This window comes from Pseudomonas sp. BTN1 (assembly GCF_001907715.1).
Lineage (GTDB): Bacteria > Pseudomonadota > Gammaproteobacteria > Pseudomonadales > Pseudomonadaceae > Aquipseudomonas > Aquipseudomonas paracarnis.
Genome location: NZ_MPBM01000048.1, coordinates 1 through 57671 on the forward strand (window position 1 = coordinate 1; position 57671 = coordinate 57671).

Here is a 57671-nt window from a genome sequence, read left to right on the forward strand (position 1 = left end):
CAAGCGCCGCCATGGCGGCGGGGCGCAGGATCATCCAGGCGAAAAACATGCCGCCGACCCAGATCAAGGCGGCCAGTACATGCAGGGTATAAGCAAGGCTAAACGCGGTCATTGTGGTACTCCGTTCTGCGCGGGATTAATTAGCGGGGTATGATAGCGGCCGATCCGAACCACTGAAAATTTATCCAGCGTTTTTTGCGCCCGACTATCCATGATCAGCACTGAACTCAAAACCACGATCCAGGGCGCCTATTCGCGTTTTCTCGAAGCCAAGAGCTTGAAACCGCGCTACGGCCAACGCCTGATGATCGCCGAAGTGGCAAAAGTCCTCGGGGATATCGACACCGACGACGAAGGCCGCCGCGAGGGTGAGCCTGCGGTAGTGGCCGTCGAGGCCGGTACCGGTACCGGCAAGACCGTGGCCTACAGCCTGGCTGCGATCCCTACGGCCAAGGCTGCTGGCAAGCGCCTGGTGATCGCCACCGCTACCGTCGCGCTGCAAGAGCAGATCGTCTACAAAGACTTGCCCGACCTGATGCGCAACAGCGGCTTGAGCTTTACCTTCGCCCTGGCCAAGGGCCGTGGCCGCTACATGTGCCTGTCCAAGCTCGACGTATTGCTGCAGGAAGGCCACGCCCAAACCGCCACCGCCTCCTTGTTCGAAGAAGAAGGCTTCAAGATCGAGGTGGATGAGGCCAGCCAGAAGCTGTTTACCAGCATGATCGAGAAGCTGGCCGGCAACAAATGGGACGGCGACCGCGACAGCTGGCCCACTGCCCTAGAAGATTCAGACTGGGCGCGCCTGACCACCGACCATAGCCAATGCACCAACCGCCATTGCCCCAACTTCGGCCAGTGCGCGTTCTACAAGGCGCGCGAAGGCATGGGCAAAGTGGACGTCATCGTCACCAACCACGACATGGTATTGGCTGACCTGGCCCTGGGCGGCGGTGCGGTACTGCCCGACCCACGCGACACCCTCTATGTGTTCGACGAAGGCCACCACCTGCCAGACAAGGCCATTGGCCATTTCGCCCATTACACCCGCTTGCGCTCCACGGCCGACTGGCTGGAAACCACTGCCAAGAACCTCACCAAGTTACTGGCCCAGCACCCGTTGCCCGGCGACCTGGGCAAGTTGATCGAGCAAGTGCCGGAGCTGGCGCGCGAGATCAAGACCCAGCAGCAATTCATGTTCAGCGCCTGCGAGCAGGTGGCGGACTTCAAGCCCGGTGAAGACGTCGAAGGCCGAGAGCGCCCGCGCCACCGTTTTGTCGGCGGGATGATTCCCGAGCACATGCGCGAAATGGGCATCGAGCTGAAGAAAGGCTTTTCACGCCTGACCGACCTGTTCACCCGCCTGACGGATTTGCTCAAGGAAGGCATGGATGGCGAGGTCAATATCGGCATCGCCAGCAACCAGGCCGAAGAGTGGTATCCCTTGTTCGGCAGTTTGCTGTCTCGTTCCCAAGGCAATTGGGAGCTGTGGACCGCCTTTACCGTCGAAGACCCGGAAGACAACCCGCCCATGGCCCGCTGGCTGACGTTGTCGGAAAGCGGTGCGCTGTTCGATATCGAGGTCAACGCCAGCCCGATCCTCGCCGCTGAAATGCTGCGCCGCAACCTGTGGAACGTCGCCTACGGCTGCCTGGTAACCTCGGCCACGCTGACGGCCCTGGGCACCTTTGACCGCTTCCGCATGCGCGCCGGCCTGCCGAAAAAAGCCGTCACCGCCGTGGTGCCCAGCCCGTTTCATCACGCTGACGCCGGCGTGCTGCGGGTGCCAGACCTCAAGGCCGACCCACGGGACGCGGCGGCGCACACGGCGGCGATCATTCGTGATTTGCCGTCGTTGGTGGAAGGCTCCCGCGGCACCCTGGTGCTGTTCTCGTCGCGCAAACAGATGCAGGACGTGTTCGATGGCCTCGACCGCGACTGGCGCAAGCAAGTGTTTATCCAGGGCAACCTGTCCAAGCAGGAAACCCTGAACAAGCACAAGGCGCGGGTCGACGGTGGGGATTCCAGCGTGTTGTTTGGCCTGGCCAGCTTTGCCGAGGGCGTGGACTTGCCCGGTGCCTACTGCGAACACGTGGTGATTGCCAAGATCCCGTTCTCGGTGCCGGATGACCCGGTCGAGGCCGCACTGGCCGAATGGATCGAAGCCCGGGGCGGCAACCCGTTCATGGAAATTTCGGTGCCGGATGCTTCACTGAAGCTGGTGCAGGCCTGCGGGCGTCTGCTGCGTACCGAAGAAGACCGCGGCACCATCACCTTGCTCGACCGTCGCCTGGTTACCCAGCGCTATGGCAAGGCGATCCTCAATGCCTTGCCGCCGTTCAGGCGCGAAATTTCTTAAGCCACCGTGGGCGGATTCGCCCACTCTGTGGTCTATCTCATCACTATCATCAGGCCAGTCATCGGCCGTTTGGGAGAACCTTGTTCGTATGATCCGCACGCTGCCTGCTCTTTTTGCCCTGCTGTTCGCTGCGCCTTTGATGGCGGCGCCCGAGGGGCAACAAACGCTGTTCAACTTCGTCCGGCCTGCCGATGTGGTCAAGGTGGCGACCCAGGACGCCAGCCTGCCGCAATACAACGCCGAACAAACCCCCGAAGGCGAGGTGCTGCGCCGCATCACCTTCAACCCAGCGGCCGAGCCGAGCCTGGTGCTCAGCCCGCAGACGGGGACGTGGGATTGGTCGCAATCGAGCGCCATGAGCCTGCGTATCCAGAGCGCAATGAACTGGGCGCTGACCCTTTACGTCAAGGTGCAGAGCGCCGACGGCAAGACGCTCGTCAGCCGCATCGACCTGCCGGCCGGCCCGGCCCAGACGTTGCTCGTCCCGCTGCAAGCCAACGCTCCCCTGAGCCAGGGCATGAAGGCCGGCCCGCCGATGCCGATGACGGTGGATGGCCAACGGGTATTGCTGGCCGCCAGCGCCGGCGAAATCGACCGCAGCCAGGTGGTCTCGGTGACCCTGTCGATGCTCAAGCCCAATGCCGCCCAAAGTATCCTGCTGGAGCGCTTTGGCGTGCAGGACAGCGATCCAGTATTGAAGGCTGCCTACACTGAACTAGTGGATGCCTATGGCCAATCCAACCGCGCGCGCTGGCCGGAGAAGGTCAGCAACGACGAGCAACTCAAGGCATCGGCCGCCAAGGAACAACAGCAGCTCAAGACCTGGCTGGCCGAGCGGGACAAGTCCTCCCTGGATCAATACGGTGGCTGGAAGAAGGGCCCGGCCTTCGACGCCAGCGGCTTTTTCCGCACCCAGAAGCGCGACGGCCGCTGGTACCTGGTGACGCCGGACGGGCATCCGTTCTACTCCCTGGGTGTGAACACCGTGGCGCCGGACAACAGCCAGACCTACGTGGCGGGGCGCGAGTGGATGTTCGCGGCGCTGCCCGAGGCCGGCGAACCCTTTGACAAGTACTACGGCAGCGACGACAGCCGCACCGGCAACGGCGCCGGCGAAGGTCGCGGCTTTGGCTCAGGGCGTTGGTACGATTTCTACGGCGCCAACCTGCAACGCACTTACGGCGGTGACGCGTTGGACCAGCCACGCTGGGTGACCCATACCCTCGATCGCCTGCAAGCCTGGGGCTTCAACACCGTCGGCAACTGGAGCGATCCGGACCTGGCCACTGCCGACCGCGTGCCGTACACCTTGCCGCTGTCGATTGTCGGTGACTATGCCAGCATCAGTACCGGCACCGACTGGTGGGGCGGTATGCCCGACCCGTTCGACCCGCGTTTCGCCATGGCCACCGAACGCGCCGTGGCCATCGCGGCCCGCGATCATCGTGACGACCCGTGGTTGATCGGTTTTTTTGCCGACAACGAATTGGCCTGGGCCGGCCCCGGCGAGGATGCAAAATCCCGTTACGCCCTGGCCTACGGCACCCTGCGCATGACCACCGACGTGCCGGCCAAGCGCGCCTTCCTCAAGCAACTGCGCGATAAATACCGCAATGAAGAGGGCCTTTCCAAAGCCTGGGGCATTCAACTAGCCGGTTGGGAGCTGATGGAAGATCCCGGCTTTGAGCCGCCGATGCCCAGCCCTGAACACCCGGAGATCGAAGCCGACTTCAAGTATTTCCAGAAGACCTTCGCCGATGCTTACTTCAAGACCATTTCCGACTCGTTGAAGTGGCACGCGCCCAACCAGCTGTTGCTGGGCGGCCGTTTTGCGGTGAGCACGCCGGAAGCGGTCGCTTCGTGCGCGCAGTATTGCGATGTGCTGAGCTTCAACATGTACACCTTGAAACCCCAGGACGGGTATGACTTCGCCGCCCTGCGTGCGCTGGACAAACCGGTACTGATCACCGAATTCAACTTTGGCTCTGCCGACCGTGGCCCGTTCTGGGGCGGCGTGACGCAACTGGCCCGCGAAGAAGACCGCGGCGCGGCGTACTCCGCGTTCCTCAAGCAGGCGGTGGCCGAGCCGTCGATTGTCGGGGTGCACTGGTTCCAGTACCTGGACCAGCCGGTAACCGGGCGTCTGCTGGATGGTGAAAACGGCCATTTCGGCCTGGTCGGCATCACCGATGTACCCTTCCAGGGCTTTGTCGAGACGGTGCGCAAGAGCAACCTGGCCGCGCTCGACCAGTTGGGCCGTGAGGCGCAAAAAGCCAAGGCCACCCAAGCGATGCGTGAAAGTGAAGCCGGCAAGCCGGGGCGCGACGGCAAAGGCGCGGGGCAGGGCGCTGGGCATGCCGGTGGACACGCTGGAAACGGTCATTGATTCATCGTTGACGGGTTCACAAAACCTACAATGGCTGAAAGAATGGCGACCACTTTTCATGGTGTTTTCCGAGGGGACTTAGGTGCAGATTCAGGGTCATTACGAGCTGCAGTTCGAAGCGGTGCGCGAAGCCTTCGCCGCCCTGTTCGATGATCCTCAGGAGCGTGGTGCCGGGCTGTGCATCCAGATCGGCGGGCAAACCGTCGTCGACCTGTGGGCCGGTACTGCCGACAAGGACGGTGCCGAGGCCTGGCACAGCGATACCATCGTCAACCTGTTCTCCTGCACCAAGACCTTCACGGCAGTGACTGCCCTGCAACTGGTGGCCGAAGGCAAGCTCAAGCTCGATGCGCCGGTAGCCGAGTACTGGCCGGAGTTTGCCGCTGCTGGCAAGGACGCGATCACGCTGCGCCAGTTGCTCTGCCACCAGGCCGGGCTGCCCGCCATCCGCGAAATGCTGCCCACCGAGGCCCTGTACGATTGGCAATTGATGGTCGATACCCTGGCGGCGGAGGCCCCGTGGTGGACACCGGGCCAAGGCCATGGCTATGAAGCGATCACCTATGGCTGGCTGGTTGGCGAACTGTTGCGCCGCGCCGATGGGCGCGGGCCGGGGGAGTCGATTGTGGCGCGGGTGGCACGCCCCTTGGGGCTGGACTTCCATGTGGGCCTGGCGGATGAAGAGTTTTATCGCGTCGCCCATATCGCACGCAGCAAAGGCACTATCGGTGATGAAGCCGCGCAACGGTTACTTCAAGTAATGATGCGCGAGCCTGCGGCGATGACTACCCGCGCATTTGCCAACCCACCGTCTATTCTGACCAGCACTAATAAGCCCGAATGGCGGCGCATGCAGCAGCCTGCGGCGAATGGCCACGGTAATGCGCGCAGCCTGGCCGGGTTTTATAGTGGTTTGTTGGACGGTAGTTTGCTGGAAAGCGACATGCTCGAACAATTGACCCGCGAGCACAGTATCGGGCTGGATAAAACCTTATTGACCCAAACCCGTTTCGGCCTGGGCTGCATGTTGGATCAACCGCAGTTGCCCAATGCCACGTTCGGCCTTGGGCCACGTGCATTCGGGCATCCCGGGGCAGGGGGATCAGTCGGGTTTGCCGACCCTGAACATGATGTAGCCTTCGGTTTCGTGACTAATACCCTGGGGCCTTACGTACTTATGGACCCGCGGGCCCAGAAGTTGGTCGGAATATTGGCCGGTTGTCTATAAACCCCTTGCTGTTTCACAATTTTTTGTTACAAAGGCAAGTATAAAAAAGATGCTGAACGACATGTTGTAACTTGAATGTTCTTTTAGCGTCTGTTTAACGGGTCCCGCGACCCCCCTGGTTTTTTCTCATTTTGTGGATATCTCATGTTATCGAACAAGTCTTTGGCACTGGCGCTGTGCCTCACTATTACGGGTTGTGCACAAACTCCACAAAATGATGCCGAAGGTGGGCATTGGTGGTCATTTGGATCTGACAAAGCTGCAACCAAGGATCCAGTGGCCCAGACCGACGCCAAGCCGGATGCCAAACCCGACGCCAAGCCGGCCGCCGGTGCCAAGCCTGTTGAACCTGTCACCGCTGCTGCCGCTGCCCCGGCCGCCAAAGCCGACACCGGTTACAGCTGGTGGCCGTTTTCCACCAAGACCGCCGAAGAAAAAGCCGCCGACGCCAAGGCTGACCTGAAAGCCGACCTCAAGGCGGCAACGCCGGCCTCTGACGCAGCGCCTGTCGTCGCCAAGACCGACAGCGAGCCGCGCTGGTGGTGGCCGTTCGAAAGCAAGCCAAAGCCTTTGGCCAAGGTCGATGTGACCAACGTACAAATGCCTGACCCGAAAGTCACCCAAGCCTGGCTGGACGAATACGAACCACGCCTGCGTGCGGCCATCAAGGACAGCAACCTGCAACTGGAGCGCCGTGACAACACCCTGGTAGTGATTGCTCCGGTAGACGGTTCCTACAACCCGAAGCGCCCGGCCATGTTGCTGCCGGTGACCCTGGGCCCGTTCACGCGGGTGGCCAAGGCTGTTGAAGCTGACCCGAAGACCGCCGTACTGGTGCTGGGCCACGTTGATGCCACTGGCAGTGCTCCCGCCAGCCAGGCGTTGAGCAAGGAGCGTGCGCAGTCCATTGCCTCGATTTTCAGCCTGAGTGGTCTGAAACAGGATCGCTTGATGCTGCGTGGCATGGGCGACCTTATGCCGCGTGCCGCCAACGACAGCAATCAGGGGCGTGCGCTGAACCGTCGCATGGAAATCATGTTCACTCAGCGTACAACGATGTTGGCACTGCTGAGCAAGTACAACTCCGGCAAGACCCCGCCCGTAGCCGAAATGGTCGCGGTGCAGAATGTGCCTGCACCAGCACCGGCGGCAAAAGCGCCTGCCAAAAAGGCCACGGCCAAGAAAGCGGCGGCCAAGCCAGCGGCTAAAAAGGCTGCGGCCAAGCCGGCTGCCAAGAAGCCGGCTACTGCAAAAGCCAAGGCGGCACCCGCTTCGAACGACCAGGCGAAAAACTGAGCTGTTGAACCACGAGGATAAAGCCGCATGACCCAGGCACTGGCCGATATGCGCCGTGACTACACACGGGACGGTTTGAGCGAGGCCCAGGCCCCGGACGAGCCGTTTGCGTTGTTCCACCAATGGTTTGCTGATGCGGTGAAAACCGAACAGCCGCCAGTGGAGGCCAATGCCATGACGCTGGCGACGGTGGATCAGGACGGTCGCCCGCACTGCCGTATCCTGCTGCTCAAGGGCCTGGATGCACAGGGCTTTACCTTCTTCACCAACTATCAGAGCGCCAAGGGTGAGCAACTCGCGGCGCGGCCGTTTGCGGCCATGACCTTCTTCTGGCCCACCCTGGAACGCCAGGTACGCATTGAAGGGCGCGTGGTCAAGGTCACGCCTGAAGAATCGGATGCTTATTACCAGGTGCGCCCGTTGGGTAGCCGCTTGGGTGCTTGGGCCTCTCCGCAGAGCAAGGTCATTCGTGATCGCGAAGAGCTGCAGGCGTTGCTCAAGGCCACTGAAGAGCGTTTCAGCGATACCCAGCCCGATTGCCCCGAGCATTGGGGAGGGTACCGTTTACTGCCCGAGCGCATCGAGTTCTGGCAAGGCCGGGCCAGCCGCCTGCATGATCGCCTCAACTACCGTTTGCAAGACGGCCAATGGTGCCGCGAGCGCCTGGCGCCCTGAGCGTCACCTTTCGTCATCCCACCTGAATCAACACCGTTGCGTCGAAGTCTTTGTTCAAGAGACTTCGGACGCTTTCGGCTGCGCGGCTACACTGATCGAGCCGGTTATGGCATCGTTCCGTACCCTGGCTTGGTTACCGTTCGTCGAGTTCTCTGGTGCTGGCAGTCTGTACTCAGGCTGAATGAAAGCAAGTTTCTGCCTGGTGCGCCGTGACACGCGCCAAGCCACAGCGTTTAATGAATACCTGTCCTTTGGAGTTGATGCTATGCGTAAGTCCGTTTTACTAGTTGCCTGCTTTACCACCCTGTCGTTGCTGCTGGGTGGCTGCGCCTCGAGTCTGACCGGCGACTCGTACTCTCGTGATGAGGCGCGTCGTGTACAGACCGTTCGCATGGGCACCATCGAATCCCTGCGTCCGGTGAAAATCGAAGGCACCAAAACCCCAATCGGCGGCGCCGCGGGCGCAGTCATCGGCGGCGTTGGCGGCAGCGCCATCGGTGGCGGCCGAGGCAGCATCGTTACTGCTGTGATCGGCGCAGTTGCGGGCGGCCTGCTGGGCTCGGCCACTGAAGAAGGCCTGACCCGTACCCAGGGCGTGGAAATCACCGTGCGCGAAGACGACGGCAGCATGCGTGCTTACGTACAAGCCGTGCAGGAAAATGAAATCTTCCGCATTGGCGACCGCGTACGCATCATGACCGTCGACGGTACCAGCCGCGTTACTCGCTAAGCCTTAAGCTTCAGGCGAAGAAAAACCCCCAACCGGGTGACCGGTTGGGGGTTTTGTTTGTAGGAGCGAGCAAGCTCGCTCCTACAACTGACTGACTTCAATCATGCAACGACGGCTTTCTTGCGACTTGCCATCGCCGTCACCGCATACCCGATAAAGGCCGCCAGGATCGACCCGGTCAGAATCCCCATGCGATCTTCACCGGCAAACTCACTGGCGCCTGGCACAAACGCCAGGGAGCCGACAAACAGGCTCATGGTGAAGCCGATCCCGCACAGAATCGCCACGCCCATTACCTGACCCCAGTTGGCGCCGCTGGGCAGTGAGGCGATGCCGGTTTTGATCGCCAGCCAGGTGAGGCCGAACACACCGACGGTCTTGCCGATCAAGAGACCGGCGGCGATGCCCATGGGCACGGAGTGGGTGAAGCTCTCCAGGCTGACACCTGTCAGAGAGACCCCGGCATTGGCAAACGCGAACAGCGGCAGGATGGCGTAGGCCACCCACGGGTGCAGGGCGTGTTCCAGGCTCAGCAGCGGTGAGGTTTCGGCATTTTTGGTGCGCAGTGGAATGCAGAACGCCAGGGTTACACCCGCCAAGGTCGCATGCACACCGCTCTTGAGCACGCACACCCACAGGATCAGGCCGATGATCATATACGGCCCCAGTTTGATCACGCCCAGGCGGTTCATCGCAATCAGCGCAATCAAGCACGCCCCCGCGCCCGCCAGGGATGCCGTGGACAAGTCAGCGGAATAGAACAAGGCAATGACGATGATGGCGCCAAGGTCATCAATGATCGCCAGGGTCATCAGGAACAGTTTCAGTGACACCGGTACGCGCTTGCCCAGCAGGGCCAGCACGCCCAGAGCGAAGGCAATGTCGGTGGCCATGGGGATCGCCCAGCCAGCGAGGGCGGCCGGGTTGTCCTTGTTCAGCGCCCAGTAGATCAGCGCCGGCACCACCATGCCGCCGATGGCCGCTGCGCCAGGCAACACCACTTGCGAAGGCTTGGACAGGTGACCATCGAGCAGCTCACGCTTGACCTCCAGGCCGATCAACAGGAAGAACAGGGCCATCAGGCCATCGTTGATCCAAAGCAGCGCCGGCTTGGCGATTTTCAACGCGCCAACCTGAGCCACCACCGGCGTGTCGAGAAAGGCGTTGTACAGGTGCGACAACGGTGAGTTGTTGATAATCAGCGCCAAAGCGGCAGCGGCGATCAACAACAGACCACTGGCGGCTTCCAGCTGGAAGAAACGGGTGAAAGTGCTACGCAGAGGCAAGGGATGCTCTCCAATCCAGGTTCAATAGGTGGGTACCCTAACCCGTACCGTTAGTTGTTAAAACAATAGTTATATTCTTATTTGTTATAAGGGGTTGGCCGGAACATCGGTGGGTTAAAGACTAGCAATTGTGTGTCCAATTGCGTCGTCACTGTATCTGTGTGAAGTGTGGGAAACATCCTAAGATCACCGCTGAAAACCTTTAGAGAACCCACCATGAGCGACCACCGTACCTGGGCCCGCGAAGCCATTCGTATCATTGAAGCGGACTTCCAGCGGAGCGCCGATACCCACCTGATCCCGCTGCCATTACCGGGTTTGCCAGGCATCGAGTTGTACTTCAAGGATGAGTCCAGCCACCCCACCGGCAGCCTGAAACACCGGCTGGCGCGCTCGCTGTTCCTGTATGCGCTGTGCAATGGCTGGCTCAAGCCGGGCGCCCCCGTTATTGAAGCGTCCAGCGGCTCTACGGCGATCTCGGAAGCCTACTTCGCGCGCTTGCTCGGCTTGCCGTTTATTGCCGTCATGCCCGCGACCACGTCCCAAGAGAAGATCGCCCAGATTGCCTTCTACGGTGGCAAGAGCCATCTGGTCCAGGACCCGACGCAGATCTACGCCGAATCCGAACGCCTGGCCCAGGAAAGCGGGGGGCACTTCATGGACCAGTTCACCTACGCCGAGCGTGCCACCGACTGGCGGGCAAACAACAACATTGCCGAGTCGATCTTCCAGCAGATGCGCTTTGAGCAGCACCCGGAGCCGAGTTGGTTGATTTCCAGCCCTGGCACCGGCGGCACCACCGCGACCCTGGGCCGTTATGTGCGTTATCGCCAGCATTGCACCCGGGTGCTGTGTGCCGATGCCGAACGCTCGGTGTTTTTCGATTTCTACCAGAGTGGTGACGCCAGCCTGCGCCTGGACTGTGGCTCGCGGATTGAAGGGATTGGTCGCCCGCGGGTGGAGGCATCGTTTCTGCCCGCGGTGATTGACGCCATGGTCAAAGTGCCGGATGCAGTGTCCCTGGCGGCCATGCATTACCTGGCTGAGCGTTTGGGGCGACGGGTTGGTGGGTCCAGCGGAACCAACCTGATCGGTGCGCTGATGGCGGCGCAACAGATGAAAGCGGCGGGGGAGTCGGGGTCGATCGTTGCGATCTTGTGCGATGGCGGTGAGCGCTATGCCACGACCTATTACGATCAAGCGTGGCTGGCGGGGCAGGGCTATGAGCTGGAAGGGTTGATCGCGGCGGTTGCGGCGAGTGTCGAACGCGGTGAGGCGCTACCCGCTAACATCCTGCGCGCTAATATCTGACACCCCACTATCCAACTGTGTGCGGGCTTGCCCGCGAAAGCGGAGTGTCAGTCACTGAATTTTTAACTGCACCACCGCTATCGCAGGCAAGCCAGCTCCCACACTGGTCGTGTATTGCCCCCAGGATCAACGCCCGGCACAGATCCCCTGTGGGAGCGGGCTTGCCCGCGAAAGCGGCGTGTCAGTCACCGAGTCTTTAACTGCACCACCGCTTTCGCAGGCAAGCCAGCTCTCACACGGGATTTATGCTGGCCGTCAGCGTGCTTCAGGCCTCGATGCCGAGCATATCCCGCGCCAACGCCTCGGCGATCCGAATCCCGTCGACACCCGCCGACAGAATCCCACCGGCATAGCCTGCGCCTTCACCGGCCGGGAACAAGCCTTTGACGTTCAGGCTCTGCATCGACTCGTTGCGGGTAATGCGCAGTGGGGACGAGGTGCGGGTCTCGATGCCGGTCAGCACCGCATCGTGCAGCGAGTAGCCTTTGATCTGTTTCTCGAACGCTGGCAAGGCTTCGCGGATGGCTTCGATGGCGAAGTCCGGCAAGGCCAGCGCCAGGTCACCCAACGACACGCCGGGTTTGTAGGACGGCTCCACGCTGCCCAGCGCCGTGGAGGGTTTGCCAGCGATGAAGTCGCCCACCAGTTGCGCGGGGGCCTCGTAGTTACTACCGCCGAGGATGTAGGCGTGGGACTCCAGGCGTTCCTGCAACTCGATACCGGCCAGCGGGCCGCCTGGGTAATCCACCTCGGGGGTAATGCCTACCACGATGCCGGAGTTGGCATTGCGCTCGTTACGCGAGTATTGGCTCATGCCGTTGGTCACGACGCGATGGGGTTCCGAGGTCGCAGCCACGACGGTGCCGCCCGGGCACATGCAGAAGCTGTAGACCGAACGGCCATTCTTGGCGTGGTGCACCAGTTTGTAGTCCGCTGCGCCCAGCTTGGGGTGGCCAGCGTATTTGCCCAGGCGTGCCGCGTCGATCAGCGACTGCGGGTGCTCGATACGGAAACCCACCGAGAATGGCTTGGCCTCCATGTACACGCCACGGTCGTGGAGCATGCGGAAGGTGTCACGGGCGCTGTGGCCCAGGGCAAGAATCACATGCTTGGAGAGGATCTGCTCGCCGCCGTCGATGACCACGCCGTTCAACTGGCCGTCTTCGATCAACACGTCGGTGACCCGTTGTCCGAAGCGCACTTCACCGCCCAGGGCGATGATCTGCTCGCGCATGTTTTCTACCACGCCGGTCAGGCGGAAGGTACCGATGTGCGGCTTGCTGACGTAGAGGATTTCTTCCGGCGCACCGGCCTTGACGAACTCGTGCAGTACTTTGCGACCGTGGAATTTCGGGTCCTTGATCTGGCTGTACAGCTTGCCGTCAGAGAAGGTACCGGCGCCGCCTTCACCAAATTGCACGTTGGACTCTGGGTTGAGCACGCTTTTGCGCCACAGGCCCCAGGTGTCCTTGGTGCGTTGGCGCACTTCCTTGCCGCGCTCGAGGATGATCGGCTTGAAACCCATCTGTGCCAGCAGCAGGCCGGCGAAAATCCCGCAGGGACCAAAACCTACCACGATCGGCCGCTCAGCCAGGCCTTCCGGCGCCTGACCCACCACCTTGTAGCTGACATCCGGTGCCGGGTTGACGTTGCGGTCGTCGGCAAACTTGAGCAGCAGCGCGGCTTCACCCGTCACGTTCAGGTCGACGGTGTAGATGAAGCACAGCTCGGAGGTCTTTTTACGCGCATCGTAGCTGCGCTTGAACAGGGTGAAATCGAGCAGGTCATCACTGGCGATGCCCAGGCGCTGCACGATGGCCGTGCGCAGGTCTTCTTCGGGATGGTCGATGGGCAGCTTGAGTTCGGTGATTCGTAACATGACAGGATCCGGTAGGCGGCGGGCAAGAAGGCCGGCTGTTTTGCAAACCGGCGATTATAAGCCCCAATGGCAAGTTTCCGTCAGGTTAAAACATAACAGGGGCTAATCAGTCGTCCCGCGAGCCGCCGAACGCCGCGCAACCACGCTGCACCTGGCCGTTCACGCGCAGCTCGGCGCTCATGTGCTGCAGGCTGCCGCTCACACTGTCGACGCAGCGCTGGGGCGCCACCCATAGTTCGATGTGCTGGTTATTGGCTTCGGTCATCAGGTTGAAGCGGCCGTCGCCCAGTTGTTCCTCGACGTACGGCACTGCCAAAGGTGGCTGGCCTTCGCGCTCCAGCACCATGCCCTTGGCCGTGACGTTCATCGCCCAGGCGGGTTTATGGCCGTTGGCCCGCAGGATCATGCGCTTGAAATCCGGGTCAGAGCACGCTGAGGTCGAGCGTTCGACGCGATACAGCTGTTGCAGGTCCACTGAACCCTGGGTGCCGCTGGCGACCCCGGAAAACTTGCCACGCAGGTCGGCAAACAGTATGCCCTGCTGGCCAGCCAGCGAGGCGGCTTCCTGCAGGACGCTGGTGCCGCCGGTATCGTTGACCACGTAGCTACGCTGGTCGCCACAGGGCTGGAACAGCAGTTTGCCGTCCACCGCCGTCAACTCACCCTGCATACGGGTCAGCCCGACAGTCGATGGCTTGGCCGGCTCGCTTTCGAACAATTGGCAGGCGGCGAACACAGGAAGCAAGGCAAACAGGGCGAGGGTACGGGCGGCGCGCATTATCGGGTCTCCAGGCAAGTGCCGCCACGTTACGCAGGCTGGCCGTGCATCACAAGCCCGCTTGCCAGCTTCAGGCGTTTCTTACGGATCTCACCCTCAACCTACGATAAAGGTCTGACCGGTTTGCAGGCCCTCGACGCTTTTGGCGTAAGCCAGTGCCACATCGGCGGCCGGGGCAGGTTTGTAGCCACGGAAATAGGGAGCATAGCTGCCCATGGCTTCCAGCAACACCGTCGGGCTGACCGAGTTGATGCGCAGGCCGCGTGGCAACTCGATGGCCGCCGCTTTGACGAAGGCGTCCAGTGCACCGTTGACCAAGGCCGCCGAAGCACCGGTGCGGATCGGGTCACGGTTCAGAATGCCGCTGGTGAACGTGAACGAAGCACCGTCGTTGGCGTATTCACGGCCGATCAACAGCAGGTTGACCTGGCCCATCAGTTTGTCACGCAGGCCCAGTTCGAAATCGCTGTCGTTCATGTCTGCCAGGGGCACGAAGTTGACGCTGCCTGCCGCGCAGATCAGCGCGTCGAACTTGCCGGTCTGCTCGAACAGTTTACGGATCGAGTTGCTATCGCTGATATCCACCTGGAAGTCACCGCTGGTGCGGCCGATGCTGATCACTTCGTGGCGCTGGGCCAACTCTGCCTTGACGGCTGAACCGATGGTGCCGCTGGCACCAATCAATAGGATTTTCATCGTGCTGTTCCTCTGGGGCTGATTCCCTGTAGGAGCGAGCTTGCTCGCTCCTACAGGGGTTGGGATTTGCATTCAGTCTAGTGTGGCTTTTTAGCCGGATAAACGCGCTAATAGGCAACCTTTGGTTTTCAAATGGAAACAATCCATGAGCGAAATGGATGACTTGGCGGCGTTCGCCGTGCTGATCGAAGCCGGCAGTTTCACTGTGGCGGCCGCACAATTGGGCTGCAGCAAAGGGCAGTTGTCCAAGCGCATCAGCCAGTTGGAAGCGCAGTTTGCCGTGGTTTTGCTGCACCGCACTACGCGCAAGCTGAGCCTTACTGCTGCCGGCGCGGCGTTGCTGCCCCAGGCACAAGCATTGGTGGTGCAGGTGGAACGCGCGCGCCAGGCCTTGGCGCGGCTCAAAGATGATTTGGCCGGCCCTGTACGTATGACTGTCCCGGTGTCGTTGGGTGAAACCTTTTTCGATGGCTTGTTGCTGGAATTTTCCAAGCAATACCCGCAGGTGCAGATCGAGCTGGAGCTTAACAACAGCTACCGGGACCTGGCGCGCGATGGCTTTGACTTGGGCGTTCGCTCGGGCGCCCTCGAAAATGAACGCCTGGTAGCCAGGCCTTTACTGGCCTGGCATGAGATGACCTGCGCCAGCCCGGCCTATCTGGAACAGCATGGCGAGCCGCAGACCCCGGCAGACCTGGCGGCGCACAGCTGTTTGCTCAACAGTCATTACAGTGGTCGCGAGGAATGGTTGTACCACCAGCAACACGAATTGCTGCGGGTAAAGGTGAGCGGTACCTTCGCCTCCAACCACTACAACCTGCTGAAAAAAGCCGCCTTGGTCGGCGCCGGTATTGCTCGCCTGCCGTCCTACGTTTTACCCACGGAGCTGGCTGATGGCCGATTGCGCTGGCTGCTGCGCGACTATCAGACGCGCAGCATGCCGATGTACCTGGTGCATCCCTACCAGGGCGGCCTGCCACGGCGTACCCAAGTGTTGGCCGACTACCTGGTGGACTGGTTCAAGCGCAGCGGCGAGGCACTGGATCGACTTCAGCGATAACGACGGGCAATCAGGTGGTCGATGGACAGCCAACCTGGGCCTTTGGCAAGCAACAGCAATAACAGCGCAAGCCAGGTGCCATGAGTGGGATAGGCGTCGGGGTAGACGAACAGTTGGATGGTCAGGGTCATGCCGATCAAGGCCAGGGCCGAAAAACGCGTGGCGAACCCCAGCAGGATCAATACCGGAAAAAAGTGCTCGGCAAAGGTTGCCAAGTGCGCGGCCACCTCGGGCGACAGCAGAGGCAATTGGTATTCGCTGCGAAATAAGAACAGGGTCGAGGCGGCAAGTTTGGGCTCACCCCATTGGAAGGTGCCGCTGATCAGGTCAATGGCAAAGCCTTCGACCTTGGTCTGGCCAGACTTCCAGAACACCGCCGCAATGGAGAAGCGCGCGATAAAGGCGATCAGGCTGTAGGGGATTTTTTCAAACAGTGCGACGGTTCGCTTTACCAGGCAAGGAGCGGGAATGTTCATGGCAATACCTCGGGTTGCAGATGCAAATGAGTGATGGCGTCGTGGCTGATCAACAGCGTGAGACATTGGTGCAAATCGAATTCGGTGGAGGCTTCCAGGGCATCAGCGATGGCCATTTCCAGCCCGGCGCCTTGGTTGAGGCGGTTGATAAAGGTCACAGACCCGCGGTCGATGGCGAACACCTTGACCGCTAAGCCTTGGCGCAAGACCAGCGCGCCTTGGGCATACCAAGGGTGCAAAGTGGCGATAGCCCCGTCGACCTGATGCGCCGCCCAGACCGATACCACCGCGTAGGAAGATTCCAGCGTGGCAAGTGACGGATGCAGTCGTACACGCAGTTGCCCCAGTTGCGCGCAGCCTTGCAGTTGCCGAAGTACGCTGTGCTGATCCAGAACCTGGCAATCCGCCGCGTGATAAGCGCGAACCCTCAAGCGTTCCAGCCGGGCGACATCGGCCAGGTAGGGCACGCTCGAGGCCGGTTCGAAACCCTGGATAAAGTCAGAGAACGTGCTGCCGTACTCACTTATCAACGGGCTGGTGGGCGGATGAGCCTGGGCATACAGGCCGGCCATGGCGCGGAAAAATTCATCGCCGACCAGTTGCCGGGCCACCGGGTAGGCGGCCGCCAAAGCATGGATCAACGCGCTATGGACATTGTTTCGATACACCGCAAAGCGGCTCGTCGGCTCAGCACCGTTGCTGCTGAACACGCCCTCGGGGCAGGTTGCTTGCGGGGCCAGTAAAGCCTCGGCGAATGTTTGCTGAATACTCATCTGTCCACCTGCGACAAATACCATTCGGCCTGCCGGGCCTCTGTTTGCAGCACGCTGAACGCGGGCACCTGGTTATCCCGCTCGATCAGCGTCGCCACCGCTCCGGTTCGCGCCAGTACCTGTGCGTACAGCTGCCACACGGCGTTATCGATCGGCGCGCCGTGGTCGTCGATTAGTAGGCGGTCGCCCAGGCTGTCGGTGTCTTCGGCAAAACCGGCCAGATGAATCTCACCCACCGCGTGCAATGGCAGGGCATCGATGTAGGCCAGCGGGTCACGCTGGTGATTGATGCAGGACACGTAGACGTTGTTGACGTCGAGCAGCAGGCCGCAACCGGTCCGGCGGACGATCTCGCTGATAAAGTCGGTTTCGTCCAAAGTAGAGCGCTGGAACTGCAGATAAGTAGACGGGTTTTCCAGCAGCATCGGGCGCTTGAGCGTGCTCTGTACTTGGTCCACGTGTTCGCATACCCGCTCCAGGGTGCTGGCGTCGTAGGCCAGGGGCAGCAGGTCGTTGAGAAACACCGGGCCGTGGCTGGACCAGGCCAGGTGTTCGGAAAAAGACTGGGGTTGGTAGCGTTCGATCAGCGTGGCCAGGCGTGCCAGGTGCTCGCGGTCCAGAGGACCTTCGCCGCCAATAGACAGGCCGACGCCGTGCAGTGACAGGGGGTACTGCGCACGAATCAACCCCAGGTAGTGATGAAACGGGCCGCCGGCCACCATGTAGTTTTCGGCGTGTACTTCGAAAAAACCGATGTCGGGGCGGGTCTCGAGCACCTCGGTGAAGTGCTCGGTCTTGAGCCCCAGCCCGGCCCGATAGGGAAGGCCGGGCACCTGAGCCGGTGAGACCGCGTGTTGGGCTGTAGGCGTCATCATCAGTACTCAGGCTGCGCGGGGTTCAGGATTTGGCGGTGAAGGCCGCTTCCTGGCCAAAACCGGTCGGCGAGGTGGTGCTTGGGGTCTGGGTGCACGTGCCGGCAGGGACCAGTTTCCAGGCATTGGCCTGGTCTTTGGTTTTGGAGGTGCCAGCGCAGGAAGTGCCGGCGCCCGCGGCGCAGTCATTCTTGCCGGCTTCAGCCACGCCGAAGCATTTCTGCATGTCGTCGGCCGCGTGGGCGGTGGTGGTCAGGGCGGACAGGCTCAGGGCAGAACCAAGGGCCAGAACGAGGGTGGCAGCGGACAGTTTGGTGGTCATGGTGTGTCTCCAGCAGTGGTTGAATGCGCAGGCTTGATTGCCTGCATGCACCACTAGAGAGGGCTCGACGAATTGCGTTACACAAACTTCGAAAATAAATTAAATATTAGGGTTCACACCAAACAAATGTGGGAGCGGGCTTGCTCGCGAATGCAGTGTGTCAGCCAACAGTTTCCTGGCTGATTCACCGCATTCGCGAGCAAGCCCGCTCCCACATTTTTGATCCGGTTCCTGTGGCAGCCTTCGTTTAGCCGCCGAGGTACGCCTCCCGCACCTTCGGATCCGTCAGCAATTGCTCGCCAGTGCCCTGCATCACCACCCGGCCATTCTCCAGCACATAGGCACGGTCAGCGATTTTCAGCGCCTGGTTGGCGTTCTGCTCCACCAAAAACACCGTCACACCGTCCTTGCGCAGTTGTTCGATGATGTCGAAGATCTGCTGGATGATGATCGGTGCCAGGCCCAGGGAAGGCTCGTCCAGCAACAACAGCTTGGGCTTGCTCATCAGCGCCCGGCCGATGGCGAGCATTTGCTGCTCGCCGCCGGACATGGTGCCGCCGCGCTGGCTGAAGCGTTCCTTGAGGCGGGGGAACAGGTGCAGCACCTTGTCCATCTGCTCCTGGTAATCGCCCTTGTCGGTAAAGAACCCACCCATGGCCAGGTTCTCTTCCACGGTCAGGCGCGAAAACACCCGACGGCCCTCCGGCACCACCGCAATGCTCTTGCGCATGATCTCGGCGGAGTGCTTGCCCACCAGTTCTTCACCCATGTAGCGGATGCTGCCACTGTAGGCTTGCGGCGAACCGCACAAGGTCATCAGCAAGGTCGATTTGCCAGCCCCGTTGGCGCCGATCAGGGTCACGATCTCACCCTGGCGTACTTCGACGTTGACGCTGTGCAGGGCCTGGATCTTGCCGTAGAAAGTGGAAACGTTTTCGAATTGCAGCATTTTACGCTTCCCCCAAGTAGGCTTTGATCACTTCGGGATTGTCGCGGATCTGCTCCGGCGTCCCATTGGCCAGCGGCGTGCCCTGGTTGATCACCACGATGTGGTCGGAGATGCTCATGACCAGTTTCATGTCGTGTTCGATCAACAGCACCGTGGCATTGTTTTCCTCACGCAGCACACTGATCAGCGCCTTGAGGTCTTCGGTTTCCTTGGGGTTCAGGCCCGCGGCAGGTTCGTCGAGCATCAGGATGCGCGGGCGGGTCATCATGCAACGGGCGATTTCCAGGCGACGCTGCTGGCCGTAGGCGAGGGTGCCTGCCGGGCGGTTGGCGAACTCGGTCAGGTTGACCTTGTCCAGCCAGTACGCCGCGTATTCCATGGCCTCGCGCTCGCTCTTGCGGAACGCCGGGGTCTTGAACAGACCTGCGAAGAAGTTGGTGTTCAAGTGACGGTGCTGGGCGATCAACAGGTTCTCGACCGCCGTCATGTCCTTGAACAACCGCACGTTCTGGAAGGTGCGCACCACGCCTTTGCGGGCGATTTCGTGGCCGGCCAGGCCCTGTATGGGTTGGCCGTCCAGCAGGATGCTGCCACCGCTCGGCTTGTAGAAACCGGTGAGGCAATTGAACACCGTGGTCTTGCCGGCGCCGTTGGGGCCGATCAGTGCTACCACTTGTTTCTCTTTGACGGTCAGGGCCACGCCATTGACCGCTAGCAAACCGCCGAAGCGCATGCTCAGGTTTTCGACTTTCAGGATCTCGCGGCTCATTTGCGCAGCTCCATGTGTGGACGTTGCATGGGCAGCAGGCCTTGAGGGCGCCAGATCATCATCAGCACCATCATGGCGCCGAACATCAACATGCGGTATTCGCTGAACTCACGCATCATTTCCGGCAGCAGGATCATCACGATGGCCGCCAGGATCACGCCCAGTTGCGAGCCCATGCCACCCAATACCACGATGGCGAGAATGATCGCCGACTCGATAAAGGTGAACGATTCCGGCGTCACCAGGCCTTGGCGAGCGGCAAAGAAGCTGCCGGCAAAGCCTGCGAACGCAGCGCCCAGGGTGAACGCGGATAGCTTGATGATGGTCGGGTTCAGGCCCAGGGCGCGGCAGGCGATTTCATCTTCGCGCAACGCTTCCCAGGCGCGCCCGATGGGCATGCGCAGCAGGCGGTTGATCACGAACAGAGCCGCCAATGCCAGCAACAGCGCGACCAGGTACAGGAACACCACTTTGCTCACCGGGTTGTAGGCAATCCCGAAGTACTCGTGGAAGGTCTGCATGCCTTCGGCGGCGGTGCGGTCGAACGACAGCCCGAAGAACGTCGGCTTGGGAATGCTGCTGATACCGTTGGGGCCACCGGTGATATCGGTGAGGTTACGCAAGAACAGGCGAATGATTTCCCCGAAGCCCAGGGTCACGATGGCCAGGTAGTCACCGCGCAGGCGCAGCACCGGGAAGCCCAGCAGGAAGCCGAACGTAGCCGCTGCCATACCGGCCAGTGGCAGGCAGATCCAGAAGCTCCAGCCCAGGTAGTGCGAGAGCAGCGCGTAGGTGTAGGCACCCACGGCGTAGAAGCCCACATAACCCAGGTCGAGCAGGCCGGCCAGGCCCACTACGATGTTCAGGCCCAGGCCCAGCAACACATAGATCAGGATCAGCGTGGCAATGTCGACCGCGCCGCGCGAGCCGAAGAACGGCCAGATCAGCGCCGCGATGATCAACCCGATGATGATGTAGCGCTGGGTGCGCGGCAGGGTCAGAAATTGGCTGACCTTGGGCGACACCAACGGGCCACGGTTGCCCTTGAACAAGGCACCGACCTGCTGCGTGAACAGTACACGCAGGAACATCAGCACCGAACACAGGGCGATGACGGTCAGGGTCACAGGCCCGGTGCCGTGCACCTCCAGGTTGATGCCGACAATGCTCAGCTTGAGGCCGAGTACCGGGAAGGCCACGGCCCATACCAGCAAGGCGCTGAAAAACGCCGATTTAAGATATCTGCTCATACTTTCTCAACCTCCGGACGGCCCAGAATGCCGGTCGGACGGAACAACAACACCAGAACCAAAAGGCCGAACGCGACGACGTCCTTGTACTGGTCACCGAAGATATCGGCGCCAAAGGCTTCGGCCACACCCAGCACCAGCCCGCCGAGCATGGCGCCCGGAATGCTGCCGATGCCGCCCAATACCGCTGCGGTAAAGGCCTTGAGGCCCACCAGGAAGCCGGCGTTGGGGTTGATCACGCCGTATTGCATGCTCAGCAACACGGCCGCCACGGCCGCCAGCGCAGCACCAATGACGAAGGTCAGGGCGATGATGTTGTTGGTGTTGATGCCCAGCAGGTTGGCCATCTTGATGTCTTCGGCGCAGGCCCGGCAGGCGCGGCCCAGACGGGAGCGAGAGATGAACAGCGTCAGGCCCAGCATGGCCACCAGGGTGACCACGAAAACCAGAATCTGCATGTACGAAATCAGCACTTCTTGTGCGCCACCCGGGCCGAAGGAGATGCTACCCGGAATCAGGTTGGGAATGGACTTGTCCTTGGAGTCCTGGGACAGCAATACGGTGTTCTGCAGGAAAATCGACATGCCGATGGCAGAAATCAGCGGGATCAAACGGTTGCTGCCACGCAAGGGACGGTAGGCAACCCGCTCGATGCTGTAGCCATAGGCACTGGTCACGATGATCGACGCCAGGAACGCAGCGGTCATCAACAGCGGCAGGGAGTGGATCCCCATCATGGCCAGCCCGGCAAGGGCGATAAAGGCCACGTAGGAACCAATCATGTACACCTCGCCATGGGCGAAGTTGATCATTCCAATGATGCCGTAAACCATTGTGTAGCCAATGGCTATCAAGGCATAGGTGCTGCCAATGGTCAGGCCATTAACCAGCTGTTGGAAAAAATGATAGATCTCAGGCATTACAGCGCTCCTAAAAACCCGATACGCATTTCACTGGTGGAGTCATTTCCGGCTCGGTGCCCTGTTCTGTGACCAGGTTGCACAAAGCGTTTGCCAGCGAACCGCTGGTGACGGTTTTAAGATTTTCAGGTGAGCCAGCGCCCGGATCGCGGGTGACATGGCCCATAAACCTCGTAAAACAAAGCCCACTGCTTGCACAGTGGGCTTGTTGACCAGTAACGCCTGGCTTACTGAGGGGAAACTTCGGTTTTTGGTTTACCGAAGTGCCATTCGTAGACCACGAACTTGAAGTCCTTCAGGTCGCCCTTGGCGTCGAAGCTCAGGTCGCCCGTAGGGGTCTTGAAGGTACCGGCATGGATGGCCTCGGCCACTTTGGCGGTGTCTTCGCTCTTGGCGGCCTTGATACCGCCGGCAATGACCTCAACCGCCGAGTAGGCCGGGAACACGAACGGACCGGTTGGGTCCTGCTTGTTCTTGGCGAACTCTTCAACGATGGCTTTGTTGGCCGGGTCGGTGTCGAAGGACTTCGGCAGGGTCACCAGCAGGCCTTCGGATGCACCTTGGGCGATTTGCGAGATGGAGTCGTTGCCGACGCCTTCCGGGCCCATGAACTTGGCGTTCAGGCCTTTTTCCTTGGCTTGGCGCAGGATCAGGCCCAGCTCAGGGTGGTAGCCGCCGTAGTAGACGAAGTCGACGTTGGCTTGCTTGAGTTTCTGGATGATCGAGGAGAAGTCTTTGTCACCGGCGTTCAGGCCTTCGAAGACGGCAACCTTGGTGCCTTTTTCTTCAAGGGTCTTCTTCACGGCGCTGGCGATACCTTCACCGTATTGCTGCTTGTCGTGAAGGACGGCGACGATTTTCGGTTTCACGTGGTCGGCGATGTAGTTGCCGGCTGCCGGGCCTTGTGCGCTGTCCAGACCAATGGTGCGGAAGATCAGCTTGTAGCCACGGGAAGTGATTTCAGGGCTGGTGGCGGCCGGGGTAATCATGATGACGCCTTCGTCTTCATAAATATCCGACGCTGGCTGAGTGGAGCTGGAGCAGAGGTGGCCGACGACGAACTTGACGCCATCATTGACCACTTTGTTGGCAACGGCCACGGCTTGCTTTGGATCGCAAGCGTCGTCGTATTCCTTGGCCTCAAGCATCTTGCCGTCTACGCCGCCCTTGGCGTTGATGTCTGCGATGGCTTGCTTGGCACCCATGAATTGCATGTCGCCGTATTGCGTCACCGGACCGGTCTTGGGGCCGGCGATGCCGATCTTGATGGTGTCGGCTGCGAACGAATGGCCGGCAACCCCAGCCAGGACCATAGCGGCAAACAGTTTGGAAATCTGCTTAGTAGCCTTATTCATAGTGCTCCACTCTTACTGTTGTATTTTTTATAGTTCTAGCGGCCTTGTGAGCTGCAGAACCGGATCAGATATCGCGGATATCCCCCCGGCATTGCCCTGGCAACTGTACCGGTACAGTGTAGAGCGCCGGTTGATCGCTTGAAAAGCTGGCAGCTGGGGGCAAAACCTGGGTGTGTCGCTTAAGTGAAAGAAAAAGACAGAATTGCGCCGGGTTGCTGATAGCTTTCAAGGCATTCCGTGGCTTTCCTGGCAGTTTCAATCGCTACTTCATTTGCTACTGGGTTTTTCTGCCTGAGCGACGGGGCTATGATTGCGCCGATTTTTTACTCAGGTGAATTCCCATGACGCAAGAACCAAGCACCCTCTATGCCAAGCTGCTCGGTGAAACCGCCGAAATTTCCTGGAAGGAGCTTGAACCGTTCTTTGCCAAGGGTGCCCTATTGTGGGTCGATGCCGGCCTGGATTTGATCGAGGCCGCCGAAGGAATGGCCGAAGACAACCGTGACAAAGTCGCCGCCTGGCTGGCTGCAGGCACCCTTGGCGAGGTGTCTGCGACGCGGGCATTGGACCTGGTGGAACGGGATCCAAGCTTATGGGCGGTAGTGGTCTCGCCGTGGATCCTGATCCAGGAAAGGGCGCGGTAATAATGGCGCGCACGAAAAAGGTGCGTATTTTTCACGCAGTGAAGTGTGTAGCCGAGTAACCGCTCAACGCGTGATGGCACCTTGCCGTAGAGAAAGGTCACAGCCGAGGGTGACGTAAGCGTCACGGGAACAGTTGAGGGCAGAAGGAATGAGTGGCGCAATTGTTTCCGGGTATGACGCGGCGTGAAGAGAAGCAACGATCACACCACCACTCCCCGTGCCCGGGTCTCAGCGAATCGGCCTGACAATAGAAGGCGAGCCGATACGCCCTGGCGCCGGGTCTTTTGGCTGCGCAGCGTCGTTGCCTTCCACGCTTGGCAGATATAACGGATTGCGCATGGCAATGCCCTGCATCACGCCGATGATGTCATCGAAAGGCACCGCCGGGCTGAGCAGGTAGCCCTGGATGTAGTCGCAGCCATGCTTGAGCAGCAGCTCGAACTGCGCCTGGGTTTCCACGCCCTCGGTGACCACCTGCAAGTGCAGGGTGTGGGCCATGCCAATAATCGCCTGGACAATTTCACTGTCTGCGGTGGACTTGGGGATGTCCTGGATAAACGAGCGGTCGATCTTCAAAGTGTTGAGCGGCAAGCGCTTGAGGTAAGCCAGCGACGAATAGCCGGTGCCGAAGTCATCGATGGCCAGCGACACACCCAGGGCGCGGATCTGCCGCAACAGCGCCAAGGTACTGCTGATGTTGCCCATCAACGCGTTTTCAGTGACTTCCAGTTCCAGGCGGTTGGTGCCTATGCCGGCGAAGCGCAGGGCGTCTTCGATTTCATCGGCCAGTTCGTCACGCGCCAGGTTCAGCGCCGAGCAATTCACGGCCATGATCAGCTCGGTGTAGCCCCGGTCAGACAACAGGCTCAGGTCGTGACAGGCCTGACGCAATACCCAGTGGTCCAGCTCGGCGATCAGTCCGTTGTTCTCGGCGATGCCGATAAAGCGGTCCGGGGCCAGTAGCCCGTGTTGGGGGTGCTGCCAGCGCACCAGGGCTTCCAGGCGTGTGACCTTGCCCAGTTTCATGTCAAAGATCGGTTGATAAAACAGCACCAGCTGGCTGCGCGTACGCAAGGCGGCGCGCAGTTCTTCTTCCAGTTGCAGCTCAAGAAAGGCACGGGTTTTAAGGTTGGAACTGAAGAAGTTCAAACAATTGCGCCCCGCATCCTTGGATTGGTACAGCGCTAGGTCGGCGGTTTTCAGCAGCTCTTCGCAGGTGTGGCCGTCCTCGGGGAACAGGCTGATACCGATACTGGTGGTCATCACCATGCGTCGGCCGGCCAGTTCGATGGGCTCTTTCATCTTCTGCATGATGCGCTGGGCCATGTGCCGGGCTTCGTCGCGGTGATGAATATTGACCAGGATGCAGAACTCATCGCCGCCAAAGCGTGCCACTACATCTTCATGGCTGCGTATCGAGCCCTTGATATGCCCGGCGAGCACTGTGAGCAACTGGTCGCCCGCGTCATGGCCCAGGCTGTCGTTGATACGCTTGAAATGGTCGATATCAAGGAAGATCACCGCCAGCATGCCTTGGCTGCGGGTTTTTTCCGCGACTTTTTCCGCAAAGATCTGATTGAAACCACGGCGGTTAAGCAGGCTGGTCAGTGCGTCGAAGTGGGCCACTTGTTGCAGCGAAGCGCGGGCCTGGTCGAGTTCGCTGAGCAGCGCGTTGACCCGACGCAGGTCACGCTCCTTGTGTTGCAACTTCTTGTCGGCCAGGGCTGCGCTGATGCTGCTGCCGATTACCAGCAAGGTGATCATGGCGACCGACAGGCCCAGTTGAATCGGGTTGTTATCCGCCGGTAACGAAAGATCCGCGCCACTGGGCACCAGCATTTGCATAGCCGCCATGCCGGTGAAGTGCATGCTCAGAATCCCGGCGCCCAGCACCAGGCTGGCGGCGTATTTGAGCAGTTGGTGAAACACGCCGGCACCGTTGCGCAGGTAACTGGACAGCAACAATGCGGCCAGGCTGGCGCCCATGGCAATCGCCACCGAGGCCAAAAACAGCCGTGTTTCGAAGTACACCTGGGCCTGGGAGCGCATGGCTGACATGCCCACGTAGTGCATCAACGCGATACCCAGCCCCATCCACACCGAAGCCACCAGGTACTGATGAAAGCGCAGGTGGGTATGACTGAGGGTCTGCATGGCAAGCAACGAGGCGATCAGGGCGATCAGCAGCGAGGCGAACGTCATGATCAGTTCGTAGTGAATGGCGATGGGGGCCTGGAAGGCCAGCATGCTGATGAAGTGGGTCGACCAGATGCCGCCTGCCAGGCAACCGGCACCCAGCCAGCGCCAATGGCGGCGGGCGGTGGGGTCTTCGACATGGCCCACACGTTCGGCCATGTCCAGGGTACCGAAACCCGCCGCGCAGGCGACCAGGTACGCCAGCAGCACCAGAAACGGGTTATGACTGCAGTTGAGCAATAAATGCCCGCTGTCTGGAAGGTCGGTAAAAAAATGCTGCCCCAGCCATTCCATAGCTTATCCCGTCACAGAGCCATGTCACTGCCAGCGGCGATGACCTATGAGGTCGAGTATAGAAGTCTCTCGAGATTTGCCATGAGTAATGGCGTTTTGATCTCAAATTATTTTGATATGCCGTCCATAGCGTTTGGTGCTAAGCGCTGATGGGCAGGTCGAGTTCGAAGTGCGGGGCCTCCAACGGGGCCAGGCCGAATGCGGCACGGGCGGCGTCGCAATCGACATTTTGCACGCCCTGGCTCCAGGACGCCTCGAACTCGCGACACACGCTGGAGCGCTGCTCATAAATTGAGCAGCTGGTGGCCTGTCCGACTTCACCTTCAAGGCTGCAGCACCGTGCCGGTTTGCGGTCGGTGCCGATCATCGCCACGCGGCTGGGGTTGATCTGCACCACCAGGTCATCGGGCACCGTGCCCCCGGACGAGGCGCACTCACCCCAAAAGAAGGACACGCGAAAGTGTGAACAGCAGGCACCGCAATTCAGACACGGACTGGCTTCGGACATGGGCGTCATCAATAAGAAAGTAGGGTGGGGGTGTTACAGGAAGGCTCGCCATTCTATCCGTGCCATGGCCGTTGGGAAGGGGGGTACGCACTTATATTTTCGTGGGACAAATCCCCGTGTTGCCGGCTGAAATCATGCCCTATCAGCTTTACGAATCATTACAGACAACCCCGCCTTACCTGACTATGTTGCAGGTACCGGGCAGGATGCATCGGGCATCACAGCTCTCATAACAATAAAAGAGACGGACCCATGCAGAACTCGACCCAAGCGGCGAATGCCTGGCGCATTCTGTTCCTGCTGTTCCTGGCCAACCTGTTCAACTTCTTCGATCGCACCATCCCCGCGATTATCATCGAGCCGATCCGCATGGAATGGCACTTGAGCGACTTTCAGCTCGGTATCATCGGCACCGCCTTTACCATCGTCTACGCCATTGCCGGGCTACCGCTCGGGCGCCTGGCCGACACCGGCTCACGCAGCAAGTTGATGGGCTGGGGCTTGTTCGCCTGGAGCGGGCTGACGGCGGTTAACGGCATGGTCGGCAGTTTCTGGACCTTCCTGCTGGTGCGCATGGGCATTGGCATCGGCGAAGCCAGCTATGCACCCGCGGCCAATTCGCTGATTGGCGACCTCTTTCCCGCCCACCGCCGTGCCCGAGCCATGGGGATTTTCATGCTTGGCCTGCCGTTGGGCCTGTTGCTGGCGTTCTTTACCATCGGTGCGATGGTCAAGGCGTTCGACAGCTGGCGCGCGCCCTTCTTTATCGCAGCGGTGCCGGGGCTGATCCTGGCGGTGTTTATGTTCTACATAAAAGAACCCAAGCGCGGCGCGGCGGAAACCGTGCAGGTCTCCCAGGCGCGCGTCGACCGCCCGATCCGCCGCGTGCTGGCCGTGCCGACCTTCCTGTGGCTGGTGCTGGCCGGGCTGTGCTTTAACTTTGCCACCTATGCGTGCAACTCATTCCTGGTGCCGATGCTGCAACGCTATTTCCTCATGCCGTTGCAGGACGCGGCCGTCGCGACGGGCGTCATTGTCGGCCTGACCGGCTTGGTGGGCCTGACGCTGGGCGGCTGGATTGCCGACAAGATTCATCAGCGGGTCGCCAATGGTCGATTGTTGTTTGCCGCCTTCAGCTTGATCATCTCCACGGGCACCACCGCCTGGGCATTGCATGCCGGGCGCGTCGAAATCGGGGTGTTTGTCGCGCTGTTCAGTGTGGGCTGGTTGTTTGCCTACAACTTCTATACCTGCGTGTATACCGCGATCCAGGACGTGGTCGAACCGCGTTTGCGCGCGACGGCGATGGCGCTGTTCTTTGCTGGGCTGTATTTGCTCGGCGGTGGCATGGGGCCGGTGGTGGTTGGGGCGCTGTCCGATCACTTTGCCCATTCGGCGATGTATGCGGCCGGGGCGCAGCAGATGACCGAGGCTTATAAAGCGGTGGGCTTGCATGACGCCATGTACCTGATTCCGGTAGCGCTGTTCTTGACCATGCTTTTTCTGTTCCAGGCCTCGCGCAGTTTTGTGCGTGATGCCAAGCGGATGAAGGAAGGGTTGAGTGCGGTTGAGGTGCCGGCAACTGCGGTAACGGCGTGAGACCGAGTGATCGTTCCCATGCTCTGCGTGGGAACGCCGCTCTGGACGCTCTGCGTCCGCTTTAAAGTCGTGACGCAGAGCGTCACATGATGCATTCCCACACAGAGCGTGGGAACGATCTCTAAAAAGGCCCGCACTAAGCGGGCCTTTTACGTTCAGCGGTTTATCAACCTGCCACCAGCACCCGAATCGCTTCCAGTCGCAGTGCCGCTTTATCGAGCATGGCCAGGCCTTGCTCGCGCTGGTTGCGCAAGGCGACCAGCTCGCTGTCACGCACGGTCGGGTTGACCGCTTGCAACGCGGTCAGGCGCGCCAGCTCTTCGTCAGTGTCTGCCGCGAGGCGACGCTTGGCTTCGGCGACACGCTCGGCGTGACGCGGGGCGATCTTCTCTTCACCGGCGTTGATGCGCGGGGTGAGTTGGTCGCGCTGCGCCTGCACGAATTTGTTCGCGCTGGCCCGTGGCACGCTTTCCAGCTGGTCATTCAAGGTCACGAACGACACGCGGCCCGACAAATCGTTGCCGTTGGCATCCAGCAGGCAGCGCAAGGCGGCCGGTGGCAGGTAGCGGCCCAGTTGCAGGGAGCGCGGGGCGACCACTTCGCTGACATACAGCAGTTCAAGCAATACGGTGCCTGGCTTGAGCGCCTTGTTCTTGATCAGCGCCACGGCGGTGTTGCCCATGGAACCGGACAGCACCAGGTCCATGCCGCCCTGCACCATCGGGTGTTCCCAGGTGATGAACTGCATGTCTTCGCGCGACAGCGCCTGGTTACGGTCGTAGGTAATGGTCACACCTTCGTCGTCGCCCAGGGGGAAGCTGGCGTCGAGCATTTTTTCGCTGGGCTTGAGGATCAGCGCGTTTTCCGAATGGTCTTCGCTGTCGATGCCGAACGCGTCGAACAGGGTTTCCATGTAGATCGGCAGGGCGAACTGGTCGTCTTGTTCGAGGATGTCCTCGACCAGGGCATCGCCTTCGCCGGCGCCGCCGGAATTGAGTTCGAGCAAACGGTCACGACCGGTGTGCAGCTCCTGCTCCAGGCGCTCGCGCTCGGCACGGGCTTCGTCGATCAGGGCTTGCCACTCGCCGTCATCGGCGGCTTCCAGCAAGGGCAGCAGGCGCGGGCCGAACTGATGCTGCAAGGCGTTGCCGGTCGGGCAGGTGTTGAGGAAGGCATTGAGCGCTTCGTGGTACCACTGGAACAGGCGTTCTTGCGGGCTGGTTTCCAGGTAAGGCACGTGCAGTTCGATCACGTGTTTCTGGCCGATCCGGTCCAGGCGCCCGATGCGCTGTTCCAGCAGGTCGGGGTGAGACGGCAGGTCGAACAGCACCAGGTGATGGGAAAACTGGAAGTTGCGGCCTTCACTGCCGATTTCCGAGCAGATCAGCACCTGGGCGCCGAACTCTTCATCGGCAAAGTAAGCGGCGGCGCGGTCACGCTCGAGGATGTTCATGCCTTCGTGGAACACCGTGGCCGGGATGCCGGAGCGCACGCGCAGGGCGTCTTCCAGGTCCATGGCGGTTTCGGCGTGGGCGCAGATCACCAAAACCTTGGTGCGCTTGAGCATTTTCAGCTGGTCGATCAGCCACTCGACCCGCGGGTCGAAGCGCCACCAGCGGTTCTCTTCCTCGACATCCGGTTGCGCCTGGAAGCTGACTTCCGGGTACAGCTCGGCGTGTTCGCCCAGGGGCAGTTCGAGGTATTCGTCCGGGTTCGGCAGCGGGTAGGCGTGCAGCTTGCGCTCAGGGAAGCCCTGCACCGCGGCACGGGTGTTGCGAAACAGCACGCGGCCGGTACCGTGGCGGTCGAGCAGTTCACGCACCAGGCGGGCACTGGCTTCGCTGTCGCCATCGTTGACGGCGGTGAGCAGGGCTTCACCTTCGTCACCAAGGAAGCCTTGGATGGTCTTGTGCGCGGCCGGTGACAGGCGGCCCTTGTCCAGCAGCTCCTGCACGGCTTCGGCCACCGGGCGATAGTTTTCGCTCTCGGCGCGGAAGGCTTGCAGATCGTGGAAGCGGTTCGGGTCCAGCAGGCGCAGGCGCGCAAAATGGCTGTCCTGGCCCAGTTGTTCCGGGGTGGCGGTCAGCAGCAGCACGCCTGGAATTACTTCGGCCAGTTGTTCGACCAGCGAGTATTCGGCGCTGGCCTTGTCTTCGTGCCATACCAGGTGGTGGGCTTCGTCGACCACCAGCAAGTCCCAGCCAGCGGCGAACAGCGCGTCCTGGGCCTTCTCGTCGTCCACCAGCCATTCCAGCGCAACGAGTGCAAGCTGGGTGTCTTCGAACGGGTTGGTGGCATCGCTTTCGATAAAGCGCTCTTCATCGAACAGCGCAACCTGCAGGTTGAAGCGGCGGCGCATTTCCACCAGCCATTGGTGCTGCAGGTTTTCCGGAACCAGGATCAGTACGCGGCTGGCACGGCCCGAAAGCAGTTGGCGATGGATCACCAGGCCCGCTTCGATGGTCTTGCCCAGGCCCACTTCGTCCGCCAGCAACACCCGTGGCGCGATACGGTCCGCGACTTCGCGGGCGATGTGCAGTTGGTGGGCAATCGGTTGGGCGCGTACGCCACCCAGGCCCCACAGCGAGGACTGCAACTGGCGGCTGGTGTGTTCCAGGGTGTGGTAGCGCAGCGAGAACCACGCCAGCGGGTCAATCTGCCCGGCGAACAGACGGTCACTGGCCAGGCGGAACTGGATAAAGTTGGACAGTTGGGTTTCCGGCAGGGTGACCTGCTCGTTCTGCCCATTGAGGCCGTGGTAGACCAGCAGGCCATCGACGTCGTCGACTTCCTGTACGGTCATTTTCCAGCCTTCGAAATGGGTGATGGTGTCACCCGGCGAAAACCTCACGCGAGTGAGGGGCGCATTCCGTAGCGCATACTGGCGAGTGTCGCCAGTGGCCGGATAGAGCACGGTCAACAAGCGGCCGTCCTGTGCCAGAACGGTGCCTAACCCCAGCTCTGCTTCGCTGTCACTAATCCAGCGTTGCCCCGGTTGATACTGCTGCGCCATGCTGCCTGACTCCCGCCGTGAAAAAGCCGACTATGTTAACGGAACACGGCCCGGCGCCCAAGAACTCTGACAAAAACTACGCTGTTTGTACGGGCCGGCGGAAATTGAATCGACGGATGGCGGGCACTTGAGAGTGTCGACTGAGTCACAGCTTGGCACGCGGGTGCTCAAGTCGCCCTGCCACCCGCCGACAGCCTGTTGATCAGGAGAATAATTATCATGCTGCCACCCATGCTGCCCGTCAGTGTTGTGCCGGTCACGTCGCAACTCGACCCGGCACGCCAGAAGCCGGATATTCCGCCGGTGGTGCCCGTTCAACCGGGCTCCAACGAGAGCACGATCGACCTGAAAAAAGGCGATGCCGAGCAATCGACCTTTCTGCTGCGCGAAGAGCAGCGTCGCCAGCAGGAGCAGCAGAAACGCCGGCGCGAAGCCGACGACGACGCGGAGCAGCATTTGCCGATTCCCGGCGACTTGCTCAACGCTGACAACACCGTGCCCGTGGCGCCGCTGATCGAAGACGCGCCGCGCCAGGGCCTGTGGGTGGATATCGAGGTCTAACCGTTCAGTTCGCGCAGGGCCTTCACCAGCAGCTCAATATCGTCATCGGTGTTGAGCGGGCTGACGGAGATGCGCGCAACGCTGCTCAACCCACGTGCTTGCATGTCCAGCGGGGTGTAGGCCACGCCATTGGCGCCGATGTTGATGCGCTTTAACCCCAGGCGTTGTTTGAGTTCAAAACTATCCCAGCCGGCCAGGTTGAACGCGATCAAGCCTGAATGCGTGCTGCCCAAGTCGTGCAAGCTGATCCCCGGTATCTGACGCAGTGCTTCGCGGATTCGCGCGCTGGTCTGCAAGACTCTTTGCCATACCCGCTCAATCCCCAGTTGATTGATCTCGTGCAACGCATTGCCCAGGCCGGCCAGCAGGGCGAAAGAGACTTCGCTGGTTTCAAAGCGCCGGGCGTCGTTGCGCAGGTCGAAGCCTTCGGCGGTCCAGGGCGCTGAAAACACGTCGCGTTGGGCCGGGTTCAGATGCGGCAGAAAATCCGGCCTGATATACAGCAGCGCGGTACCGCGAGGCCCGCGCAGGTGTTTGCGGCCGGCAGACTTGAGCACATCGCACTGCAACGCTTGCACATCCACCGGCAGTTGGCCGACGGCTTGGCCCGCGTCGATGAAGTAGGGGATGGCATGCCGCCTGGCCACATCGCCGATGGCCTGGGCCGGGTTGATCAAGCCACCGTTGGCCGGCAGCCAGGTGAGGTCGATCAGCTTCACCTTGGCATCCAGCATCGCCTCCAACGCCACCGGGCAGGCCGCGCCGCTGGCATCGCACGGGATGACCTCCACCCGCGCCCCGGCTTGAATGGCCAGTTCCATGCTCGCCAGGTTACCGCCCCATTCGTGGCGCCCCACCAGAATTCGATCACCCGGCTGCCAGGGCCCCAGCGCCTGGAAGGCCAGGCTCCAGGCCGTCGAGCCACTGCTGGCGAAGGCAATCGCTGAGGCGGGCGCATTGAGCAACTGCCCAGCGGCGCGGCGGGCCTTCTCCACTAAGATGGCACCCTGTTCTCCGGCCTCCATCGGGCCGTCGCGGGCTTCGCGTTGCAGCTGTTCGATGATGGCGTCGAGCGTCGCCTGGCTGGGCAAGGAGGCTCCAGCATGATTGAAGTGCACGAGGCCGGACTGGCAACCGGGCGTGGCTTCTCGCAAGTGCTGGATTTGCAGCGGGCTCATGGCTGCAGCTCGAAAGTGGCGTCCACTTCCACGGCGACACCAGCCGGCAGGCTGCAAACCCCTACGGCGGTGCGCACGTGCCGGCCCTTGTCGCCGAGGGCGTTGACCAGCAGGTTCGAAGCGCCATTGGCGACCAGGCTTTGGCGCTGGAAGTCGGCGCTGCTGGCAATGAACACGCCCAGGCGCAGGATGCGCACCACCCGCGACAGGTCATCGTCCAGCGCATCGCTTAATTGCCCCAGCAGGCCCAGCGCTGCCAATTCCGCTGCTTGGGCGCCATCTTCATCGCTGAGAGAATCGCCCAGCCGGCCAATGTAGGCGGGTTTGCCATCGATCATGGGAATTTGTCCCGAGATGAACAGCTGGTGTTGGCTGATCACATGATTGATGTAGTTGGCTGCGGGTTGGCTGTGCGTAGGCAGTGTCAGGCCGAGGGCGTGTACGCGCTGGCGGATGGAGTCAGTCATGGTGAAATCCTCTGGTGTCAGAAGGTTCCAGCATGTTGGTGGTGGCGAGGGGCGACAAACGGATAGATCTCAACCGACGTATCTAAAAAACTCACGCGTCGGCGCACGCTTGCTTCAACCACTGACTGAAGCATTCAGCCGCCTCACTGAGCGGACCCTGAGGGGCGATCAGCCAATAGCCGATGTCGCTGTGATAGGGCGGCCTGTCAAAGGCCTCCACCAGGCTGCCGTCGTGGAGCCTGCGTTCAATCAGGCGATGGCGGCCCATGGCGATACCCTGGCCGGCCACGCTCGCTTCGACCACGATGTTGTAGTCATGCAACATCACGCGGGGGTGATGATCGAGGTTGATCTGGTAATGGGCGGACCAATCGGTCCACTCGAAAGGGCGGTGCGAGGTCGCCATCAACAACGGGCCTGTGGCGACCTGCCTGGCCTTGAACGCCGGGCTGCATACCGGTGACAGGGTTTCGGTCATCAGGCGTGTGGCGAGCACGTCGGGCCAGTCGCCCTTGCCGTAGCGGATGGCCAAGTCAACTTCGGCCGTGGCGACGTTGGCCAATTGAATCGCGGGCAGCAATTCCACCTGGATATGCGGGTGGCGCTGTAGAAACTCGGCCAGGCGCGGCGCCAGCCACAGCGTGGCAAAGGACGCCAGCAAGCCGATACGCAACACACTGGCGCACGGCGCTTCCCGCTGGCTGCGTGTTGCAGCGGCGATGGCGTCCAGGGCAGGGCGTATTTGCGTGTAGTAATCTTGCCCGGCCAGCGTCAGGTCAATCGCACGGGTTCGCCGGATAAACAGCGGCTTGCCCAAGTGGTGTTCGAGCTTATGTACCTGGTGGCTCAGCGCACTTTGGGTCACCGACAACTCGTCAGCCGCCTTGATAAAACTCAAGTGCCGTGCCACGGCCTCGAAGGCGCGCAAGGCCAGCAGCGGTGGAAGGTCGTTGTGCAAGGCCACCTGGATGCACCTCCTGGGCAGGGTAGAAAGTGCCGATTTTGGTCGATGGCCTGCATTTTGTCGCCCGCTTAATTGCCGTCGGGCGGGGCAGGCCGCATTATTGAGGCATTCTCGCCACGACGTAAGCCAAGCCATGAGTGATGACGACAAGCTGATCGACCTGAACGCCGAACGTGCCAAGCGCGTTCACGACCTTAATGACAAGCGCCTGAATGAAGTGCGCCAAGCCTTTGAGCAAGCCATGCCCTTGGGCAAGCCCAAGAAGAAGTCGAAGAACAAGCCGAAAAAACGTTGAAACGTCCTGCCTCTATTGATGCAGGTCAGTTATTCCCTTTCTTTACGCCCCGTTGTGGGCGACATTGATCCTGGTCAATTTCCCACTGTGCCTTCTCTATTAACTTAGCCCTATCGCAACAGGGCAAGTGCAGGAGGCCGGTCATGTTTTTCGATAATGTGGTTTTTGCCGGAGTGCTGACTGTTAGCCTCATGGTGCTGTTTTTTGTAGGGTTTGGATTTTTTATCTGGAAAGACGCGAACAAGCGTAAAAAACCTTAAGTCTTTCCGGGTTACATGAGCACGCAAGGCATTTTGGGCGACTTCGGTCGCCCTTTTTTTTGGCAAAACGCACCGCAGTTTTTGATCGTTCCCACGCTCCGCGTGGGAACGCATCCCGTGACGCTCCGCGTCACCCGTGCGCCAGTGGGACGCGGAGCGTCCGTGGCGGCATTCCCACGCAGAGCGTGGGAACGATCATAAAAAAAGGTGCGACCCTCGCGGATCGCACCTTTTTTATTGCCGGCTGGCTATCAGTTGCCCAAAGCCTTGGACGCCAGCCAGAACAACCCGGCCGAGAGGCCTACGGTCGCTGGCAAGGTCAATACCCAGGCCATCAGGATGGTCTTGACGGTGCCACCTTGCAGGCCGCTTTTGTTCGCAACCATGGTGCCTGCCACGCCAGAAGACAGGACGTGGGTGGTGGACACTGGCAGGGCGAAGATGTTGGCGAAGCCGATCATGGTGGCCGTGGTGATTTGCGCCGACATGCCCTGGGCATAGGTCATGCCTTGCTTGCCGATCTTTTCACCGATGGTCAGCACCACGCGCTTCCAGCCCACCATGGTGCCCAGGCCCAGGGCCAGTGCGACCGCGAGGATCACCCAGAACGGGGCGTACTCGGTGGTGGCGGTCAGGTCTTTGCGCAGCTTGTCGAGGTCGGACTTCTCACGGGAGTCCAGGCCTGGCAGCTTGCCGACCTTTTTCGCGGTGTCATCCAGGCAAAGCAGGTAGCGACGTACCTCGATGCGGTGGTCGGCCGTCAGCGAGTGGTAGTCCGAGACGCCCTTGAGGGTGCCCAGCAGCGCGTTGATCGTCGGTTCGGTCTGCTGCGGGTTGCAGCGGAACTTGCCCGGCAGGTCATCCTTCACGCTTTTGCCCAGGGCCAGGAATTCACCGAGGGTCTCGTGGTTGCGCTGGTAGAACTGGTTCAGGTGCAGGGTGGCGTCGCGGGTACGTTCGATCTGGTAAGTGGTGCTGCCCAGGTCCAATACGAACTGCGCCGGCACGATACCGATGAGCACCAGCATGATCAGGCCGATGCCCTTCTGGCCATCGTTGGAGCCGTGCACGAAGCTCACCGCCATGGCCGAAATCACCAGGACGAGGCGGTTCCAGAATGGCGGGTGCTTTTTGTCGTCAAGCTTGCGGCGCTGGTCCGGGGTCTTGTGCATCTTCGACAGCGGACGCCACCACTTCAGACCGATCAGTACCAGAGCGGCGACCAGAAAGCCCGCCATCGGCGAGAATACCAGGGACGCGCCGATATCCACGGCCTTCTGCCAGTTCACACCGTCAGCCAGGGGGATGTCGTTGATCAACGCGTTGGCCAGGCCGACACCAAGGATCGAGCCGATCAGGGTGTGGGAGCTGGAGGCGGGGATACCGAAGTACCAGGTGCCCAGGTTCCAGGTGATCGCTGCTGCCAACAATGAGAAGACCATTGCCAAGCCATGGCCGGTGTTCACATTGATCAGCAACTCCACCGGCAGCAAGTGCACGATGGCGTAGGCGACACCGACACCACCGAGCAATACGCCGAGGAAATTGAACACCCCGGAGAAGAACACGGCCAGGTGTGGCGGCATGGCTTTGGTATAGATGACTGTGGCCACCGCGTTAGCGGTGTCATGAAAGCCATTGATGAACTCGAAGGCGAGGACAAAGGCCAGGGCGAGCAACAGGCTCACTAGAACCCAAGCATCCAGTCCGCTGAATAAATCGATCATGAAGGTTTTCTGACCCGGTCGTAAGGGGGCGCGATTATGCCAGAAAACATCAGTAATCGATGCATTAGCTGCTCATCGGTAACAATCTTCCTGGAAAAAAACGCGGCAGGACGCACGCATCCCAGGGTTTTCGGGGCTTTGGCAAGTCTTTGATTTATAAAGCGCAGGCCGCAGAAGGCGGGCTTTAGTCATGAAAATGCCATGCCTGAAACATTTGTATGAAATTTCGTAGGTGGCTGTAGGTTACTGACCAGTGGACGCTAAAGCGGGTGCCCTCTGCCAGTACTTCACCGGCAGAGACAGCACGACCCTTAAGGCTCGAACCGAAGCGCTTATGGCTCCTCGGTCTTGAGCTCCTGCTCGATCTTTTGGATTTCCTGGGCAAATGCCTGGTCTAGCAGGCTGGCGCGTTTACGCCATGGCTTGCGTTCCGGCTCGGGTTGCGCGGCGTAGGTGGTGACTTCCCCGCCGTAGACATCCTTGTAACGTTGCTCCTGGCGCTCAAGTTCCGCGCGCAGTTCATCTTTCGTCACAGTATTACCTAATTGAGTTGAGTTTATTGATTGCGCAGCGTCATGCCTGAAAGTCGTGCTCGGGCGATTCCAAATAGAACAATAAAACGTTCAAATGGGTAAATAGGCCTGAGGGCAGTTCTTTTAAGCGAATACTTGTGTCCGGCCCTGCATACAACCCGCAACGCCCGGTGAGCTCCACTCCCGATACATACCGGGCCGACCTCTGCACAGGTTGCATTATAGCGGCGCATTTGAATAACACTATCATCATGAAGTTAAAAAGCGTCAACGATGTGTCAGAGGTTTGTTACATGCTGGCGTCGGTATTTGTGAACACCGTCATCATCCTGGCAGTGTAAATGCCCCTGCTTTATAGATGCATCAGGCAAATCTGAAACCAGGGCCGCGAGGTGTGCGCCAGCGCCGGCCAAATTGCGATAATCGCATGGTCGTTCGATAATCGCCCAATGTTGCCGGCGCTGACTTGTGCAGGGCAACCGGCACGGCTTGTAATAGCCGCCAACCCTCCCGTGGTGATAACAAGAGAAGGCCCCTTGAAATGAACGATCAATTGCGCAACTCCTTTGCATCAGTGGCGCCGCCGATCGTGGCTTCACCGGCCAAGCGCATCCAGGCATTCACCGGTGATCCGGATTTCATGACGTCCCTGGCCCGTGGCCTGGCCGTGGTGCAGGCATTCCAGGAGCGTAAGCGTCACCTGACCATCGCCCAGATCAGCCATCGCACGGAAATTCCCCGCGCCGCCGTGCGCCGCTGCCTGCATACCTTGATCAAGCTCGGCTACGCCACCACGGATGGGCGCACCTACTCGCTGTTGCCCAAGGTACTGACCCTCGGTCATGCCTATCTGTCGTCCACACCGCTGGCTGTTTCGGCCCAGCCTTACCTGGACCGCATGAGCGAGCAACTGCATGAAGCCTGCAACATGGCCACCCTGGAAGGCGATGACATTCTTTATATCGCCCGTTCCGCCACCACCCAGCGTCTGATCTCGGTTGACCTGTCGGTGGGTGGGCGCTTGCCTGCATATTGCACGTCCATGGGCCGCATTCTGCTGGCCGCCCTCGACGACGCTTCGCTGCAGGATTATCTCGACCATGCCGACCTGCAAACCAAGACCAGCCGCACCCTGACCACGCCGCAAGCGTTATTGGAATGCCTGCAACAGGTGCGTCAGCAGGGCTGGTGCATTGTCGACCAGGAACTGGAGCAGGGCCTGCGTTCCATCGCGGTGCCGGTGTATGACGCGTCCGGCCAGGTGTTGGCCGCGCTTAATATCAGCACCCATGCCGGGCGGGTCAGCCGCAGCGAGTTGGAGCAGCGCTTTTTGCCGAGCATGCTCAGCGCCAGCCGTGAGCTGAGTGCGCAGCTGTTTGCCTAAGCTGTTCGGTGACCGCACAGATCCCGGCTGGCTCGATTGACGGTGTTTCCCTTGGCTTATTAATGTGCGGCAGCGCTCTGAGGAGCTGCCCAATAAGAATGATGACCCCAGGTCGTCAGCCCGCCATCGGTGTGGAATAAAAATAATGAATCAGCCTTCTGTCGGTACCACCCTGGACGTACAGTCCTTTATCAACACCCAGCCACTCTCGCGGTATCAGTGGCGCGTGGTGATCCTGTGTTTCCTGATTGTCTTTCTCGACGGCCTCGACACCGCCGCGATGGGCTTTATCGCGCCCGCGCTGTCCCAGGACTGGGGCATCGACCGCGCCAGCCTCGGCCCGGTGATGAGCGCCGCGTTGATCGGCATGGTGTTTGGCGCACTCGGTTCCGGCCCCCTGGCCGACCGCTTTGGCCGCAAAGTCGTGCTGGTCGGCGCGGTGTTGGTGTTTGGTGCGTTCAGCCTGGCGTCGGCCTACAGCACCACTGTCGACCAGTTGCTGGTGCTGCGCTTTCTCACCGGCCTGGGCCTGGGCGCCGGCATGCCGAATGCCACCACCTTGTTGTCTGAATACACCCCCGAGCGGCATAAATCCTTGTTGGTGACCAGCATGTTCTGTGGCTTCAACCTCGGCATGGCCGGTGGTGGGTTTATTTCGGCCAAGCTGATCCCGGCCTTCGGCTGGCACAGCCTGTTGCTGATCGGCGGCATCCTGCCGTTGATCCTGGCTGGGGTGCTGCTGGTATGGCTACCGGAATCGGCGCGTTACCTGGTGGTGCGCAATCGCGGCGCCGACAAGGTGCGCAAGACCCTGGCCCCTATCGAGCCAAACATCGTTGCCCAGGCCTCTCACTTCAGCGTACCGGAGCAAAAAACCGTCAAGGCCCGCAATGTGTTCGCGGTGATCTTCTCGGGCACCTACAGCGCTGGCACCTTGCTGTTGTGGCTCACGTACTTCATGGGCCTGGTGATCGTTTACCTGCTGACCAGTTGGCTCCCCACCTTGATGCGCGACAGTGGCGCGAGCATGGAGCAAGCCGCGTTCATCGGCGCGCTGTTCCAGTTTGGTGGGGTATTGAGCGCGGTGGGCGTGGGCTGGGCGATGGACCGGTTCAACCCGCACAAAGTGATCGGCACGTTCTATCTGCTGGCCGGGGTGTTTGCCTACGCGGTGGGGCAGAGCCTGGGCAACATCACGTTGTTGGCCACCCTGGTGCTGGTCGCCGGGATGTGCGTCAACGGTGCGCAATCGGCGATGCCGTCGCTGGCGGCGCGTTTCTACCCCACCCAAGGCCGTGCCACCGGTGTGTCGTGGATGCTCGGCATCGGCCGCTTCGGCGCGATCCTGGGAGCGTGGATGGGCGCAACCTTGCTGGGCCTGGGCTGGAACTTCGAGCAGGTGCTCACCGCATTGGTGATACCGGCGGCCTTGGCCACGGCAGCGGTAATGATTAAGGGCATGGTCAGCCATGCCGATGCGACCTGAAACCGATCACTACCCCTGTGGGAGCTGGCTTGCCTGCGATAGCGGTGCTGAATCCAGCTCCCACATTGACCCTGTTCCTTGCGATGGTTAGTTAAGCAACAATCGGTTCGATAATCGAACGCTCAGTCGATTATCGGATTGTTTGGCCTATTTCCCCGGCTTAATCTTCTAGCACTTCGGCGCCACCTCAGCGCCTTTTTCGATCAACACCGGGAGCCCAACCCCATGGCTGAAATCCTCACCCTGCGTGATGCGGTCAAGCGCTTCGTGAACGACGGCGATACCGTCGCCCTCGAAGGCTTCACCCACCTGATCCCTACGGCCGCAGGCCATGAAATCATTCGTCAGGGCAAGAAAGACCTGACGCTGGTGCGCATGACGCCTGACCTGATCTACGACCAGTTGATCGGTGCCGGCTGTGCGCGCAAGTTGAGTTCCTACTGGCCCAAGGTCAACCCGCTGATCAAGACCGTCACCTGCCCCTTCACCGGCGAAGTGCTGGCGGCGGTGCCATCGGTGCGTCCGGACATCACTGTGATTCACGCGCAGAAAGCCGATCGCAAAGGCAACGTGCTGCTCTGGGGCATTCTGGGGGTGCAAAAGGAAGCGGCGCTGGCGGCCAAGCGCTGCATCGTCACCGTCGAGGAAATCGTCGACGACCTGAATGCGCCGATGAACAGCTGCGTGCTGCCGACCTGGGCGCTGACGGCGGTGTGTCACGTACCCGGTGGTGCCCATCCTTCCTACGCGCACGGCTACAACGAGCGGGATAACCGCTTCTACCAGGCGTGGGACCCGATTGCCCGCGACCGCGGGACCTTTACCGCCTGGATCGACGAATACATCCACGGCACTGCCGACTTCAGTGAATTCCAGGCCAAGCTGGCCGCCGCGCAGGAGGCTAAGTAATGGCTTATTCCACCAATGAAATGATGACCGTCGCCGCCGCACGCCGCCTCAAGAACGGCTCGGTGTGCTTCGTCGGCATCGGCCTGCCATCCAAGGCGGCCAACCTGGCGCGCCTGACGTCCTCGCCGGATGTGGTGCTGATCTACGAGTCCGGCCCGATTGGGGCCAAGCCCAGCGTGTTGCCGCTGTCCATCGGCGATGGCGAGCTGGCGGAGACCGCCGACACCGTGGTGCCCACCGGTGAGATCTTTCGCTACTGGCTGCAGGGCGGGCGCATTGATGTCGGTTTTCTCGGCGCGGCCCAGGTCGACCGTTTCGGCAATATCAACACCACCGTGGTCGGTGATTATCACCAGCCCAAAGTGCGTTTGCCGGGTGCCGGTGGCGCGCCGGAAATCGCCGGTTCGGCCAAGAGCGTGTTGATCATCCTTAAGCAATCGTCCCGTTCGTTTGTGGACAAACTGGACTTCATCACCTCCGTCGGTCACGGCGAAGGTGGCGACTCACGCAAGCGTCTGGGCCTGCCCGGCGCCGGCCCGGTGGGCATCATTACCGACCTGTGCATCATGGAGCCGGAGGAGGGCAGCCATGAGTTCGTGGTCACTGCACTGCATCCCGGCGTGAGCCGCGAGCAAGTGGTCGCCGCCACCGGCTGGGCGATTCGCTTTGCCGACCAGGTGAGCACCACCGCTGAACCCACCGAGACCGAACTGACCGCCCTGCGTGACCTCGAAGCACGCACCGCCGCCGCCCATGGCCAAGCACCGGGAGAAGCCTGATGCGCGAGGTATTTATCTGCGATGCCATTCGCACGCCGATTGGCCGTTTCGGTGGTGGCCTGTCCACGGTGCGCGCCGATGACCTGGCGGCGCTGCCGATCAAGGCGTTGATCGAGCGTAACCCGTCGGTGGACTGGAGCGCCGTAGACGAAGTCTTCCTCGGCTGCGCCAACCAGGCAGGTGAAGACAACCGCAATGTGGCACGCATGGCGCTGTTACTGGCGGGGCTGCCGGAAAGTATTCCCGGCGTGACCCTCAACCGCCTCTGTGCCTCGGGCATGGATGCCATCGGCACCGCCTTTCGTGCGATTGCCAGCGGTGAAATGGAGTTGGCGATTGCCGGTGGCGTCGAATCGATGTCCCGCGCTCCGTTTGTGATGGGCAAGGCCGACGCGGCGTTCTCGCGCAACATGAAGTTGGAAGACACCACCATTGGCTGGCGCTTTATCAACCCGCTGATGAAGGCCCAGTACGGTGTGGATGCCATGCCGCAGACCGCCGATAACGTGGCCGATGACTATCAGGTTTCCCGCGCCGACCAGGACGCTTTCGCCCTGCGCAGCCAGCAACGCACCGCCGCTGCCCAGGCCGCCGGGTTCTTTGCCGAGGAAATCGTTCCGGTGCGGGTCGCCCATAAAAAAGGCGAAACCCTGGTGGAACACGATGAACACCCACGGGACACCACGTTGGAAGCCCTGGCCAAGCTCAAGCCAGTCAACGGCGCGGACAAGACCGTCACTGCCGGCAATGCCTCGGGCGTCAACGACGGCGCCGCCGCGCTGATCCTCGCCAGCGCCGAGGCCGTCAAGCAACACGGCCTCACCGCCCGCGCCCGTGTGCTGGGCATGGCCAGTGCCGGTGTCGCCCCGCGGGTGATGGGCATCGGCCCGGTGCCGGCGGTGCGCAAACTGGTGGAGCGCCTGGGGTTGGCGGTCACCGACTTTGATGTGATCGAACTCAACGAAGCCTTCGCCAGCCAAGGCCTGGCGGTGCTGCGCGAGCTGGGTATCGCTGACGATGCGCCCCAGGTCAACCCCAACGGCGGCGCCATTGCCCTCGGTCACCCCTTGGGGATGAGTGGTGCGCGGTTGGTGATGACGGCCCTGCACCAATTGGAAAAAACCGGCGGCCGCAAAGGCCTGGCGACCATGTGCGTGGGCGTCGGCCAAGGCCTGGCCCTGGCGATTGAACGCGTCTGATAACTAAAAGAGGATTGCTCCATGAGTGACAAGCCCGGTTACCGGCGCCCGCAAGCGGGCACTCAACCTGATTACCTGCACCCGGCCTACCAGTCGACGAACCTGCGTTCGCCTTCACAGCCTTTGGTGTTCCTGCCCCATTCCTTGTCGGAAATCACGGGCCCGACCATCGGCGCCGAACGTATCAATGAGAAGGACAACGACCTGACAGCCCAGCATGAGGGCGAGCCGCAAGGCGAGCGCATCATCATTCATGGCCGTGTGCTGGACGAAAACGGCCTGCCAGCCTGCCGGACATCTGGCAGGCCAATGCCGCCGGCCGCTACAACCACAAGCGCGACCTGCACGATGCACCCCTGGACCCGAATTTCACCGGCACCGGGCGCACCGTCACCGACGCCGACGGCTGGTACCAGTTCCAAACCATCAAGCCAGGCGCCTACCCGTGGGGCAACCACCACAACGCCTGGCGCCCGGCGCATATCCACTTTTCGCTGTTCGGCCCCAGCGTGCTGACGCGCCTGGTGACGCAAATGTATTTCCCGGGCGACCCGTTGCTGGAATACGACCCGATCTACAACTGCGTGCCGGACACCAGCGCCAAGCAACGCTTGATCGCCAGTTTCGACCTGGAAAAAACCATTCCTTCCTATGCCCTCGGCTACCGCTGGGACATCGTCCTGCGCGGCCGCGACGCCACGCCGATGGAGAAATGAGATGACACTCAACGCGACCACGTCCCACACCGTCGGGCCGTATTACCACATTGGCCTGACCTGGCTGAACCGTGAAGACCTGACCGTCACTGCCACCCTCGGCGAACGCGTGGCAATCAGCGGCCAAGTGGTGGACGGCAACGGTGATGTCGTCAACGACGCCATGCTGGAAGTCTGGCAGGCCAATGCCGCCGGCAAATATGCTCACCCCGAAGACGAGCAGGACAAAGCGCTCGACCCGAACTTCGAAGGCTTTGGCCGCGTGCCGGTGGATGCCGAAGGGCGTTTCCGCTTTACCACCGTCAAGCCGGGCAGTGTGCCGGGGCTCAAGGGCACCACCCAGGCGCCGCATTTGGTGGTGCTGGTGTTTGCCCGTGGGTTGGTGAAGCACTTGCTGACGCGGATTTATTTTGACGGTGAGGCCTTGAACGGCGATGACCCGTTGCTGGCGTGTGTGCCGGCAGAGCGTCGTGGCACCTTGATTGCCCAGGCGGATGCGGCAGGGGTTTATCAGTGGAATGTGATTTTGCAGGGCACAGATAAGGAAACGGTGTTCTTCGACTATTGAGTTGGCTGTAACGATCGTTCCCACGCTCTGCGTGGTAATGCATCCCGTGACGCTGCGCGTCACCCGCGAACGGCAGGACGCGGAGCGTCCCATGCGGCATTCCCACGCAGAGCGTGGGAACGATCATCCAGGCTCCACCTATCCAAAAGTCTGCTTGCGGAACAGGGTTGTTGCAAAGTATGTCTAGGCTATAACCGTTCCCACTGAGTAAAAAAACATGACAACAAAAACCAGCCACTACACCGGAGAAGAACGCAGCAAAAGGATCTTTGCGATTGTCGGTGCGTCCTCCGGCAACCTGGTCGAATGGTTCGACTTCTACGTCTATGCCTTCTGCGCGATTTATTTTGCTCCGGCGTTTTTCCCCTCGGACGACCCCACGGTGCAGTTGCTCAACACCGCCGGGGTGTTTGCCGCCGGGTTCCTGATGCGACCGATCGGTGGCTGGTTGTTTGGCCGGGTGGCCGACAAGCACGGGCGCAAGAACTCGATGATGATCTCGGTGCTGATGATGTGCGGCGGCTCCCTGGTCATCGCCTTTCTGCCGACCTACAACGCCATCGGTGCCTGGGCGCCAGCGTTGCTGTTGGTGGCGCGGCTGTTCCAGGGCTTGTCGGTGGGCGGCGAATACGGCACCACGGCCACTTACATGAGTGAAGTCGCGCTCAAGGGCCAGCGTGGCTTCTTTGCTTCGTTCCAGTACGTGACCCTGATCGGCGGCCAGTTGCTGGCGGTGCTGGTGGTGGTGATCCTGCAACAGATCCTCACCGAAGAAGAACTGCGCGCCTGGGGCTGGCGCATCCCGTTTGTGATCGGCGCTATAGCCGCCGTGATCTCCCTGCTGCTGCGTCGCACCCTGAAAGAAACCACCAGCAAGGAAATGCGTGAAGACAAGGACGCCGGCAGTATCGTCGCGCTGTTTCGCGACCACGGCAAAGCCTTCATTACGGTGCTGGGCTACACTGCCGGCGGCTCGCTGATTTTCTATACCTTCACCACCTACATGCAGAAGTACCTGGTGAATACCGTGGGCATGCACGCCAAGACGTCGAGCTACATCATGACCGGCGCGCTGTTTCTGTACATGTGCATGCAGCCGTTGTTCGGCATGTTGGCCGACAAGATTGGCCGGCGTAATTCCATGCTCTGGTTTGCCGGCCTTGGCACGCTGTTTACCGTGCCGATCCTGCTGACCTTGAAAACCGTGACCAGCCCGTTTTTGGCGTTTGTGCTGATCACCCTGGCCTTGGCGATTGTCAGCTTCTACACCTCCATCAGCGGCCTGGTCAAAGCGGAGATGTTCCCGCCCCAGGTGCGTGCATTGGGCGTGGGCCTGGCGTATGCGGTGGCTAACGCGGTGTTTGGCGGTTCGGCAGAAGTGGTTGCGCTGAGCCTCAAATCCATCGGCATGGAAAACACCTTTTATTGGTACGTCACCGCGATGATGGCGGTGGCCTTCCTGTTCAGCTTGCGCCTGCCGAAACAGGCGGCGTACCTGCATCACGATCTGTAAGGGATGAGTTATGACGCTGCGCACGAGCAATCAACTGTTCGACGCTTATTTCACCGCTGACAGCATGGCCGAAGTGTTCTGTGACCAGGGGCGTTTGCAGGGCATGCTGGATTTCGAGGCCGCACTGGCCCGGGCGCAGGCCCGGGTCGGGTTGATTCCCCAGGCCGCTGTCGCACCGATTGCCCAGGCGTGCCTGGCGTCGCTGTATGACGTGGACGCCCTTGGCAGCGCGATTGCCACGGCGGGCAACTCTGCGATTCCATTGGTGAAGGCGTTGGGCAAGTTGATCGCCAGTGAGGACGCCGACGCCGAGCGTTATGTACACCTGGGCGCAACCAGCCAGGATGTGATGGACACCGGCCTGGTGCTGCAACTGCGCCGTGGGGTGGAATTGATCGAGGCCGACCTGGCTCGCCTGGGGGAGGTGTTGGCCGCCCAGGCTCAGCGTTACGCCACCGTGCCGTTGGCCGGGCGCACCTGGTTGCAGCAGGCGACGCCGGTCACCCTGGGAATGAAAATCGCCGGTTGGCTGGGCGCGGTGACGCGCAGTCGCCAGCGCCTGGCCGAATTGAAACCGCGCCTGCTGGTGCTGCAATTTGGCGGCGCCTCGGGCACCTTGGCAGCGCTGGGCGAACACGCCATGCCCGTGGCCGAAGCCTTGGCCGCCGAGTTGCAACTGGGTTTGCCGGAACAACCCTGGCACACCCAGCGTGACCGCCTGGTGGAGTTTGCCAGCCTGCTTGGCCTGATCGCCGGTAGCCTCGGCAAGTTGGGCCGCGATATCAGCCTGTTGATGCAGACCGAAGCGGCCGAGGTGTTCGAGCCTTCGGCGCCGGGCAAGGGCGGTTCGTCCACCATGCCGCACAAGCGTAACCCGGTGGGCGCCGCAGTGCTGATCAGCGCGGCCACCCGCGTACCAGGCCTGGTGGCAACGATGTTCAGCGCCATGCCTCAAGAGCACGAACGCAGCCTGGGCTTGTGGCACGCCGAATGGGAAACCTTGCCAGAGATTTGCCGCTTGGTGTCCGGTGCCTTGCACCAGGCAATTCTGGTCAGTGAAGGGCTGGAGGTGAATGCCGAACGTATGGCACACAACCTCGACCTGACTCAGGGCCTGGTACTGGCCGAAGCGGTGAGTATCGTGCTCGCCCAACGCTTGGGCCGCGACACTGCGCACCATCTGCTGGAGCAGTGCTGCAAACGTGCGGTCGCCGAGCAGCGCCATTTGCGCGCGGTACTGGCGGATGAGCCGCACGTCACCGCCGAGCTGTCGGCGGCTGAATTGGACCGCCTGCTCGACCCGGCCCATTACCTGGGCCAGGCGTCTACCTGGGTCACGCGTGCGGTGACCGAACATTTTGCTTTGACTGCCTGAGGAGACCGCTGTGGCTTTTGTACAACTCGCCGAGGGCGAACTGCATTACCAACTCGAGGGGCCCGCCGACGCACCGGTACTGGTGCTGTCCAATTCCCTGGGTACCGACCTGCATATGTGGGATATCCAGATTCCGGCCTTTACCGAGCATTTTCGTGTGCTGCGTTTCGACACCCGTGGCCACGGCCAATCCCTGGTGACCGAGGGGCCTTACAGCATCGAGCAACTGGGGGCAGACGTGCTCGCACTGCTGGATGCGCTGGATATCCAGAAGGCGCATTTTTGCGGATTGTCTATGGGCGGCTTGATCGGCCAATGGCTGGGCATTCATGCCGGCGAGCGCCTGCAACGCCTGGTGGTGTGTAATACCGCGGCCAAGATCGGCACGCCCGAGGTGTGGAACCCGCGTATCGAAATGGTCCTGCGTGATGGCGCCGCCGCGATGGTGGCGCTGCGCGATGCGTCCATTGCGCGCTGGTTCACCGCAGATTTCGCCGCTGCCAACCCGCACCAGGCCAAGCAGATCACCGATATGCTCGCAGCCACTTCGCCCGAGGGGTATGCCGCCAACTGCGGCGCCGTGCGCGATGCGGATTTTCGTGAGCAATTGTCCTCGATCAAGGTGCCGACCCTGGTGATTGCCGGCACCGAAGACGCGGTAACGCCGCCAGCCGGCGGCCACTTTATCCAGAGCCATGTGCAGGGCGCCGAGTACGCCGAGTTCTATGCAGCGCACTTGTCCAACGTTCAGGCCGGTGCTGCGTTCAGCGACCGGGTGATCGAATTTCTGCTGGCCCGCTGAGGAGCTATTTGTGGACGAGAAACAACGTTACGCCGAGGGCCTGCAGGTGCGCCGCGAAGTACTGGGCAATGCCCATGTCGACCGCAGCCTCAATGCCCTGACCGAGTTCAACAGCGAGTTCCAGGAAATGATCACCCGCCACGCCTGGGGTGACATCTGGACCCGTCCCGGCCTGCCTCGGCATACCCGCAGCCTGATCACCATCGCGATGCTGATCGGCATGAACCGCAGTGAAGAACTGAAGCTGCACCTGCGTGCCGCCGCCAGCAATGGCGTAACCCGCGCCGAGATCAAGGAAGTGCTGATGCAGAGTGCGATCTACTGCGGGATCCCGGCAGCGAATGCGACGTTTCACCTGGCGGAGTCGGTGTGGGATGAGTTGGGTGTGGAGTCTCGCCAACAAGACTGAATGTGAAAGGCGATCACCTGTGGGAGCTGGCTTGCCTGCGATTGCAGCGACGAGGTCTGACTGGGGACCGTGTTGTCTGCATCGCAGGCAAGCCAGCTCCCACAGGGGATCGTCACAGGTTTAAGGTATTAGTGGGAATCAGCATCCCACAGCCAATTCCACACCCCAGGCAGGTGCACCGGCTCGTTCACAGCCTTGACCGTCCGGGCCAGCGCTGCGCGTTCCAGCGCGGCGTGGTCGGTATAGAACGGCTCGGCCGCGGTCTTCAAACCGTTGACCCGTGCGCTGTCCATCAGAATCTGCAAGTACTCCTGCATATGCCGCGCGGTGTAGCGGTTGATGTCATGAAAGGTCACCACTACCGGGATCACACCCTCCACTGTCGGTAGTTCACCTAAGGCGATGCGTTCGCGTACCACCGACAGTTGCCGATACAGGTTGGCCCGCCGACGCGGGCTGGCGTTGAAGCCCCAGATCTTGCCGTCATTGGCGCTCAAATCCGTCAACAGTACCTGCATGCCGTGGCGTTGGTAGGCGGCGAAGGTGCGCTTGTCGTAGTTCCAGAATGGCGGGCGTACCAGCACGGGGGGCGCGCCCGTGATGGCGGCAATGTCTGCGGCGCCTTCGGTAAGGGTGTGTTCCAGGGTGGCGTCGTTCAGCCAGCGATGATTGGTGTGAAACGCGGTGGCCGTGTGGAAGGCCAGGACATGGCCAGCGGCGAATTCTCGTTCCATGGTCTTGCGGCCTCGGGAACTGCCGCCTGCGCGAGCGGCTTCGGTCTGCAGGAAGAACACCGCCTTGATCCCCGGCAGCACCGGGTTGTTGGCCAGGTCCGCCACTACCGAACGGCTCGGATTGTTGTAGCCCGAGGCGCTTGGGCCATCGTCGAAGGTCAGCAAAAAGCGGATCGGCGCCTGGGCCAGCAGGCGTTGTTCGGTCTGTGGTGTCAGGGCGATGGGTGCGCTGATACAGCCCCCCAGGCTCAAGACCAGGGCAAACAAAGCGATTGCTGTAGCGAAGGATTTCATGCCGTGCAGGGCCCGAGTAAAGGCCGCTGCTGGGGGGATCAGCAGCGGCAGGCGCGCACCATACAGTAAGTGCTATGCCGGTTTACAGCAGACTGATCGGATAGCTGACGATCAACCGGTTCTCATCGAACTCGTTGTTGCTGTAGTCCCTGCGCATACTCGAATTGCGCCAGCGCACGTTGAGGTTTTTCAGCGTGCCGCTTTGCACCGTATAGCCTACTTCGGTCTCGCGGCCCCACTCCTTGCCGTCGGTGATGGTGCCGGTGTGCACGTTGCTGCCGCTGATATAGCGGTTCATCAGGGTCAGGCCTGGTACACCGAGGGCGGCGAAGTTGTAGTCGTGGCGAACCTGCCAGGATTTTTCCTGTGCGTTGTCATAGCTGGAGTTGTAGCTGTCGTTGGCCAGGGTGCCGCCGCTGGTGCCGTTGACGCGCATCCAGGCACTGTCGCCGGTGAGTTTTTGCAGGCCGACGTAGAAGGTGTTGCCACCGTACCTGGCCGAGAACAAACCGGACCAGGTTTTGTTGTCCAGGTCGCCGGCGCGGGCGCTGCCGTCGTCCTTACCGTAAAAGAAGCCCAGGTTGGCGCCCAGGGTCCAGTCGCCCACAGGCTGGCTGTGGATCAGATTGACGAACTGCTGGCTGTAGATGTCCTTGAGCTGGGCATTCCACACGCCGACTTGGGTGCGTTTGTCGTTGAACGCGTATTCGGCGCCCTGGAAGTTGAAACGGTCGGAGGTGAAGGCGGTTTTGCCGAACATCGACATGTCGCTCATGCTGCCGTCGTCCCGCGGGCTATTGGCGCGGAATTGGCCGCCATAGAGGGTCAGGCCGTCGATTTCCTTCGAGGTGATCTGCCCGCCACGCAGGGTCTGTGGCAGGGAGCGGCCATCGTCGGAACGCAGGATCGGCAGCACCGGCATCCATTCGCCCACCTTCAGCTCGGTCTTGGAAAAGCGCGCCTTGAATGCCACGCCCAGCCGGCCAAACTCATCGGCTGGCCGGCCGTCATGGTCCAGCGGCAGCAACTGCGTGCCGCCTGTGCCACGCCCGCCATCGAGCTTGAGCGAGTACAAGCCCAGCACATCCACACCAAAACCGACTGTGCCTTGGGTGAACCCGGACTTGGCGTCGAGAATGAAACTTTGCGTCCACTCCTGCGCGCCACCCTGAGCCTTGGTCGGGTTGGTGTAGTTGCGGTTGAAGAAGAAATTACGCAGGTTGAGGTTGGCGCTGGCGTCTTCGAGAAAGCCGTGATCCTGGGCGAGAACGGGCAGGGCAGAACTGGCGACAGCAGCCGCCAGCAACAGCTGGCGCGGTTGGAAAGTGCTCATGGTGTGAACCTGTTGTTATTGGGTTTATGCAGGTGGCGGCCATGGTGCGCGGCGGTGCGGGGGCGATGAAAGTAGGGGAAGGTGGGTTGTGGGCGATGATCGAACGCAAGTTGTAAGGGCAACAATGCAGGCATAAAAAAACCGCTTCCGGTGAGGGAAGCGGTTTTCACACCCGCGCTATCAGAACAACTTCAACGGCGGTGCTTGTTCTTTCAACGGCTCGTTCTTCGCAGTCTGCTCGTTCCAGCCACCGCCGAGGGCCTTGTACAGGTTGACCTCGCTGGTGAGCTGCGCCAGGCGGTCGGTGATCAGCGATTGCTGGGCACTGAACAGTTGGCGCTGGGCGTCGAGGAAGGTCAGGTTGCTGTCGACACCAATGCGGTAGCGACGCTCGGCCAGGCGGTAGTAATCCTGGTTAGCCTCGACGAAGCCGCGCTGGGCATCCAGTTGCTGCTTGTAGGTCGCACGCGCGGCCAGGCCGTCGGAGACTTCCTGGAAGCCGGTCTGGATGGCCTTCTCGTAGTTGGCCACGTTGATCTCTTTCTGGATCTTCGAGTAGTCCAGGCTTGCGCGCAGGCTACCGGCGTTGAAGATCGGGATGTTGATCTGCGGGGCAAACGCCCAGGTTCCCGAACCGCCTTTGAACAGGCCACCCAGGGTAGGGCTGGCAGTACCGGCGCTGGCGGTCAGGCTGATGCTCGGGAAGAACGCCGCACGGGCCGCGCCGATGTTGGCGTTGGCGGCCTTGAGGTTGTACTCGGCCTGCACAATATCGGGACGACGTTGCAGCAGGTCCGATGGCAACCCGGCGGGCACTTCGCTGAGCAGGTCATCGGACAGCGGCTTGCTGGCGATATTCGCCGGCAGGCCGGTGCCCAGCAGCAGGGTCAGGCTGTTTTCGTCCTGGGCCACCTGGCGGGTGTAACGCGCCAGTTGCACACGGGCGTTTTCCACCGAGGTGCGTGCCTGGCTGAGGTCGAGGGCCGAGGCCACGCCGACTTCATTGCTGCGCGAGGTGAGCTTGTAGCTTTGCTCGAACGCGGCCAGGGTGTCCTGGGTCAGCTTGAGCAGCTCCTTGTCGGCCTGCCAGGTCAGGTAGGCATTCGCCACGCTGGCCACCAGGCTGATTTGGGTGCTGCGACGTGCTTCTTCAGTGGCGAAGTACTTCTGCAGCGCTTCTTCACTGAGGCTGCGCACGCGACCGAACAGGTCCAGCTCATAAGAGCTGATCCCAAGGCCCGCCGAGTACTGGCTGGCGATGGTCGATTCGCCGGTCTGCGACAGCTTGGCCGGGGTGCGCGAACGGCTGCCGTTACCGGTGGCCGACACGGCCGGGAACAGGTCGGCACGCTGGATTTGATATTGCGCCGCATAGGCGTCGATGTTCAGCGCCGCGACACGCAGGTCACGGTTGTTCACCAACGCGGTCTGGATCAGCTGTTGCAGGGCAGGGTCATGGAAAAACTGCTTCCAGCCTTGCTCGGCAGCGGCCTGGCTCGGCGCCTGGGCCGACGAATACGCCGGCCCCTGCGGGAACTGCGCGGCCACCGGCGCTTCGGGGCGCTGATAGTCAGGTATCAGCGAGCAGCCACTGAGCACGAATGCGGTGACGGCTAGGGAAAGTAGCGACTTGCTCATTGGCCAGCCTCTTTAGGAGTTTCAGTAGTGTCTTTCTTTTTGCGTTCGCCAGCGGCGGACACGGTTGCGTAGAACAGCGGCACCCAGAAGATCGCCAGCACAGTGGCCGTGATCATACCGCCGATAACGCCGGTACCGATTGCGTGCTGGCTGCCTGAGCCGGCGCCGGTGGAGATTGCCAGCGGTAGTACGCCGAGCATGAACGCCAACGAGGTCATGATGATCGGGCGCAGACGCATACGGGACGCTTCGATAGCCGCCTCGACGATGCCTTTGCCTTGCTCGTGCAGTTCCTTGGCGAATTCCACGATGAGGATGGCGTTTTTCGCCGCCAGGCCCACCGTCACCAACAGGCCCACCTGGAAGAACACGTCGTTGGACAAGCCGCGCATGCTGGTGGCGATCAGTGCACCGATCACACCCAGTGGCACAACCAGAATCACCGCAATCGGAATCGACCAGCTTTCGTACAGTGCTGCCAGGCACAGGAACACGACCAAAAGCGACAGTGCGTACAGGGCTGGCGCCTGGGAACCGGAAAGGCGTTCTTCGTACGACAGGCCTGTCCAGGCATAACCGACACCGGCCGGCAGTTCTTTGGCAATGCGTTCGACTTCGGCCATCGCATCACCGGTACTGTAGCCCGGTGCCGGGGTACCGAGGATTTCCATCGCCGCTACACCGTTGTATCGCGAAAGTTTGGGCGAACCGTAGATCCACTGGCCCGACGAGATAGCCGACAGCGGCACCATTTTCCCGTCGTTGCTGCGCACGTACCATTTGTCCAGATCTTCAGGCGACATGCGGCTGGCGGCGTCACCTTGTACATACACCTTCTTCACGCGACCACGGTCGATGAAGTCGTTGATGTAGCTACCACCCAAGGCAATGGCCAGGGTCTGCTGGATATCGGCGAGGCTGATGCCTTGGGCACTGGCCTTCTCGTCGTCAACGGTCAGCTCGTACTGCGGCTCATCGTTCACGCCGTTAGGGCGTACGCCGGCCAGCACCTTGCTTTGTGCCGCAGCGCCCAGGAACTGGTTACGTGCAGCCATCAGCTTGTCGTGGCCGACGCCACCCTGGTCTTGCAGGAACACGTCAAAACCGGTGGCGTTACCCAGCTCCAGCACCGAAGGCGGCACGATGGCAAATACCATGGCGTCCTTGAAGGCCCCGAAGAAGTAACCCTGGGCACGCTTAGCCACTTCGAACACCGACTGGCTCGAATCCCGCTCGTCCCACGGCTTGAGCATCACGAACGCAAGACCCGAGCTCTGGCCACGGCCAGCAAAGTTGAAGCCGTTCACGGTAAACACCGATTTCACTGCCTTGCCTTCGCCTGGCTCGCCTTCCTTGTCGTTCAGCAGGAAGGCGCGCATGTCGTCGACGACTTTTTGCGTGCGCTCAGCCGAAGCGCCGACCGGTGTCTGCACCTGGGCGAAGATCACACCCTGGTCTTCCTCAGGCAGGAACGCGCTTGGAATACGGGTGAACATCCAGATCATGCCGGCCAGGATCAGCGCGTACACCAGGAATGCCGGGATCTTGTGCTTGATCATGCCGCCCACGCCGCGCTCGTACTTGAGTACGCCACGGTCGAAGGTGCGGTTGAACCAGCCGAAGAAGCCGCGCTTGGGCTGGCCGTGTTTTTCCGGATCAATCGGCTTGAGCATGGTGGCGCACAACGCCGGGGTGAAGATCAGGGCAACCAGCACCGACAACGCCATCGCCGAAACGATGGTGATGGAGAACTGCCGGTAGATCACACCGGTAGAACCACCGAAGAACGCCATCGGCAGCAGTACCGCCGACAGTACCAGGGCAATACCCACCAGGGCGCCCTGGATCTGGCCCATGGACTTGATCGTTGCTTCCTTGGGCGACAGGTGCTCCTCAGCCATTACCCGTTCGACGTTTTCCACCACGACGATGGCATCGTCCACCAGCAAGCCGATGGCCAGGATCATGCCGAACATGGTCAAGGTGTTGATGGTGAAGCCGCACGCCGCCAGGATCCCGAAGGTACCCAGCAATACCACCGGTACGGTCATGGTGGTGATGATGGTGGCACGGAAGTTCTGCAGGAACAGGAACATCACCAGGAACACCAACACAATCGCTTCGACCAGGGTGTGAACCACACCGGAGATCGACTCGGTCACGACCGGCGTGGTGTCATAAGGCACCACCGCCTTCATGCCAGGCGGGAAGAACGGCTCCAGGGACTTGACTGTTTCGCGGATGGCCTTGCCAGTGTCCAGGGCGTTGGCACCGGCCGCCAGCTTGATCGCCATACCCGAAGCCGGCTTGCCGTTGAACTGTGCACTGATGCTGTAGTTCTGGCCGCCCAGTTCGATGCGCGCGACGTCACCCAGGCGAACCTGGGAGCCGTCGGTGTTCACCTTCATCAGGATCTTGGCGAATTCCTCGGTGCTTTGCAGGCGCGTCTTGCCGATGATCGTGGCGTTCAGCTGGGTGCCGGGCAGGGCAGGCAGGCCGCCCAGTTGGCCGGTGGCCACCTGCACGTTCTGGGCCTTGATGGCATTGCTGACGTCCACGGGCGTGAGCTGGTAGTTGTTCAGTTTGGCCGGGTCGAGCCAGATACGCATGGCGTACTGCGAACCGAACACCTGGAAGTCACCCACCCCCGCGGTACGGGAGATCGGGTCCTGGATGTTGGACACGATGTAGTTGGAGAGGTCGTCCTTGGTCATGCTGCCGTCTTCCGACACCAGACCGATCACCATCAGGAAGTTCTTCACCGACTTGGTCACACGGATACCCTGTTGCTGCACTTCTTGCGGCAGCAGTGGGGTGGCCAGGTTCAGCTTGTTCTGTACCTGGACCTGGGCGATATCCGGGTTGGTACCCTGGTTGAACGTCACGGTGATGGTCATGCTGCCGTCGGAGTTACTGTCCGAGGAGACATAACGCAGGTTGTCGATACCGTTGAGCTGTTGCTCGATGACCTGCACCACGGTGTCCTGCACGGTTTGTGCGGACGCACCTGGGTAGGTCACCTGGATATCAATGGCCGTTGGCGCAATGGCCGGGTATTGGTTGATGGGCAACTTCAGGATCGAGAGTGCCCCGACCAGCATGATCACCAGGGCAATTACCCAGGCGAAAATGGGACGGTCGATAAAAAATTTCGACATGGATTACTCCCCTTGACCAGCAGCGGCAGCAGGCGCTGCGGCAGTACCGGCGGGTTTAGCGTTGGAGGCTTCCGTGACCTTCACCTCGGCGCCTGGCTTGACGTACTGCAAGCCTTCGGTGATGACGCGATCACCGGCATTGAGGCCTTTTTCCACCAGCCAGTAGGCACCGGCGGTACGGTTGGCAACCAGTTCACGTTGCTCGACCTTGTTGTCCTTGTTCACGATCAGCGCCGTCGGAATGCCGCGCAGGTCACGGGTCACGCCTTGTTGCGGAGCCAGGATGGCCTTGCTGTTCACACCGGCCAGCAACTGGGCGTGGACGAACATGCCCGGCAGCAGCACGTGGTCAGGGTTGGGGAACACGGCGCGCAGGGTCACGGAACCGGTGGTCTGGTCGACCGACACTTCGGAGAACTCGAGCTTGCCGTCCTGGGCGTAGGCCGTGCCGTCTTCCAGGGTCAGCTTGACCTTGGCAGCGTTGTCGCCGGCTTTTTCCAGTTGGCCACTGGCCAGGTCGCGACGCAGCTTGAGCATTTCAGCTGAAGATTGCGTGACGTCGACGTAGATCGGGTCCAGTTGCTGGATCACCGCCATGGCGTCGGCCTGGCCATTGCTGACCAGTGCGCCTTCGGTGACCGAAGAACGGCCAATACGCCCGGAGATCGGCGCGTACACCTTGGTGTAGCGCACGTTGATCTGGGCGGTTTGAACGTTTGCCTCGGCAGTCATGCGGTTGGCAACGGCGGTGTCGTATTCCTGACGGCTGACGGCCTGCTCCTCGACCAATTGCTTGTAGCGATCGGTGATGGATTTGGTCTGGGTCAGGCTCGCCTGTGCGCTTTTGAGCGTGGCTTCATACACCGACGGGTCGATCTGGTAGAGCTGTTGCCCTTCCTTCACGTCGGCGCCTTCCTTGAACAGGCGCTTGAGAATGATGCCGTTGACCTGCGGCCGGACTTCCGCAATGCGGAAGGCCGTGGTGCGGCCTGGCAGCTCGGTGGTCAGGGTATAGGCTTGCGGTTGAATGGTGACCACGCCGACCTGAGGGGTTTGAGCGGGCGGTGCCGCTTCTTCCTTTTTACATCCGCTGAGCAGCGATGCCAGGGCGACGGCAGTGACCAGAGCGGTAACAGCTGGCTTAAGTTGCATGAAGATCCTCGGGTCAGGCGCGCAGAGTGCGCACAAGAAGTGTGGAAGGGTAAAAAACAAGCCGTGAGTGGATAAGTAGCTTGCTACGCAATATACTTACGTTCATGGTTGTTTGTAAACTCTTGACAGGCTTCGCGCAATGCTGACAAAGCACCGCTGCAAGCCTCGATTCTAGTACGTTCGGCGCCCATGACGGCGTCGTCCCACAATTATTCAGATGATGGTCAAGTACCATCCACAGTGTCCTGATTGAGGTTTTACTGCCATGGTTCGTCGCACCAAAGAGGAAGCTCAGGAAACGCGCAGCCAGATTCTCCAAGCCGCCGAGCAAGCCTTTTATGAGCGTGGCGTGGCGCGCACCACCCTGGCGGACATCGCCGCGCTGGCAGGGGTGACGCGCGGGGCTATCTATTGGCATTTCAGCAATAAGTCCGATTTGCTCCAGGCCCTGCTCGACACGCTGCACGAACCGCTGGACGAACTGGCCCGGGCGAGTGAAAGCGAGGATGAAGCCGACCCGCTCGGCTGTATGCGCAAGCTGCTGATTCATCTCTACCATGAAGTGGCCCTGGACCCGAAAACCCGGCGCATCAACGAGATTCTGTTTCATAAGTGC

At 61.0% G+C, this 57671-nt stretch carries 50 protein-coding genes and 2 pseudogenes (1 of these 52 running past the window's edge); 25 read left to right on the forward strand and 27 right to left on the reverse strand.

The features are described from left to right. Positions 1-112: pseudogene (locus tag BMH52_RS29725) on the reverse strand (hypothetical protein); the annotation flags it as partial. A 99-nt stretch (positions 113-211) separates the two neighbouring features. Between BMH52_RS29725 and dinG the strand changes: the two are divergent. The 6 genes from dinG (at position 212) to BMH52_RS23020 (ending at position 8671) form a co-directional block, all read left to right on the forward strand. Next, positions 212-2356 carry an ATP-dependent DNA helicase DinG gene (gene dinG / locus BMH52_RS22995; protein ID WP_014717263.1) on the forward strand — a complete coding sequence of 715 codons (2145 nt, stop codon included), beginning with the start codon at positions 212-214 and terminating at the stop codon, positions 2354-2356. An 88-nt stretch (positions 2357-2444) separates the two neighbouring features. After that, positions 2445-4742: a beta-galactosidase gene (locus BMH52_RS23000; RefSeq protein ID WP_073845158.1), complete on the forward strand. Its 2298-nt coding sequence runs from the start codon at positions 2445-2447 to the stop codon at positions 4740-4742. A gap of 82 nt (positions 4743-4824) precedes the next feature. Then, positions 4825-5970 (forward strand): EstA family serine hydrolase, encoded by a 1146-nt coding sequence (locus BMH52_RS23005; protein ID WP_014717265.1) that lies wholly within the window; start codon positions 4825-4827, stop codon positions 5968-5970. A 144-nt stretch (positions 5971-6114) separates the two neighbouring features. Beyond that, a complete protein-coding gene (locus BMH52_RS23010) occupies positions 6115-7266 on the forward strand; it encodes an OmpA family protein (protein WP_073453855.1) in 1152 nt (383 codons plus the stop codon). A 27-nt stretch (positions 7267-7293) separates the two neighbouring features. Then, positions 7294-7941: a pyridoxamine 5'-phosphate oxidase gene (gene pdxH / locus BMH52_RS23015; protein WP_014717267.1), complete on the forward strand. Its 648-nt coding sequence runs from the start codon at positions 7294-7296 to the stop codon at positions 7939-7941. A 265-nt stretch (positions 7942-8206) separates the two neighbouring features. Continuing rightward, complete coding sequence (locus tag BMH52_RS23020) at positions 8207-8671, forward strand: glycine zipper 2TM domain-containing protein (RefSeq protein ID WP_003189251.1); 465 nt, start codon at positions 8207-8209, stop codon at positions 8669-8671. A 101-nt stretch (positions 8672-8772) separates the two neighbouring features. Here the strand turns inward: BMH52_RS23020 and nhaA are convergent, their stop codons facing one another. Further along, positions 8773-9957 carry a Na+/H+ antiporter NhaA gene (gene nhaA, locus BMH52_RS23025; protein WP_019817842.1) on the reverse strand — a complete coding sequence of 395 codons (1185 nt, stop codon included), beginning with the start codon at positions 9955-9957 and terminating at the stop codon, positions 8773-8775. A 216-nt stretch (positions 9958-10173) separates the two neighbouring features. On the opposite strand from nhaA, the gene BMH52_RS23030 reads away from it, so the two are divergent. After that, complete coding sequence (locus BMH52_RS23030; RefSeq protein WP_014717269.1) at positions 10174-11268, forward strand: PLP-dependent cysteine synthase family protein; 1095 nt, start codon at positions 10174-10176, stop codon at positions 11266-11268. Between the two features lie 265 nt (positions 11269-11533). Here BMH52_RS23030 and BMH52_RS23035 read toward each other — a convergent pair whose 3' ends face one another. The 3 genes from BMH52_RS23035 to BMH52_RS23045 form a co-directional block, all read right to left on the reverse strand. Next, complete coding sequence (locus tag BMH52_RS23035) at positions 11534-13147, reverse strand: NAD(P)/FAD-dependent oxidoreductase (RefSeq protein ID WP_073845160.1); 1614 nt, start codon at positions 13145-13147, stop codon at positions 11534-11536. 106 nt (positions 13148-13253) lie between these two features. Further along, complete coding sequence (locus BMH52_RS23040; protein WP_014717271.1) at positions 13254-13925, reverse strand: COG3650 family protein; 672 nt, start codon at positions 13923-13925, stop codon at positions 13254-13256. 96 nt (positions 13926-14021) lie between these two features. Continuing rightward, positions 14022-14621, reverse strand: a complete 600-nt coding sequence (locus BMH52_RS23045; RefSeq protein WP_014717272.1) for a short chain dehydrogenase — start codon at positions 14619-14621, stop codon at positions 14022-14024. Between the two features lie 145 nt (positions 14622-14766). Here BMH52_RS23045 and BMH52_RS23050 point away from each other — a divergent pair, with 145 nt between their 5' ends. Beyond that, positions 14767-15681 carry a LysR family transcriptional regulator gene (locus BMH52_RS23050; RefSeq protein ID WP_019817839.1) on the forward strand — a complete coding sequence of 305 codons (915 nt, stop codon included), beginning with the start codon at positions 14767-14769 and terminating at the stop codon, positions 15679-15681. Here the strand turns inward: BMH52_RS23050 and BMH52_RS23055 are convergent. The 9 genes from BMH52_RS23055 to BMH52_RS23095 form a co-directional block, all read right to left on the reverse strand. Continuing rightward, positions 15672-16157: a DoxX family protein gene (locus tag BMH52_RS23055; protein WP_014717274.1), complete on the reverse strand. Its 486-nt coding sequence runs from the start codon at positions 16155-16157 to the stop codon at positions 15672-15674. The two genes, BMH52_RS23050 and BMH52_RS23055, sit on opposite strands and share 10 nt — an antisense overlap. Then, positions 16154-16930, reverse strand: coding sequence for a DNA-binding domain-containing protein (locus BMH52_RS23060; protein WP_020300984.1), 777 nt, complete (start codon positions 16928-16930; stop codon positions 16154-16156). The genes BMH52_RS23055 and BMH52_RS23060 overlap by 4 nt, the downstream gene beginning before the upstream one ends. Continuing rightward, positions 16927-17805 (reverse strand): DUF692 domain-containing protein, encoded by an 879-nt coding sequence (locus BMH52_RS23065; RefSeq protein WP_014717276.1) that lies wholly within the window; start codon positions 17803-17805, stop codon positions 16927-16929. The genes BMH52_RS23060 and BMH52_RS23065 overlap by 4 nt, the downstream gene beginning before the upstream one ends. 22 nt (positions 17806-17827) lie before the next feature. Then, positions 17828-18124 (reverse strand): DUF2282 domain-containing protein, encoded by a 297-nt coding sequence (locus tag BMH52_RS23070; RefSeq protein ID WP_014717277.1) that lies wholly within the window; start codon positions 18122-18124, stop codon positions 17828-17830. Between the two features lie 247 nt (positions 18125-18371). After that, entirely contained in the window at positions 18372-19073 is a 702-nt protein-coding gene (locus BMH52_RS23075) for an ABC transporter ATP-binding protein (protein WP_003193540.1), read from the reverse strand. A gap of 1 nt (position 19074) precedes the next feature. Further along, positions 19075-19842, reverse strand: coding sequence for a high-affinity branched-chain amino acid ABC transporter ATP-binding protein LivG (gene livG / locus BMH52_RS23080; protein ID WP_003193538.1), 768 nt, complete (start codon positions 19840-19842; stop codon positions 19075-19077). Further along, positions 19839-21092, reverse strand: coding sequence for a high-affinity branched-chain amino acid ABC transporter permease LivM (locus BMH52_RS23085; protein WP_034125955.1), 1254 nt, complete (start codon positions 21090-21092; stop codon positions 19839-19841). The genes livG and BMH52_RS23085 overlap by 4 nt, the downstream gene beginning before the upstream one ends. Continuing rightward, positions 21089-22012 carry a high-affinity branched-chain amino acid ABC transporter permease LivH gene (gene livH / locus BMH52_RS23090; RefSeq protein ID WP_003193535.1) on the reverse strand — a complete coding sequence of 308 codons (924 nt, stop codon included), beginning with the start codon at positions 22010-22012 and terminating at the stop codon, positions 21089-21091. Before livH ends, BMH52_RS23085 begins: the two co-directional genes overlap by 4 nt. A gap of 227 nt (positions 22013-22239) precedes the next feature. Then, positions 22240-23367: a branched-chain amino acid ABC transporter substrate-binding protein gene (locus BMH52_RS23095; RefSeq protein ID WP_038449342.1), complete on the reverse strand. Its 1128-nt coding sequence runs from the start codon at positions 23365-23367 to the stop codon at positions 22240-22242. A 341-nt stretch (positions 23368-23708) separates the two neighbouring features. Here BMH52_RS23095 and BMH52_RS23100 point away from each other — a divergent pair, with 341 nt between their 5' ends. Next, entirely contained in the window at positions 23709-24011 is a 303-nt protein-coding gene (locus BMH52_RS23100) for a DUF2288 domain-containing protein (RefSeq protein ID WP_014717281.1), read from the forward strand. 228 nt (positions 24012-24239) lie between these two features. Here the strand turns inward: BMH52_RS23100 and BMH52_RS23105 are convergent, their stop codons facing one another. Both BMH52_RS23105 and BMH52_RS23110 read right to left on the reverse strand, forming a co-directional pair. Further along, entirely contained in the window at positions 24240-26501 is a 2262-nt protein-coding gene (locus BMH52_RS23105; protein WP_014717282.1) for a bifunctional diguanylate cyclase/phosphodiesterase, read from the reverse strand. 139 nt (positions 26502-26640) lie between these two features. Further along, a complete protein-coding gene (locus BMH52_RS23110; protein ID WP_014717283.1) occupies positions 26641-27009 on the reverse strand; it encodes a YkgJ family cysteine cluster protein in 369 nt (122 codons plus the stop codon). Between the two features lie 252 nt (positions 27010-27261). Between BMH52_RS23110 and BMH52_RS23120 the strand changes: the two genes are divergently transcribed. Next, positions 27262-28608: an MFS transporter gene (locus BMH52_RS23120; RefSeq protein ID WP_038449346.1), complete on the forward strand. Its 1347-nt coding sequence runs from the start codon at positions 27262-27264 to the stop codon at positions 28606-28608. A 166-nt stretch (positions 28609-28774) separates the two neighbouring features. Here BMH52_RS23120 and rapA read toward each other — a convergent pair whose 3' ends face one another. Continuing rightward, positions 28775-31621 carry an RNA polymerase-associated protein RapA gene (gene rapA / locus BMH52_RS23125; RefSeq protein ID WP_058410206.1) on the reverse strand — a complete coding sequence of 949 codons (2847 nt, stop codon included), beginning with the start codon at positions 31619-31621 and terminating at the stop codon, positions 28775-28777. Between the two features lie 219 nt (positions 31622-31840). On the opposite strand from rapA, the gene BMH52_RS23130 reads away from it, so the two are divergent. Beyond that, complete coding sequence (locus BMH52_RS23130; protein WP_014717286.1) at positions 31841-32182, forward strand: hypothetical protein; 342 nt, start codon at positions 31841-31843, stop codon at positions 32180-32182. Here BMH52_RS23130 and BMH52_RS23135 read toward each other — a convergent pair. The 3 genes from BMH52_RS23135 to BMH52_RS23145 all read right to left on the reverse strand — a co-directional run bounded on the left by BMH52_RS23135 (position 32179) and on the right by BMH52_RS23145 (position 34791). Then, on the reverse strand, positions 32179-33360 hold the full coding sequence (locus BMH52_RS23135) for an aminotransferase class V-fold PLP-dependent enzyme (protein ID WP_073845162.1): 1182 nt from the start codon (positions 33358-33360) through the stop codon (positions 32179-32181). The two genes, BMH52_RS23130 and BMH52_RS23135, sit on opposite strands and share 4 nt — an antisense overlap. Further along, positions 33357-33827, reverse strand: a complete 471-nt coding sequence (locus BMH52_RS23140) for a RidA family protein (protein ID WP_073845164.1) — start codon at positions 33825-33827, stop codon at positions 33357-33359. The genes BMH52_RS23135 and BMH52_RS23140 overlap by 4 nt, the downstream gene beginning before the upstream one ends. Positions 33828-33918: 91 nt before the next feature. Continuing rightward, on the reverse strand, positions 33919-34791 hold the full coding sequence (locus BMH52_RS23145) for a LysR substrate-binding domain-containing protein (RefSeq protein ID WP_073845166.1): 873 nt from the start codon (positions 34789-34791) through the stop codon (positions 33919-33921). A gap of 133 nt (positions 34792-34924) precedes the next feature. On the opposite strand from BMH52_RS23145, the gene BMH52_RS29340 reads away from it, so the two are divergent. Continuing rightward, entirely contained in the window at positions 34925-35086 is a 162-nt protein-coding gene (locus tag BMH52_RS29340) for a hypothetical protein (RefSeq protein ID WP_005785860.1), read from the forward strand. A 143-nt stretch (positions 35087-35229) separates the two neighbouring features. Then, positions 35230-35346 (forward strand): cytochrome c oxidase subunit CcoM, encoded by a 117-nt coding sequence (ccoM, locus tag BMH52_RS29845; RefSeq protein ID WP_019817835.1) that lies wholly within the window; start codon positions 35230-35232, stop codon positions 35344-35346. Positions 35347-35597: 251 nt separating this feature from the next. On the opposite strand, the gene BMH52_RS23150 is transcribed toward ccoM, so the two are convergent. Further along, positions 35598-37073, reverse strand: coding sequence for an inorganic phosphate transporter (locus tag BMH52_RS23150; protein WP_003189291.1), 1476 nt, complete (start codon positions 37071-37073; stop codon positions 35598-35600). 332 nt (positions 37074-37405) lie between these two features. After that, positions 37406-37606 (reverse strand): hypothetical protein, encoded by a 201-nt coding sequence (locus tag BMH52_RS23155; RefSeq protein ID WP_003189295.1) that lies wholly within the window; start codon positions 37604-37606, stop codon positions 37406-37408. 541 nt (positions 37607-38147) lie between these two features. Between BMH52_RS23155 and pcaR the strand changes: the two genes are divergently transcribed. The 11 genes and pseudogenes from pcaR (at position 38148) to pcaC (ending at position 48746) form a co-directional block, all read left to right on the forward strand. After that, complete coding sequence (gene pcaR, locus BMH52_RS23160; protein ID WP_020300991.1) at positions 38148-38990, forward strand: pca regulon transcriptional regulator PcaR; 843 nt, start codon at positions 38148-38150, stop codon at positions 38988-38990. Between the two features lie 145 nt (positions 38991-39135). Then, the gene (locus tag BMH52_RS23165) at positions 39136-40476 is read left to right on the forward strand and encodes an MFS transporter (protein ID WP_019817834.1); all 1341 of its coding nucleotides are present in this window, start codon (positions 39136-39138) and stop codon (positions 40474-40476) included. Between the two features lie 225 nt (positions 40477-40701). Then, on the forward strand, positions 40702-41385 hold the full coding sequence (locus tag BMH52_RS23170; protein ID WP_073845168.1) for a CoA transferase subunit A: 684 nt from the start codon (positions 40702-40704) through the stop codon (positions 41383-41385). Then, the gene (locus BMH52_RS23175) at positions 41385-42164 is read left to right on the forward strand and encodes a CoA-transferase subunit beta (RefSeq protein WP_072434322.1); all 780 of its coding nucleotides are present in this window, start codon (positions 41385-41387) and stop codon (positions 42162-42164) included. The genes BMH52_RS23170 and BMH52_RS23175 overlap by 1 nt, the downstream gene beginning before the upstream one ends. Further along, positions 42161-43363: a 3-oxoadipyl-CoA thiolase gene (pcaF, locus tag BMH52_RS23180; RefSeq protein WP_173877531.1), complete on the forward strand. Its 1203-nt coding sequence runs from the start codon at positions 42161-42163 to the stop codon at positions 43361-43363. The genes BMH52_RS23175 and pcaF overlap by 4 nt, the downstream gene beginning before the upstream one ends. Positions 43364-43384: 21 nt before the next feature. Next, a pseudogene (gene pcaH / locus BMH52_RS23185) lies at positions 43385-44079 on the forward strand (protocatechuate 3,4-dioxygenase subunit beta). A 1-nt stretch (position 44080) separates the two neighbouring features. Further along, on the forward strand, positions 44081-44647 hold the full coding sequence (gene pcaG / locus BMH52_RS23190; protein WP_014717295.1) for a protocatechuate 3,4-dioxygenase subunit alpha: 567 nt from the start codon (positions 44081-44083) through the stop codon (positions 44645-44647). A 217-nt stretch (positions 44648-44864) separates the two neighbouring features. Further along, positions 44865-46160, forward strand: a complete 1296-nt coding sequence (locus BMH52_RS23195) for an MFS family transporter (protein ID WP_014717296.1) — start codon at positions 44865-44867, stop codon at positions 46158-46160. 10 nt (positions 46161-46170) lie between these two features. Continuing rightward, positions 46171-47535 carry a 3-carboxy-cis,cis-muconate cycloisomerase gene (locus tag BMH52_RS23200; protein WP_072434325.1) on the forward strand — a complete coding sequence of 455 codons (1365 nt, stop codon included), beginning with the start codon at positions 46171-46173 and terminating at the stop codon, positions 47533-47535. Between the two features lie 10 nt (positions 47536-47545). Beyond that, entirely contained in the window at positions 47546-48337 is a 792-nt protein-coding gene (gene pcaD / locus BMH52_RS23205; RefSeq protein ID WP_060767160.1) for a 3-oxoadipate enol-lactonase, read from the forward strand. 10 nt (positions 48338-48347) lie between these two features. Then, positions 48348-48746, forward strand: a complete 399-nt coding sequence (gene pcaC, locus BMH52_RS23210; RefSeq protein WP_072434326.1) for a 4-carboxymuconolactone decarboxylase — start codon at positions 48348-48350, stop codon at positions 48744-48746. A gap of 128 nt (positions 48747-48874) precedes the next feature. On the opposite strand, the gene BMH52_RS23215 is transcribed toward pcaC, so the two are convergent. The 5 genes from BMH52_RS23215 to BMH52_RS23235 form a co-directional block, all read right to left on the reverse strand. Beyond that, on the reverse strand, positions 48875-49774 hold the full coding sequence (locus tag BMH52_RS23215) for a polysaccharide deacetylase family protein (protein ID WP_072434327.1): 900 nt from the start codon (positions 49772-49774) through the stop codon (positions 48875-48877). Positions 49775-49856: 82 nt separating this feature from the next. Beyond that, complete coding sequence (locus tag BMH52_RS23220) at positions 49857-51107, reverse strand: OprD family porin (RefSeq protein ID WP_019817827.1); 1251 nt, start codon at positions 51105-51107, stop codon at positions 49857-49859. Positions 51108-51287: 180 nt separating this feature from the next. Continuing rightward, a complete protein-coding gene (gene adeC, locus BMH52_RS23225; protein WP_003189337.1) occupies positions 51288-52745 on the reverse strand; it encodes an AdeC/AdeK/OprM family multidrug efflux complex outer membrane factor in 1458 nt (485 codons plus the stop codon). Beyond that, positions 52742-55903 (reverse strand): efflux RND transporter permease subunit, encoded by a 3162-nt coding sequence (locus tag BMH52_RS23230; protein ID WP_014717302.1) that lies wholly within the window; start codon positions 55901-55903, stop codon positions 52742-52744. Before BMH52_RS23230 ends, adeC begins: the two co-directional genes overlap by 4 nt. Before the next feature lie 3 nt (positions 55904-55906). After that, on the reverse strand, positions 55907-57055 hold the full coding sequence (locus BMH52_RS23235; RefSeq protein ID WP_014717303.1) for an efflux RND transporter periplasmic adaptor subunit: 1149 nt from the start codon (positions 57053-57055) through the stop codon (positions 55907-55909). Between the two features lie 265 nt (positions 57056-57320). On the opposite strand from BMH52_RS23235, the gene BMH52_RS23240 reads away from it, so the two are divergent. Beyond that, positions 57321-57671, forward strand: the 5' portion of a protein-coding gene (locus BMH52_RS23240) for a TetR family transcriptional regulator (RefSeq protein WP_014717304.1). The gene runs 282 nt beyond the window's last position; only the first 351 of its 633 coding nucleotides appear in the window; its start codon is at positions 57321-57323; its stop codon lies off the right edge, out of view.

What these genes read in the sequence shown, in the direction of transcription:
- BMH52_RS23075 (WP_003193540.1), bottom strand. Translation starts at nt 19,073, where the DNA reads ATGCTGCAATTCGAAAACGTTTCCACTTTCTACGGCAAGATCCAGGCC.
- BMH52_RS23195 (WP_014717296.1), top strand. Translation starts at nt 44,865, where the DNA reads ATGACAACAAAAACCAGCCACTACACCGGAGAAGAACGCAGCAAAAGG.
- dinG (WP_014717263.1), top strand. Translation starts at nt 212, where the DNA reads ATGATCAGCACTGAACTCAAAACCACGATCCAGGGCGCCTATTCGCGT.
- BMH52_RS23140 (WP_073845164.1), bottom strand. Translation starts at nt 33,827, where the DNA reads ATGACTGACTCCATCCGCCAGCGCGTACACGCCCTCGGCCTGACACTG.
- BMH52_RS23110 (WP_014717283.1), bottom strand. Translation starts at nt 27,009, where the DNA reads ATGTCCGAAGCCAGTCCGTGTCTGAATTGCGGTGCCTGCTGTTCACAC.
- livG (WP_003193538.1), bottom strand. Translation starts at nt 19,842, where the DNA reads ATGAGCCGCGAGATCCTGAAAGTCGAAAACCTGAGCATGCGCTTCGGC.
- BMH52_RS23045 (WP_014717272.1), bottom strand. Translation starts at nt 14,621, where the DNA reads ATGAAAATCCTATTGATTGGTGCCAGCGGCACCATCGGTTCAGCCGTC.
- BMH52_RS23035 (WP_073845160.1), bottom strand. Translation starts at nt 13,147, where the DNA reads ATGTTACGAATCACCGAACTCAAGCTGCCCATCGACCATCCCGAAGAA.
- BMH52_RS23070 (WP_014717277.1), bottom strand. Translation starts at nt 18,124, where the DNA reads ATGACCACCAAACTGTCCGCTGCCACCCTCGTTCTGGCCCTTGGTTCT.
- BMH52_RS23175 (WP_072434322.1), top strand. Translation starts at nt 41,385, where the DNA reads ATGGCTTATTCCACCAATGAAATGATGACCGTCGCCGCCGCACGCCGC.
- pcaR (WP_020300991.1), top strand. Translation starts at nt 38,148, where the DNA reads ATGAACGATCAATTGCGCAACTCCTTTGCATCAGTGGCGCCGCCGATC.
- BMH52_RS23230 (WP_014717302.1), bottom strand. Translation starts at nt 55,903, where the DNA reads ATGTCGAAATTTTTTATCGACCGTCCCATTTTCGCCTGGGTAATTGCC.
- livH (WP_003193535.1), bottom strand. Translation starts at nt 22,012, where the DNA reads ATGCCTGAGATCTATCATTTTTTCCAACAGCTGGTTAATGGCCTGACC.
- BMH52_RS23020 (WP_003189251.1), top strand. Translation starts at nt 8,207, where the DNA reads ATGCGTAAGTCCGTTTTACTAGTTGCCTGCTTTACCACCCTGTCGTTG.
- BMH52_RS23085 (WP_034125955.1), bottom strand. Translation starts at nt 21,092, where the DNA reads ATGAGCAGATATCTTAAATCGGCGTTTTTCAGCGCCTTGCTGGTATGG.
- adeC (WP_003189337.1), bottom strand. Translation starts at nt 52,745, where the DNA reads ATGAGCAAGTCGCTACTTTCCCTAGCCGTCACCGCATTCGTGCTCAGT.
- BMH52_RS23105 (WP_014717282.1), bottom strand. Translation starts at nt 26,501, where the DNA reads ATGGAATGGCTGGGGCAGCATTTTTTTACCGACCTTCCAGACAGCGGG.
- BMH52_RS23040 (WP_014717271.1), bottom strand. Translation starts at nt 13,925, where the DNA reads ATGCGCGCCGCCCGTACCCTCGCCCTGTTTGCCTTGCTTCCTGTGTTC.
- BMH52_RS23220 (WP_019817827.1), bottom strand. Translation starts at nt 51,107, where the DNA reads ATGAGCACTTTCCAACCGCGCCAGCTGTTGCTGGCGGCTGCTGTCGCC.
- BMH52_RS23135 (WP_073845162.1), bottom strand. Translation starts at nt 33,360, where the DNA reads ATGAGCCCGCTGCAAATCCAGCACTTGCGAGAAGCCACGCCCGGTTGC.
- rapA (WP_058410206.1), bottom strand. Translation starts at nt 31,621, where the DNA reads ATGGCGCAGCAGTATCAACCGGGGCAACGCTGGATTAGTGACAGCGAA.
- BMH52_RS23130 (WP_014717286.1), top strand. Translation starts at nt 31,841, where the DNA reads ATGCTGCCACCCATGCTGCCCGTCAGTGTTGTGCCGGTCACGTCGCAA.
- BMH52_RS29340 (WP_005785860.1), top strand. Translation starts at nt 34,925, where the DNA reads ATGAGTGATGACGACAAGCTGATCGACCTGAACGCCGAACGTGCCAAG.
- BMH52_RS23170 (WP_073845168.1), top strand. Translation starts at nt 40,702, where the DNA reads ATGGCTGAAATCCTCACCCTGCGTGATGCGGTCAAGCGCTTCGTGAAC.
- BMH52_RS23065 (WP_014717276.1), bottom strand. Translation starts at nt 17,805, where the DNA reads ATGATGACGCCTACAGCCCAACACGCGGTCTCACCGGCTCAGGTGCCC.
- BMH52_RS23215 (WP_072434327.1), bottom strand. Translation starts at nt 49,774, where the DNA reads ATGAAATCCTTCGCTACAGCAATCGCTTTGTTTGCCCTGGTCTTGAGC.
- BMH52_RS23100 (WP_014717281.1), top strand. Translation starts at nt 23,709, where the DNA reads ATGACGCAAGAACCAAGCACCCTCTATGCCAAGCTGCTCGGTGAAACC.
- BMH52_RS23095 (WP_038449342.1), bottom strand. Translation starts at nt 23,367, where the DNA reads ATGAATAAGGCTACTAAGCAGATTTCCAAACTGTTTGCCGCTATGGTC.
- BMH52_RS23150 (WP_003189291.1), bottom strand. Translation starts at nt 37,073, where the DNA reads ATGATCGATTTATTCAGCGGACTGGATGCTTGGGTTCTAGTGAGCCTG.
- BMH52_RS23060 (WP_020300984.1), bottom strand. Translation starts at nt 16,930, where the DNA reads ATGAGTATTCAGCAAACATTCGCCGAGGCTTTACTGGCCCCGCAAGCA.
- BMH52_RS23165 (WP_019817834.1), top strand. Translation starts at nt 39,136, where the DNA reads ATGAATCAGCCTTCTGTCGGTACCACCCTGGACGTACAGTCCTTTATC.
- BMH52_RS23055 (WP_014717274.1), bottom strand. Translation starts at nt 16,157, where the DNA reads ATGAACATTCCCGCTCCTTGCCTGGTAAAGCGAACCGTCGCACTGTTT.
- BMH52_RS23235 (WP_014717303.1), bottom strand. Translation starts at nt 57,055, where the DNA reads ATGCAACTTAAGCCAGCTGTTACCGCTCTGGTCACTGCCGTCGCCCTG.
- pcaG (WP_014717295.1), top strand. Translation starts at nt 44,081, where the DNA reads ATGACACTCAACGCGACCACGTCCCACACCGTCGGGCCGTATTACCAC.
- BMH52_RS23050 (WP_019817839.1), top strand. Translation starts at nt 14,767, where the DNA reads ATGAGCGAAATGGATGACTTGGCGGCGTTCGCCGTGCTGATCGAAGCC.
- BMH52_RS23000 (WP_073845158.1), top strand. Translation starts at nt 2,445, where the DNA reads ATGATCCGCACGCTGCCTGCTCTTTTTGCCCTGCTGTTCGCTGCGCCT.
- pdxH (WP_014717267.1), top strand. Translation starts at nt 7,294, where the DNA reads ATGACCCAGGCACTGGCCGATATGCGCCGTGACTACACACGGGACGGT.
- BMH52_RS23120 (WP_038449346.1), top strand. Translation starts at nt 27,262, where the DNA reads ATGCAGAACTCGACCCAAGCGGCGAATGCCTGGCGCATTCTGTTCCTG.
- ccoM (WP_019817835.1), top strand. Translation starts at nt 35,230, where the DNA reads ATGTTTTTCGATAATGTGGTTTTTGCCGGAGTGCTGACTGTTAGCCTC.
- BMH52_RS23010 (WP_073453855.1), top strand. Translation starts at nt 6,115, where the DNA reads ATGTTATCGAACAAGTCTTTGGCACTGGCGCTGTGCCTCACTATTACG.
- BMH52_RS23200 (WP_072434325.1), top strand. Translation starts at nt 46,171, where the DNA reads ATGACGCTGCGCACGAGCAATCAACTGTTCGACGCTTATTTCACCGCT.
- BMH52_RS23030 (WP_014717269.1), top strand. Translation starts at nt 10,174, where the DNA reads ATGAGCGACCACCGTACCTGGGCCCGCGAAGCCATTCGTATCATTGAA.